The 44,409-nt window shown below is 63.4% G+C and carries 32 protein-coding genes, 3 tRNA genes and 1 other RNA gene; 23 read left to right on the plus strand and 13 right to left on the minus strand.

Features of this window, described 5'->3' with window-relative positions; translation table 11 throughout:
- A partial coding sequence (locus AB5Y72_RS14830) for a retention module-containing protein (protein WP_368199124.1) occupies positions 1 to 4,043 on the minus strand: 4,043 nt, incomplete at its 3' end.
- A gap of 58 nt (positions 4,044 to 4,101) precedes the next feature.
- Here AB5Y72_RS14830 and AB5Y72_RS14835 point away from each other — a divergent pair.
- The 12 genes from AB5Y72_RS14835 to AB5Y72_RS14890 all read left to right on the plus strand — a co-directional run bounded on the left by AB5Y72_RS14835 (position 4,102) and on the right by AB5Y72_RS14890 (position 16,998).
- Positions 4,102 to 4,302 (plus strand): hypothetical protein, encoded by a 201-nt coding sequence (locus AB5Y72_RS14835; RefSeq protein ID WP_325782583.1) that lies wholly within the window; start codon positions 4,102 to 4,104, stop codon positions 4,300 to 4,302.
- A gap of 470 nt (positions 4,303 to 4,772) precedes the next feature.
- Positions 4,773 to 6,215: an ammonia-forming nitrite reductase cytochrome c552 subunit gene (gene nrfA / locus AB5Y72_RS14840; RefSeq protein ID WP_325782582.1), complete on the plus strand. Its 1,443-nt coding sequence runs from the start codon at positions 4,773 to 4,775 to the stop codon at positions 6,213 to 6,215.
- 51 nt (positions 6,216 to 6,266) lie between these two features.
- Positions 6,267 to 6,899, plus strand: a complete 633-nt coding sequence (nrfB, locus tag AB5Y72_RS14845) for a cytochrome c nitrite reductase pentaheme subunit (RefSeq protein WP_128272591.1) — start codon at positions 6,267 to 6,269, stop codon at positions 6,897 to 6,899.
- Positions 6,896 to 7,576, plus strand: coding sequence for a cytochrome c nitrite reductase Fe-S protein (nrfC, locus tag AB5Y72_RS14850; protein ID WP_368199126.1), 681 nt, complete (start codon positions 6,896 to 6,898; stop codon positions 7,574 to 7,576). Before nrfB ends, nrfC begins: the two co-directional genes overlap by 4 nt.
- 87 nt (positions 7,577 to 7,663) lie before the next feature.
- Positions 7,664 to 8,617, plus strand: a complete 954-nt coding sequence (gene nrfD, locus AB5Y72_RS14855; protein ID WP_325782579.1) for a cytochrome c nitrite reductase subunit NrfD — start codon at positions 7,664 to 7,666, stop codon at positions 8,615 to 8,617.
- Positions 8,618 to 8,779: 162 nt separating this feature from the next.
- Entirely contained in the window at positions 8,780 to 10,741 is a 1,962-nt protein-coding gene (gene nrfE, locus AB5Y72_RS14860) for a heme lyase NrfEFG subunit NrfE (protein WP_325782578.1), read from the plus strand.
- Positions 10,738 to 11,313: a DsbE family thiol:disulfide interchange protein gene (locus tag AB5Y72_RS14865; protein WP_325782576.1), complete on the plus strand. Its 576-nt coding sequence runs from the start codon at positions 10,738 to 10,740 to the stop codon at positions 11,311 to 11,313. The genes nrfE and AB5Y72_RS14865 overlap by 4 nt, the downstream gene beginning before the upstream one ends.
- Complete coding sequence (gene nrfF / locus AB5Y72_RS14870; protein WP_216990372.1) at positions 11,310 to 12,500, plus strand: heme lyase NrfEFG subunit NrfF; 1,191 nt, start codon at positions 11,310 to 11,312, stop codon at positions 12,498 to 12,500. The genes AB5Y72_RS14865 and nrfF overlap by 4 nt, the downstream gene beginning before the upstream one ends.
- A gap of 349 nt (positions 12,501 to 12,849) precedes the next feature.
- The gene (locus AB5Y72_RS14875; protein ID WP_042076471.1) at positions 12,850 to 13,770 is read left to right on the plus strand and encodes a serine hydrolase; all 921 of its coding nucleotides are present in this window, start codon (positions 12,850 to 12,852) and stop codon (positions 13,768 to 13,770) included.
- 160 nt (positions 13,771 to 13,930) lie between these two features.
- Positions 13,931 to 14,071, plus strand: coding sequence for a DUF2256 domain-containing protein (locus tag AB5Y72_RS14880; protein WP_216990373.1), 141 nt, complete (start codon positions 13,931 to 13,933; stop codon positions 14,069 to 14,071).
- On the plus strand, positions 14,071 to 15,591 hold the full coding sequence (locus AB5Y72_RS14885) for a cryptochrome/photolyase family protein (protein WP_368199128.1): 1,521 nt from the start codon (positions 14,071 to 14,073) through the stop codon (positions 15,589 to 15,591). Before AB5Y72_RS14880 ends, AB5Y72_RS14885 begins: the two co-directional genes overlap by 1 nt.
- Positions 15,592 to 15,744: 153 nt before the next feature.
- Complete coding sequence (locus AB5Y72_RS14890; RefSeq protein ID WP_368199129.1) at positions 15,745 to 16,998, plus strand: D-amino acid dehydrogenase; 1,254 nt, start codon at positions 15,745 to 15,747, stop codon at positions 16,996 to 16,998.
- A gap of 67 nt (positions 16,999 to 17,065) precedes the next feature.
- On the opposite strand, the gene AB5Y72_RS14895 is transcribed toward AB5Y72_RS14890, so the two are convergent.
- On the minus strand, positions 17,066 to 17,740 hold the full coding sequence (locus AB5Y72_RS14895; RefSeq protein ID WP_042076476.1) for a TetR/AcrR family transcriptional regulator: 675 nt from the start codon (positions 17,738 to 17,740) through the stop codon (positions 17,066 to 17,068).
- Positions 17,741 to 17,906: 166 nt separating this feature from the next.
- Here AB5Y72_RS14895 and AB5Y72_RS14900 point away from each other — a divergent pair, with 166 nt between their 5' ends.
- Positions 17,907 to 19,841, plus strand: coding sequence for an amidohydrolase family protein (locus tag AB5Y72_RS14900; RefSeq protein WP_325782572.1), 1,935 nt, complete (start codon positions 17,907 to 17,909; stop codon positions 19,839 to 19,841).
- 30 nt (positions 19,842 to 19,871) lie between these two features.
- On the opposite strand, the gene AB5Y72_RS14905 is transcribed toward AB5Y72_RS14900, so the two are convergent.
- Together AB5Y72_RS14905 and metE are read right to left on the minus strand one after the other, a co-directional pair.
- Positions 19,872 to 20,996 carry an HPP family protein gene (locus AB5Y72_RS14905; protein ID WP_368199130.1) on the minus strand — a complete coding sequence of 375 codons (1,125 nt, stop codon included), beginning with the start codon at positions 20,994 to 20,996 and terminating at the stop codon, positions 19,872 to 19,874.
- Between the two features lie 360 nt (positions 20,997 to 21,356).
- The gene (metE, locus tag AB5Y72_RS14910; RefSeq protein WP_368199131.1) at positions 21,357 to 23,621 is read right to left on the minus strand and encodes a 5-methyltetrahydropteroyltriglutamate--homocysteine S-methyltransferase; all 2,265 of its coding nucleotides are present in this window, start codon (positions 23,619 to 23,621) and stop codon (positions 21,357 to 21,359) included.
- Between the two features lie 161 nt (positions 23,622 to 23,782).
- On the opposite strand from metE, the gene AB5Y72_RS14915 reads away from it, so the two are divergent.
- Positions 23,783 to 24,727, plus strand: a complete 945-nt coding sequence (locus tag AB5Y72_RS14915) for a LysR substrate-binding domain-containing protein (RefSeq protein ID WP_368199132.1) — start codon at positions 23,783 to 23,785, stop codon at positions 24,725 to 24,727.
- Positions 24,728 to 24,770: 43 nt separating this feature from the next.
- Here the strand turns inward: AB5Y72_RS14915 and AB5Y72_RS14920 are convergent, their stop codons facing one another.
- The 3 genes from AB5Y72_RS14920 to AB5Y72_RS14930 all read right to left on the minus strand — a co-directional run bounded on the left by AB5Y72_RS14920 (position 24,771) and on the right by AB5Y72_RS14930 (position 28,945).
- Positions 24,771 to 25,562 carry a siderophore ferric iron reductase gene (locus AB5Y72_RS14920; RefSeq protein WP_368199146.1) on the minus strand — a complete coding sequence of 264 codons (792 nt, stop codon included), beginning with the start codon at positions 25,560 to 25,562 and terminating at the stop codon, positions 24,771 to 24,773.
- A 65-nt stretch (positions 25,563 to 25,627) separates the two neighbouring features.
- Positions 25,628 to 27,772, minus strand: coding sequence for a TonB-dependent siderophore receptor (locus AB5Y72_RS14925; protein WP_368199134.1), 2,145 nt, complete (start codon positions 27,770 to 27,772; stop codon positions 25,628 to 25,630).
- A 264-nt stretch (positions 27,773 to 28,036) separates the two neighbouring features.
- Positions 28,037 to 28,945 carry a helix-turn-helix domain-containing protein gene (locus tag AB5Y72_RS14930; protein ID WP_368199148.1) on the minus strand — a complete coding sequence of 303 codons (909 nt, stop codon included), beginning with the start codon at positions 28,943 to 28,945 and terminating at the stop codon, positions 28,037 to 28,039.
- A 251-nt stretch (positions 28,946 to 29,196) separates the two neighbouring features.
- On the opposite strand from AB5Y72_RS14930, the gene AB5Y72_RS14935 reads away from it, so the two are divergent.
- Positions 29,197 to 29,937, plus strand: coding sequence for an SDR family oxidoreductase (locus tag AB5Y72_RS14935; RefSeq protein WP_042076487.1), 741 nt, complete (start codon positions 29,197 to 29,199; stop codon positions 29,935 to 29,937).
- Between the two features lie 63 nt (positions 29,938 to 30,000).
- Here the strand turns inward: AB5Y72_RS14935 and AB5Y72_RS14940 are convergent, their stop codons facing one another.
- Entirely contained in the window at positions 30,001 to 30,900 is a 900-nt protein-coding gene (locus AB5Y72_RS14940; RefSeq protein WP_368199136.1) for a LysR family transcriptional regulator, read from the minus strand.
- Positions 30,901 to 31,001: 101 nt separating this feature from the next.
- Between AB5Y72_RS14940 and AB5Y72_RS14945 the strand changes: the two genes are divergently transcribed.
- The 3 genes from AB5Y72_RS14945 to AB5Y72_RS14955 all read left to right on the plus strand — a co-directional run bounded on the left by AB5Y72_RS14945 (position 31,002) and on the right by AB5Y72_RS14955 (position 34,338).
- Entirely contained in the window at positions 31,002 to 31,640 is a 639-nt protein-coding gene (locus AB5Y72_RS14945; RefSeq protein WP_368199138.1) for an NAD(P)-dependent oxidoreductase, read from the plus strand.
- Positions 31,641 to 32,045: 405 nt separating this feature from the next.
- Positions 32,046 to 33,074: an isopenicillin N synthase family dioxygenase gene (locus AB5Y72_RS14950; protein ID WP_368199139.1), complete on the plus strand. Its 1,029-nt coding sequence runs from the start codon at positions 32,046 to 32,048 to the stop codon at positions 33,072 to 33,074.
- A 100-nt stretch (positions 33,075 to 33,174) separates the two neighbouring features.
- Positions 33,175 to 34,338: a PLP-dependent aspartate aminotransferase family protein gene (locus AB5Y72_RS14955; protein WP_368199141.1), complete on the plus strand. Its 1,164-nt coding sequence runs from the start codon at positions 33,175 to 33,177 to the stop codon at positions 34,336 to 34,338.
- Positions 34,339 to 34,419: 81 nt separating this feature from the next.
- Here AB5Y72_RS14955 and folD read toward each other — a convergent pair whose 3' ends face one another.
- Complete coding sequence (gene folD / locus AB5Y72_RS14960; RefSeq protein WP_368199143.1) at positions 34,420 to 35,277, minus strand: bifunctional methylenetetrahydrofolate dehydrogenase/methenyltetrahydrofolate cyclohydrolase FolD; 858 nt, start codon at positions 35,275 to 35,277, stop codon at positions 34,420 to 34,422.
- A gap of 203 nt (positions 35,278 to 35,480) precedes the next feature.
- Between folD and AB5Y72_RS14965 the strand changes: the two genes are divergently transcribed.
- From AB5Y72_RS14965 to katG, 4 genes are all read left to right on the plus strand, one after another.
- Positions 35,481 to 35,557, plus strand: a tRNA-Pro gene (locus AB5Y72_RS14965).
- Between the two features lie 37 nt (positions 35,558 to 35,594).
- Positions 35,595 to 35,671: transfer RNA gene (locus AB5Y72_RS14970), tRNA-Arg, on the plus strand.
- Between the two features lie 44 nt (positions 35,672 to 35,715).
- Positions 35,716 to 35,791 (plus strand) — tRNA-His (locus AB5Y72_RS14975).
- 602 nt (positions 35,792 to 36,393) lie between these two features.
- On the plus strand, positions 36,394 to 38,565 hold the full coding sequence (katG, locus tag AB5Y72_RS14980; protein WP_318161491.1) for a catalase/peroxidase HPI: 2,172 nt from the start codon (positions 36,394 to 36,396) through the stop codon (positions 38,563 to 38,565).
- A gap of 225 nt (positions 38,566 to 38,790) precedes the next feature.
- Here katG and AB5Y72_RS14985 read toward each other — a convergent pair whose 3' ends face one another.
- The 4 genes from AB5Y72_RS14985 to AB5Y72_RS15000 all read right to left on the minus strand — a co-directional run bounded on the left by AB5Y72_RS14985 (position 38,791) and on the right by AB5Y72_RS15000 (position 43,182).
- Complete coding sequence (locus AB5Y72_RS14985; protein WP_325783728.1) at positions 38,791 to 39,360, minus strand: hypothetical protein; 570 nt, start codon at positions 39,358 to 39,360, stop codon at positions 38,791 to 38,793.
- 505 nt (positions 39,361 to 39,865) lie between these two features.
- Positions 39,866 to 40,849, minus strand: coding sequence for an autotransporter outer membrane beta-barrel domain-containing protein (locus tag AB5Y72_RS14990; RefSeq protein WP_318161493.1), 984 nt, complete (start codon positions 40,847 to 40,849; stop codon positions 39,866 to 39,868).
- An 829-nt stretch (positions 40,850 to 41,678) separates the two neighbouring features.
- A non-coding RNA gene (locus AB5Y72_RS14995) (RtT sRNA) lies at positions 41,679 to 41,808 on the minus strand.
- A gap of 483 nt (positions 41,809 to 42,291) precedes the next feature.
- Positions 42,292 to 43,182 (minus strand): MBL fold metallo-hydrolase, encoded by an 891-nt coding sequence (locus AB5Y72_RS15000; RefSeq protein ID WP_103251548.1) that lies wholly within the window; start codon positions 43,180 to 43,182, stop codon positions 42,292 to 42,294.
- A 122-nt stretch (positions 43,183 to 43,304) separates the two neighbouring features.
- Here AB5Y72_RS15000 and AB5Y72_RS15005 point away from each other — a divergent pair, with 122 nt between their 5' ends.
- On the plus strand, positions 43,305 to 44,315 hold the full coding sequence (locus AB5Y72_RS15005; protein WP_041212904.1) for a GlxA family transcriptional regulator: 1,011 nt from the start codon (positions 43,305 to 43,307) through the stop codon (positions 44,313 to 44,315).
- Positions 44,316 to 44,409: the final 94 nt, after the last annotated feature.

A 44,409-nucleotide genomic window follows, 5' to 3' on the forward strand; every position in this document is an offset into this window, starting at 1 on the left:
GAGAGGGTCAGCCGCACGTCCACCACGGGATCGGAGTCCGCCGTGATGGTCAGGCTGCCGGTGGCCTGCTGATCGTCCGCCGTCTGGTTGTTGGCGGCGCCGTCGAAGCGGCCTTCACTGAGCGTCACCCCGGTCAGGGTGAGGGTCGGGGTATCGCCCTCGACGATGCTGACGTTGAGGGTGCCCGTGGTGCTGTCGTTGTTGCCGCTGCCCTTGTCGCTGTCGACGATATTGAGCTTGAACGGCAGGTCGGTCACGGTGTTGCCGCTCTGGTGAACCCCCTCGAACAGGGTCACCTTGTAGTCAAAACCGTTGCTGGCGGCGTTGTCCAGCTTGCCCACCAGTTCGACCTGAAGCACCTCGACGCGCTGGCCGTTGACTTCCACATAGCCCTTCAGCACCTGATTGCCCGGGATGCTGGCATCGCCGTCGACCAGCTCGTATTTGACGCTCTGACCCAGGGCGGTCAGGGCCGGCTGCTCGCTGATGTCGGCAAACGACACCTCGCTCACCCGATCCGAGCCGGCATTGATCTGGAAGTGGCCGGTGCCGGTCAGGGGGTTGCTGCCGTCGAGATGGCGCTCATCCAGGCTCACCCCGCTGCCTGCCACGAAGACGGGCGCATTGCCGTCCTTGACGATGAGCGGCAAGTCGGTGGAGACCCTGTCCCCGTCCTTGTCGGTCAGGGTTACGGTGAGCGGCAAATTGAGGGACTCGCTCCCCTGGTGATCCAGCTCACCGCTTAAGACAACTTTGGCGGTGACGCTCCAGTTGCCGTCGGTTTCCACCAGTTCCAGCTCGGCCCGCAGCACCTCGCGGCCATCCGCGCTGGTGCCCACCAGATCCCCGTTGGCATCCAGGGTGAAGGTGACCTTGCTGCCGTGGCTGCTGTACTTGCCATCCAGGCTCTGCTGAATGGCCGCGATATCGAACTTGAGACTATCGGGCGCCAAGGCATCAGCACCGTGGTTGACGGTGAAGCTCATGGTGCTCACCACGGCGCCGTCGCCCTGGTTCGCCTCCGTCATCTCGGTGCCGGTCACGGCGCTGATGACCGGATTGGCCCCATCGCCGATGGCCACGGTCAGGGTGGAGGAGACGGTGTCGCCGTCGCTGTCCGTGAGGGTGAAGCCCGCCTTGAGCAGACTGTCGACACAGCCCTGATCCAGCGGCTGGTTCAGGGTAAAGACGTAGTGACCGTTCTGATCCAGCGTCAAGGTGAAGACATTCTGGCCGTTGACCGCGCCGCTGATGCTGTTGCCGCTGACGCTGATGACCACAGGCGCGCCGCCGCTGGTGAGGCCCTGCAGGCCGGGCTGGCTGGCATCGAAGCCGATATGGACCAGGGGATCGGCACCAGCGGTGATGGCCAGATCCCCGGTGAGGGTCTGGGCCGCGCTCCAGTCGCTGTCCTCCACCAGGGTGAGGGAGACGGGGTCGACCTGGGGCAGCACGCCGTCGGTGATATGAATATTGAGGGTGCCGAGGTTGCTCTTGTCCCCGTCAAAATCGGTGCCCACAACCTGCAGCCCCAGGTTGACGCTGTTGGTGCTGACCGGCTGATCCAGTACGCCATCGAGCACCACCTGGTATTTGCCATCCAGCCCCAGGGTCACGGTCAGGATGGGCTTGTTGCCCGCATCCAGCAGGGTGATCCGGTTGCCGTTCACCTCATAGTGGGTCGGCTGGCCGCCGCTGGTGAGGCCATTCAGGCCGGGCTGATTGGCCTCGAAGTTCAGCGACACCAGGCGATCGCTGCCCACATTGACCGGCAGCTGGCCGTCCAGGATCTGGCTGGCCCCGCCCTCTTGCAGACTGCCGCCGGCGTCGAGGCCGAGGCCGGGATCGGAGCCGTCGTCGATGGCGATCTGAAGGTTGGCGTGGGTCTCGTCCCCGTCGATCTCCCTGGCGGAGACGGTGAGCCCCAGAGAAAGCCGGTCGCTGCCCTGATGATCCAGGGGCCCGCTGAGGGAAACGGTGACCTTGCCCTGAACGTCGCTGCCGGATTGGCTGGCGCCGAGCTCTGCCCTGATCACCTCGATCCGATTGCCTTGATCATCGAGGTAATACCCGGTGAGCAGGCGATCACTGCCGAACTCGAAGCTCAGCACATGGCCGTCGCTGGCAAGACCGCTGCCGTTGAGACGAGCAAGGGTCGCGGCCTGGTCGGCGAAGGCGGCGGAGTCCGCCAGCAGGGGATCGGACTGGTGCCCGATCAGGAACGGGCTCTGCCCCACCACGGCATCTGTGTTGTCAAAGCCATCCTCAATGAGGGTGACGGGGGCTATGGTGAAGTCCGGCGGCGTGCTGTCCACTAGGTTGATGTTGAGGTTGGCGTGCACCCGATCCCCGTCGCTGTCGCGGTACTCCAGGGCAAAGGGCAGGCTCAGGCTATCCTGGCCGTGATCCAGGCTCTGGTGCCAGACGATGCGATAGCTGCCGTCATTGGCCAGGGTCAGGGTGAAGACGGTCACGCCCCCTGCACTGGCGGTCAGGGTCTGACCGCTTGTCTGGTAGGCGAGCGCCGTCCCGTGGCTGGTCAAGCCGAGCTGCTGGAGGGCGCTCTGATCGGCGCCGAAGCTCACCTGCAGGTTGCCATCTAGCCCGGCCCCGGTATGCAGGGAGCCGGTGGCGCTCACCGGCCCCTCGGCCAGGTCCGCCTCAGACAGGGTCAGGGTATCGCTCTGGCCAATGAGGGGGGCCCCGTCGATCACCCGGTTGCCCGCCAGATCCGTCACCTCGGCGCGCACCTCGTAGGGGCCCTGGATGCTGGAGAGATCAAGGCCGCCCAGCAGCCAGCGGCCGTCACTGCCCACCAGAGCGCTGCCGCTGAAGAGGGTCTGACCATTCTGACCGATGAGGGTGATGGTCACCCGCTGGCCCGCCTCCACCTCGCTGGTGCTGCCGCTCAGGGTGACCTTGTCATGGCCCAGGATGCTGCCGGTGTCGAGATCATCGATGTCGATGGCGGCCCGGGTGTCGACCGTGACGGTCAGGGTGTCGCTGGCCCGGTTGCCGGCGATGTCCACCGAGTCGACACGAAAATCATAGGCGCCATCCGCCATGTCGCTCGGGATCTGGTATTGCCAGTTGCCGTTGCCATCGACGACGAGCACCGCCAGCACGCTGCCGCCGAGACTCAGGGTGACGGTGGCACCCGGTTCCCCCTTGCCCTGCAGCAACGGAGTGGTGTCCTTAGTCAGGTCGTCCACCTGGCTGGCGCCGGTGTCGCTCTCATCCGCCAGGTCGAGGGTGATGGTGGTGATGGTATCGAGCAGGGTCTGACCGAGATCGCTGGCCTTGTTGCCGGCGGCATCCTGGGTATCGGCCTGGATCGTCAGCGGACCATCCACCAGCTTGCCGGTGACGTCGCCGAAGTTTGCCTCCCAGACAAAGCCGGGCAGCACCACTGTGGTGGTGGTCAGGCGATTGCCCTCCTGATCGATCAGGGTGACGGTCACCGTCTGGCCGACTTCCACATCCTCGACGAAGCCGCGAATGATGACGCCGGTCGCCTCGTCGGCGTTGATGATGTTGTCGGCGGTCTGGGGCTCCGTGATGGTGATGGCCGCCAGCAGATCCTGATCTTCCGAATAGCGCAGTTCGTCGCCTGGCAGTGCCCCCTGATGGTCGGTGTCAAAGCCCGCCTCGGCCAGGGTCGCATCATTGATGCGATCCACCACCACGAAGCCGCCGGCACTGGAGCCGGCCACACCGTCAACCGTGCCGGCCGCCGCGTTACCGGCAGCGGTCTCCTCAAACAGCGCGGTCGGGTCGGCCCCCTGACGGATGGCCTCCTGGAGGCTCGCCAGCTCGGCATCCGTCCCGGCGGGCAGTGCCACCTCAGGCTGGGCGGGCTCGGGGCGCTGGTCAACCGCGTCCGCCAACTCCACCTGCCCGTCGGATCCGGTCAGCAGCCGCATGCCCGGCTCCAGTTGCATGCCAGGGGTGGCAGGGCGCTGGGCGCCATCGGCATCCATCACAAACACGGCGCCCTCCACCTTGGCAATAAGAGTCGGTTTCTCGATTCGCAGCTCGGCCATATATCCTCCAACGGGTAAACACAGGCTTCCCAGGACATGAAGCCTAAGGGAAGCCACCGTGACAGGCGGACATTTTACCGCCAAACACCCCATACAACCCTTCAGCATTTTCGAAAATATCGAAAGTAAATGCCGCAAACCTTCCTATTTAATTAAATTAAACGCTGCAAACCCCGATATTCACCAAAATAAAGACCTGATTTCTCCTGCGGAGGGAAAGGATGGCCCTTCTGGCTCCCTCTGGCGCGACAGCTTCTGACACGCGCCGCCCTCGCCTCCAGGGTGCGCTATTTCAGCAGGCTGAGCATCTCGTCCTCTCCCCTGTCGACATAAAATGAATATTTACTCAATGCAGACCTGTCTCGACTAGGGGTGCCGCCCATCTCCCGCCTCCCCCCGGCACCTTCTCTTACCTGGCGCCACTCCCTTGCCATCCTCCCTGACGAAGGAAAAAGGTGGGACTAACCATCGGATGGATTTCAATAATTCAACCTGGATCCCACTTTTGGGATCCTCCCCCCCTGCCAATTGATCTAGCGCAACTCCCAGGGGGATAAATGATTATCCATTTTACCCATTTGGTATTATCTCCGGGAGCAATTGCATAAACAGCACTTTCTATGCAGCCATAACAATTAATCGGCCTGCCATGCCCGTCGATGATGAGCACAGATGTCCACAGCTAGATGGAACGGTCAGGCCCGACATGGACTTTTTTATCTGGGAGTGATGACCGTGGGTTCATATGACAAAGCTTGCAGACAGGGCCTCGCCGCTCTGCTGCTGACCGCCCTGCTGGGTGCCGGCACTCTGGCGCAGGCAGGGGAGGCCGCCCCCGAGGGCAAGGTAGAGGCGCGCAGCGAGCTGTTCGCCAAGGATCACGCCGATCAGTTCACCAGCTGGAAAGGCACCAGCGCGAGCAAGGAACGCACCGACGCCCTGGCGGAAGATCCGCAGATGGTGGTGCTCTGGGCCGGCTACCCCTTCTCCAAGGATTACAACAAGCCGCGCGGCCACTTCTATGCGCTGACCGACGTGCGGGAAACCCTGCGTACCGGCGCCCCCAAGACCGCCGAAGACGGTCCGCTTCCCATGGCCTGCTGGAGCTGCAAAGGCCCGGACGTGGCCCGCGTCATCGACGAGAAGGGTGAGGATGGCTACTTCAAGGGGATGTGGGCAAAAGGCGGCCCCGAGATCGTCAACACCATCGGCTGCGCCGACTGCCACGACACCGCCTCGAAAGAGTTCAAGGAGGGCAAACCCGCCCTGCACCTCTCCCGTCCCTATGCCGACCGGGCCATGACCGCCATCCACAAGCCGTTCAAGGAGCAGGGGCGCTTCGATCAGCAGTCCCAGGTGTGCGGCCAGTGCCACGTGGAGTACTACTTCAGCGGCCCCACCAAGGCGGTGAAATTCCCCTGGGACAAGGGCACCACAGTGGAGCAGATGGAGCAGTATTACGATGAAATAGGCTTCGCCGACTGGACCCACGCCCTCTCCAGGACCCCCATGCTCAAAGCCCAGCACCCCGAGTACGAGACCTGGCGCGCCGGCATTCACGGCCAGAACAACGTCGCCTGCGTCGACTGCCACATGCCCAAGGTGCAGAACGAGCAGGGCAAGGTCTACACCGATCACAAGGTGGGCAACCCCTTCGATCGCTTCGATCAGACCTGCCGCAACTGCCACACCCAGAGCAAGGAGATGCTGCAAGGGGTGGTCAAGCAGCGCAAGGACGCCGTCACCGAAATCAAGCTGAAAGTCGAGAAGCAGCTGGTGCACGCCCACTTCGAGGCCAAGGCCGCCTGGGATGCCGGCGCCACCGAGGCCGAGATGAAGGACATTCTGCAGGACATCCGTCACGCCCAATGGCGCTGGGACTTCTCCATCGCCTCCCACGGGGTGCAGATGCACGCCCCGGAAGTGGCGCTGCGCATGCTGGGAACCGCCCTGGACAAGGCCGCCGACGCCCGCACCAAGCTGGCACGCCTGCTGGCCGCCAAGGGGATCAGCCACGAGATCGCCATTCCTGACATCTCCAGCAAGGAGAAGGCCCAGGCCGCTCTTGGCATGGACATGAAGCAGATGAACAGCGACAAGGCCCAGTTCCTCAAGAGCACAGTCCCCGCCTGGGATGCCGAGGCCAAAGCGGCCGGACGGCTCGCACAATGACGAGGCATGCGGGCCCGCAGTGTCGGGCCTGCAGCCGGATGGAGGCTTCCTATGGGTGATTTAACGATGGATTTCTTACGACTGATGCTGATGGCAGCCATGCTGCTGACCAGCCTGCAGGGCCAGGCCGCCGATGCGGCAACCGCCCCGGCACCGACTACACATGAAGTGGAATTTCTGCGCAGTGCCGACAAGGCCTGCACCGACTGCCACAAGGAGCAGGTCGAAGGGATGCACGGCAAGCACGGCCAGGCGACCAACCCCAACAACCTGGCGCCGGTCACCTGCACAAACTGCCATGGTCAGCCCTCCCCCCAGCACAGGGAAGGGGTCAAGGATGTGATGCGCTTTAGCGACAGCTTCAATGACAAGCAAAGCGCCCTAGCAGACAAGCAAAGCGCCTTGGCAGAAAAGCAGAGCACCGAGAGCTATCCCATCGCCGAGCAGAACGGGGTCTGCATGAGCTGTCACGAGCCCAAACCCCTGCGCGAGGCGCTCTGGGCCCACGACGTACACGCTACCAGGCTCACCTGCACCAGCTGCCACCAGCTGCACCCGGCCAAGGAGCCCATGGTGGCAATTCCGGAGAAGTCCCGCATCAAGCTCTGCGTCGACTGCCACAGCAAGCAGCATCAGGCCAAGGCAGCCAACCAGACTGCCAGCCTGGGCAAGGAGGCGCCATGAGCTGCTCTCGCCGTGACTTTATGGCGGGCATGGGCGCGGGGGCCCTTATCATGATGACGGGCCAAGTGCGTGCCGGCACGGCCACCCTCGCCCACAGCCAGACCATCGACGGGGTCCGCTATGGCATGATCCACGACGAGACGGCCTGCATCGGCTGTACCGCCTGCATGGATGCCTGCCGGGAGGTGAATCAGGTGCCGGAGGGGGTCTCGCGCCTCGAGATCCTCCGCTCCGGCCCCATCGGGGCCTTCCCCGATGCCGAGTACCACTTCTTTCGCAAGTCCTGCCAGCACTGCGACAACGCTCCCTGCGTACACGTCTGCCCCACCGGTGCCTCCCATATCCGCAAGGAGGATGGCATCGTCGACGTCAACCCGGATCTCTGCGTCGGCTGCATGTACTGTCTGGCCGCCTGCCCCTATCAGGTGCGCTTTATCAACCCTGTGACCAAGGTTGCCGATAAGTGCGACTTTTGCCGCAAGACCAACCTGGCGGCGGGCAAGGAGCCGGCATGCGTGGAATCCTGCCCCACCAAGGCGCTGGTGTTCGGCAATTTGGATGACCCGGACAGCCCCATCGCCCAACGGCTGATGAAGCAGACCACCTATCGCTACAAGCAGGCACTCGGCACCTCGCCCAAGATGTACCGCGTGCCCAAAGGGGAGATAACGTCATGACCATGCAAGAGGCATTTTACTTCCCTTCCCTTGTCTGGGGATTTGTCCGATCGCCATCTACCGCAGTAACAGAAGGAGGAATGGATCATGTTGCATGACGCATTTCACTTCTCCTCGCTGGTGTGGGACTGGCCCATAGCCATCTATCTCTTTCTGCTCGGTATCTCCGCCGGGGCCACCACCCTGTCGGTGCTGCTGCGCCGCAAGGGGGCCGGCAGCGAGAGCGGCATCATCAAGGCGACCGCCATTCTGGCGCCGGTGAGCGTGGTGCTGGGGTTACTGATCCTCATCTTCCATCTGGCCCGCCCCTGGACCTTCTGGAAGCTGATGTTCCACTACCAGTTCGACTCCGTGATGTCGATGGGGGTCATGCTGTTTCAGGTCTACATGGCGGTGCTGTTCGCCTGGCTGGCGGTGGTGTTTCGCTCCGAGATCGAGACCTTGCGCAGTCACCTGCTGCAAGAGAAGTTCGCCTTTGTGGATAGCCTGATCGCTTGGCTTGCCCGCATCGAGCGGCTGCTGGCGCCGCTCTTGCTGCTGCTTGCCGTGCTGCTGGGGGCCTACACCGGCTTTCTGTTGTCGGCGCTCAAGACCTATCCGCTGTTGAACAACCCTGTGTTGCCGGTGCTGTTCCTCATCTCCGGCGTCAGCTCCGGCATCGCCTCCACCATCTTGCTGGCGGTCACCCTGTTCAGGGAGAACCATCACAGCCAGGGGGTGAGCTTCGTCCACCGCTTCGAGCGGCCGGTGCTGGCGGTAGAGGTGTTGCTGCTGGTCTGCTTCTTTACCGGCCTCTACTTCGGTGGCGGCCAGAAGGAGGCAGCCATGTGGGCCGCCATCGGCAGCGGCTTCTGGGCTCAGGTGTTCTGGCTCGGGGTGGTGGGCATCGGCATGCTGCTGCCCCAGTTGCTGGCTCTGCTGGCCCCCGCGCCGCTGCGGGCCAAAAACGGCTATCTGGTGCTGGTCTGCAGCCTGACCCTGGTGGGGATCCTGCTGCTGCGCTACTTCGTGCTCTATGCCGGTCAAATGACAGTCGTATAACGGTATGATCACCAGCGCCAGCCACCTTCGGGTGACTGGCGCTTATTTGTTGCGCTGAGTGGTTGCGATTGGTTGTTACCTGGAATGTGGATGTTATCCCCCAGCGCCGGTACGGTGCAGACGCTGCGGCATAACATAGACGAATGATTGACTGGAGGTTGTGTGCTGGCGGAGCTCGGCTATCTCTCACTGTTGCTGGCGACCGGGCTCGCCCTGCTGCAAGGGCTGCTGCCCTGGCTGGGACTGCGGCTCGCCTCACGCCCGCTGCTCGGCTGCGCAGCACCGCTGGCCCTCCTGGTCGCGCTCCTGCTCGGGGCCGCCTTGCTGCTGCTCGCCAGCTGTTTTGGCCAGGATGACTTTACCCTGGTCTATGTGGCCCAGCACGCCAACAGCGCCCTGCCCCTTGGCTTCAAGCTGGCGGCCGTGTGGGGCGGCCACGAGGGCTCCATGCTGTTCTTCGTCTTTGCGCTGGGACTGTGGGGCGCGCTGGTGGCCCTTTGCTCCAGGCGGGTCGATCCGCTGATCCGCATCCGGGTACTGGCCATCATGGGGCTGATCGTGGGGCTGTTCGGCCTCTATACCCTGATCTTCTCCAGCCCGTTTGACCGCCAGTTCCCGGGGCCGCTGGAGGGGCGCGATCTCAACCCCATGCTGCAGGACATCGGCCTCATCATCCACCCGCCCCTGCTCTATCTCGGTTACGTCGGCTTTGCGGTCAACTTCGCCTTCGCCATGGCGGCGCTGCACTCGGGTCGGCTCGACGGCGCCGTGGCTCACTGGAGTCGCCCCTGGGCGCTCGGCTCCTGGGTGTTTCTCACCGCCGGCATAGTGCTGGGCTCCTGGTGGGCCTATTACGAGCTCGGCTGGGGCGGCTGGTGGTTCTGGGATCCGGTGGAAAATGCCTCCCTCTTGCCCTGGCTGCTCGGTACCGCCCTGCTGCACGCTCTGGTGGTGTGCGAGAAGCGCGGGGCTTACGGTCACGCCGTGTTGCTGCTCTCCATCTTTACCTTTGCCTTAAGCCTGCTCGGCACTTTCGTGGTGCGCTCCGGGGTGCTCACCTCGGTGCACGCCTTTGCGGTCGACCCCAGCCGCGGCCTCACCCTCTTGTTGCTGCTCGGCTTGCTATTGACCTGCGCCCTCACCCTGTTTGCCCTGCGGGCGGACATTCGCGCCCCCTATGCCCGCTTCGGCTTGCTGTCAAAAGAGGGGCTGCTCGGCGCCACCATCCTGCTGCTTTGCGTGGCCTGCGCCAGCGTGCTGCTCGGCACCTTCTACCCCATGGTGTTCCAGTCGCTCCATCTGGGCTCGCTCTCGGTGGGTGCCCCCTATTTCAATACCATCTTCGTGCCGCTGGCCCTCTGCCTGATGGCGCTGATGACCCAGCTGCCGCGCCTGCGCTGGCAGCATCTGGCAGCCCAGCGCCGCATCAAGGTGCTGCTCCCATGCCTGTTCGGCCTGCTGGGGGGCACCTGGCTGAGCCTCGCCTATCCCGAGCCGCTGCGGGCAAGCTGGCTGGGGCTTGCGGCCAACGTGCTGAGCCTCTGGCTGATGGCCAGCCTGCTGCTCCCGCTCTTGCAGCCGACGTCGCTGCGCGAGCTCACCCTCAATCGGTTCGGCAGCCTGCTGGCCCACCTCGGGGTGGCGGTGTGCGCCCTCGGCATCGCGCAGGTGAGTCACCACAGTCAGGAGGGGGGCGCCGTACTCGCCGCAGGCCAGCCCTATCGGCTCGGCGCCTTCGAGTTTCGCTACGAGGGGAGCGAGCCGCTCATCGGCCCCAACTACACCGCCGAGCGCATCACTCTCAGCGTGCATCAGGATGGTAAAGAGGTGGCGCGGCTGACGCCGGAGCGGCGTCACTATAGCGTGCGCACCATGAACATGAACGAACCCGGGATCAAATGGGGAATGCTCGGCGATCTCTACGTGGTGCTTGGCGAGAAGACGGGGCCCGGCGCCTATGCCATGAGGCTGCACTACAAGCCACTGGTGCGCTGGATCTGGTTCGGTGGCCTGTTGATGATGGCGGGTGGCACCCTGCGCCTGATCGTCCGCCGGCCGCTGCTGGCTAACCATCCTGCACCAGCTGCCGCCCCCTACCCTCGGCTCGAACAGGAGTCCTTATGAACGCCCGTCTGCGCCTGTTCGTGCCGCTCGTGTTCACCCTGGGGCTCGGTGCCCTGCTCTGGCTCGGCCTTGGCAACAACCCCTACAGCCAGGATGAGGCCGTCGCAGGGCGCACTCTGCCAGCCTGGCAGAGTGACGATCTGTTTGGTGGCGCCCCCATCCACACCGCGGCACTCAAGGGGGCGCCCTTCGTGCTCAACGTCTGGGCCAGCTGGTGCCCCAACTGCCGCGCCGAACATCCGCTGCTGGGTGAGCTGGCCAGCGCCGTGCCCCTCTACGGCCTCAACTACCGGGACAAGGGAGATGCCGCCCGCGCCTGGCTGGCAAAGGCAGGCAACCCCTATCGCGCCGTGCTGGCCGACCCCGACGGCCGACTCGCCCTGGAGCTCGGCGTCTACGGCACGCCGGAGACCTATCTCTTCGCCGGCGACGGTACCCTACTGACCCGTCATACCGGCCTGCTCACCCGGGAGATCTGGCAACGCCAGTTTGCCCCCCTGCTTGCAAAGGCCCGCAGCAACACCGCCGGCCAGCCCGAAGTGGAGAGACAAGCGCAGGAGAGCAAGCCATGAGCCGTCTCGGCCACACCCTCATTGCGCCGCTCTTGCTGGCATTAAGCCTCGGAGCCCTTGCCAGCGGGGTCGACACCTATGAGTTTCGCCACCCCGAGCGGCAGACCCGCGCTCAGGATCTGGCCCGCGCCCTACGCTGCCCCCAGTGCCAGAACCAGAACCTGGTGGAGTCCAACTCCCCCATCGCCCGGGATCTGCGGCTCGAGGTCTATCGCTGGGTGGACGAGGGGCAGTCTGATGAGCAGGTGATCGCCCGCATGACGGAGCGCTTCGGCGATTTCGTGCGCTACGATCCCCCCTTCAAGCGCAGCACGGCGCTGCTGTGGGGCGGCCCCGCCCTCTTGCTGTTGCTGGCCCTCAATCGCCTGCGCAGGAGCCTGCATCGCCGGCAACCGGCGCGGGTGCCGCTTATCGGCGACAGAGCCGAGGGGGCGCTCGCCCACGACCCCAGGGCCGAGCTGAACCGGCTGATCATGGCCGAGCAGCAGGCGGGGCTTGCCCCCCACAGCCGCCTCTACCGGGAGCTGGAGCTGGCCCGCCTCGCCAACGCCACCCCAACCGCCGAGCAAACTCTGCGCGATCGGCTGGTAAGGGATCGCACCGCTCGTCCGCAGCTCTGGCTGCGCGCCTGGATACTGCTTGGGGCCCTGCTGCTGGCGCTGATGGCCGGTATTTATGCCGGCACCGGCCGCTATCAGGCGTGGCAGGCTTATCAGTCGCGCCCCGATCCGCTGGCGGGATTGAGCCCGCGGGATCTGCAAGACAAAGAACTGGGCGCCCTGCACCAGCGCCTGCAAGCCAACCCCGCCGATCTCGAGGCCTGGGCGGCGCTCGGGCAGTTGTATCTGTATCGGGACGAGTACGACAACGCCCTGCTCGCCTACCAGCGCCTCGCCCTGCAGGAAGGGGGGGCCAGCGCCGCGACCCAGGCCGCCCAGGCCACAGTGCTCTACTACCAGGCGGGCCAGCAGCTGACCCCGGAGGCCAAGCGCCTGCTCGATAGTGCGCTCAAGCAGGACAAGGGTGAGGTGAGCGCCCTGATGCTGCTCGCCTCCGATCACTTCCTGCACGGCCGCTACTCCCGGGCCATCGCCCTCTGGCAGCAGTTGCTGGACGAGGAACGCCCCCGCATCAACCGGGCCGCGCTGATCGAGGCCATTCAGACCGCGCGGATGATGGGGGGCTGAGTCGGCCCCGACGGCTGCAAAAACGGCGCCCCCTTTTCCCTGCGCTGACGCCGTTTCCCCCGTCATCAGGGTCATTAATGGCGTTTTCGACGGGGCAATGCTTCCTGAGGTGCGAAAAGAGTCGTCAGCACGGCCATCACCGGCTTATAGTGCGCACCGTGTCGGGAGCACAAGGGACCTAGGCCAGTCCGTCATGACTCCCCTGGGTGCGCCCATAGCCCCGAAGCAGGTTATTTCAAGGTGCGCCAACCCATAAAATTAAAATATCGGGCCGCCAGACGTTGTGAAGCGTCAATTACCGTCATATAACTTAGCCAAATGTCCCTGTGAGTCGTAGTAGAGTCCAATCATGAACCTTCGCCCTTTTCTTCCCCTGCTGCTCGGCGCCTTCCTCCTTCCCGCCAGCATGGAAAGCGCCCATGCCAACCCGTTTTCTGCGACCTCTTCTTCCACCAACAGCCTGCTCGAGCCTCGCACCAATCTCGCCCTGAGATCCGATGCCTACGTGGTCGCCAACCCGAAAACCGGCGAGATCCTGGCCGAACGCAACGCCAACCGGGTGATGTCCATCGCCTCCATCACCAAGCTGATGACGGCGCTGGTGGTGCTGGACGGCAACCAGCGCCTCAACGAGACCCTGACCGTCACCATGGACGACGTGGACAGACTCAAGGGCACGGGCTCGCGCCTCGCGGTGGGCTCGCGCCTGAGCCGCGCCGACATGCTGCACATTGCCCTGATGTCGTCGGAGAACCGCGCCGCCTCGGCATTGGGACGGCACTACCCGGGTGGCCGCAAGGCCTTTATCGAGGCAATGAATGCCAAGGCCCGCATGCTCGGCATGTGGAGCACCCATTTCGCCGACAGCACAGGTCTCAACCCGCGCAACGTCTCCACCGCCCACGATCTCGCCAAGCTGGCCGCCGCTGCGTCCACCTACCCGCTGATCCGCCAGTACACCGCCTCCGAGCAGCGCCTGGTGCGCAACGGCAAGCGCCAGCTGCACTATCTCAACTCCAACCGCCTGGTCCGGGAAGGCGAATGGCCCATCCTGGTCTCCAAGACCGGCTATATCCGCGAGGCGGGTCGCTGCCTGGTCATGGGCACCCGGGTCAACAACGAGCCCGTGGTCATGGTGCTGCTCCACGCCAACACCACCAATGAACGGGTGGCCGATGCAAGAAAGATCAAGAGCTGGCTGGAGACCTCGGGCCGCATGACCCTGACCGCCCAGTCCACGCCTCCCGCCAAGCTGTTCAGCAACCAGTAACGGCCACAGAAGGCCCCCGCACCTGCCGGTGCGGGGGCCTTCTCATTGCGCCTCTCCCCTCACGAGCCGCAGCGCCGCCTTTCCCGTCCCGCGGTGATCCCATCCTGGCTGCGCTTCGTTATGCAGGCAGAGATAGTCAACCCAGTGAACGAGGCGGAGCATGCACCTCAAACCCCATCTACCCGAGAAGATCTGTCCCGTCTGCCAGCGTCCTTTCGCCTGGCGGCGCAAGTGGGCGCGCTGCTGGCAGGAGGTGCGCTACTGCAGCGAACGCTGCCGCCGTCAGAAGGAGCACGCCTGATGGAGCTGCGCCTCATCCTCGGCGATCAGCTGAATGCCGGCCACAGCTGGTTTCGTACGCCGGATCCCAGGGTCTGCTACCTGATGGCGGAGCTGCGCCAGGAGACGGACTACTGCCGCCACCATCGCCAGAAGGTGCTCGCCTTCTTTGCCGCCATGCGCGCCTTCGCCGCCGCCCTCACCCAGGCGGGCCACCGGGTCTGCTACCTGACCCTGGACGAGAGCGCCCCCTGGCCCGACTTGCCCACCCTGCTGACGGCCCAGCTCGAAGCGCATCAGGCCGAGCGCTTTGCCTGGCAGAGCCCGGACGAGTGGCGCCTTGCGAGCCAGCTTACCCAGTGGGCTGCTGGCCTCGCCATCCCGGCCCGCGAGGTGGACAGCGAGCATTTTCTGACCCCCAGGGATGGCTGGCGCCGCTACCCCCACGGCAGGATGGAGTTCTTCTATCGCGCCCTGCGAAAACAGTACCAGGTGCTGCTCGATGAATGCGGCCAGCCCCTGGGCGGGCGCTGGAACTTCGATGACGAGAACCGCGCCAGGCTGCCGGCGAGCCAGCCCATCCCGACGCCCCTCACCTTTGCCAACGAGGTGAGGGAGATAGACGCCATGCTGACCCGCCACGGCGTCAGCACCATTGGCACAGCCGATGCCGGCGCCCTGCCCTGGCCCGTCACCCGGCGCCAGAGCCGCGAACTGCTCGAACACTTTCTGGTGCACTGCCTGCCCCACTTCGGCCGCTATCAGGACGCCCTGAGCGAGCGGGGCTGGAGCCTGTTTCACAGCCGCCTGTCGTTTTCACTCAACAGCAAGATGCTCCATCCCCTCGAGGTGATCCGCGCAGCCGAAGCCCATTGGCAGGCCAACCAGGCCACCATTACCCTGGCGCAGGTGGAGGGGTTCATCCGCCAGATCCTCGGCTGGCGCGAGTTCGTCCGCACCCTCTACTGGGAGCAGATGCCGGACTATGGACGCGTCAATTTTCTGGAGGCCGATCGCCCCCTGCCCGGCTTTTTCTGGAGCGCAGAAACTAAAATGGCCTGCGTGCGCCACGCCATCCGCCAGTCTCTGGATCACGCCTATGCCCACCACATCCAGCGGCTCATGGTGACCGGCAACTTCGCCCTGCTGGCGGGTATCCACCCGGATGAGGTGGATGCCTGGTATCTGGGCATCTACGTGGACGCCATCGAGTGGGTGGAGCTGCCCAACACCCGCGGCATGAGCCAGTTTGCCGATGGCGGCCTGACGGGCAGCAAGCCCTACGCCAGCAGCGGCGCCTATCTGGCGCGCATGGGCCACTACTGCAAGGGGTGCCGCTATGAGGTGAAGGCCCGCAGCGGGCCGGAGAGCTGCCCGTTCAACAGCCTCTACTGGCACTTTCTTTGGCGCCATCGGGACAAGCTGGGAGCCAATCCCCGCCTCGCCCTCCCCTATGCCAACTGGGACGGCCAACCCGAGGCGCAGCGGCAGGCGATACTGGCGACGGCGGAGCACCATCTGCTCCACCTGGGGCGGCTCTGAATCGACCGGATTTCATGCCAGAAAGTGAGTAAATGACAACATTGAGAGCCAGTTAACAAAATGTGAATAGCGATAACCACCAATGACATCGACACCAGTTGAATATCCTGTGGCGGCTGATTAAGGTGGAGGCCCCAGTCAAGGAGAGACAAGATGGACATAGTGGTACTCGGTGGTGGCGTGGTCGGCGTGACCAGCGCCTGGTATCTGGCCAAGGCCGGTCACAAGGTGACCCTGCTGGAGCGACGTGACGGGGTGGCCCTTGAAACCAGCCATGCCAATGCGGGTCAGATCTCCCCGGGTTATGCCTCTCCCTGGGCGGCTCCCGGGATCCCCCTCAAGGCGGCCAAGTGGCTGCTGCAAAAACACGCCCCCTTCACGGTGCGCCCCACTTCGGATCCCTTCCAGCTGAGCTGGATGCTGAAGATGTTCGCCAACTGCACTCCGGCCGCCTATGCGGTCAACAAGGGGCGCATGGTGCGGCTGGCCGAATACAGCCGCGACTGCATGAAGGCCCTGAGGGAGGAGCTGGCCCTCGAGTACGAAGGGCGCCAGCTCGGTACCCTGCAACTGTTCCGCAGCCAGGCCCAGCGCGATGCCAGCCAGCGCGACATCGCCGTGCTGGAAGAGTACGGCGTCCCCTACCAGTCCCTGGATGCCAGCGGCTGCGAGGAGGTGGAGCCCGCCCTGGCGCGGGTACACGGCAAGGTGGTGGGGGGCCTGCGCCTGCCGGGAGACGAGACAGGGGACTGCTTCCGCTTCACCCGGGCCCTGGCTGACGAGGCTCGTCGGCTCGGGGTGACCTTCGTCTTCAACTGCCCCATCGACGAGGTCGAGATCGCGAAAGGACGCGCCGTGGCGGTCCGGGCCGGCGAGCGGCGCTTCCAGGCCGACGCCATCGTCTGTGCCCTCGGCAGCTATGGCACCGGCTTCCTGCGCCCCCTCGGGATAGCGCTCCCCGTCTACCCGGTCAAGGGCTACTCCCTCACCCTGCCGATGACGGATGCCGCCGGTGCCCCCCGCAGCACTGTGCTGGACGAGACCTACAAGGTGGCCATCACCCGCTTCGACGAGCGGATCCGGGTCGGCGGCATGGCCGAACTCTCGGGCTTCAACCTGGCGCTCAACCCCAAGCGCCACGACACCCTGGCCATGGTGGTGCGGGATCTCTTCCCCGAAGGGGGCGATCTCGCGCAGGCCAGCTTCTGGACCGGGCTGCGCCCCATGACCCCGGACGGCACGCCCCTGGTGGGCCCGAGCCCCATCCCCGGGCTCTGGCTCAACACCGGCCACGGCACCCTGGGCTGGACCATGGCGGCGGGCTCCGGCCAGTTGCTGGCGGATCTCATCACGGGCAACCCCCCCGCCATCAGCGACGAGGGGCTGACCCTGGCTCGCTACGGCTAGCTCTGCCACCGGGTTCAGACGAGAGAGGGAGTGCCAGGCACTCCCTCTCTCGTATTTTCACGCCTCGTCAGGGCACGGGCACCAGCCCGGGCAGGGAGTGCCAGACCCGCGCCGGATCCGGCTCGGCGATGGCCGTCGCCACCAGTTGCTCGCTCCAGCGCCGATGGAGTTGCCACAGTGCGCTGCCCGCCTCCCCCTGCCCCTTGGTGCACTGCCTGGCCACGTCTGCGGTGCGGTAGAAGTAGCGCACCAGGGTGGTGAGCTCGGGCTCTGGCCAGCGGCAGCCGAAATGGCGCAGCCGCTCGGACCAGAACGCAATCTGGCGCCCCTCGTGCTCCTGCTCCACCTGGTGCAGGGCGGGGATGAGATCCATCGCCTGCCACAGCGCCCCGTAGCCGACGAAGCGCGCGTCCAGCGCCTCCAGCGCCTCATCCAGCAGCAGGAGTGTCTGCGGCCAGCTGTCGGCCTGCGTGCGGATGGCCTCCTGGGCCTCGCACACCGCCGAAAGCCAGGCCATGGCCAGCTGGCAGATGATCGCCTCCTTGTTGGGGTAGAGATGGTAGAGGGACTTGATCCCCACCCCGGCCCGGGCGGCGATGGCATTGGTGTTGAGGGCCGCGAACCCCTGCTCCTGCAGCAGATCCAGGGTGGCCTGCTCGATACGCGACGCCACCTCCTGACTGCGCTGCTGCCTGGGCTGGCGCCGCATGCAGAGGCCGTCAGGCAGCGAATGTTCCCCCATACCATTTATCCCGCCATGGTGACTGTCTTTCATAACTACATGATGAGACAAGATAAACACAAGTCAAAAAAAGTGCAGCAATCACTGGCGTTTTCGCCAAAGGCTGCAATAACCATAGGTGCCCATATTTGCAGTAATCACTGCAATCAACCCAGGAGAGCACGCTATGGATAGCCCATTTCCCCCCTTCAGGCCGGGTCTCATCGCCCTGCTGGCCGGCACCCTGCTGATCGGTTGCCAACAGGACAGCAGTGAACCGCCGCAGGCCAACACCCTCTACCTCAACGCCAGGATCCACACCCAGGATGACGCCCGCAGCCAGGCCGAGGCCATGGTGGTGCAGGGCGGCAAGTTCACCTATGTGGGCTCCCGCGAAGGGGCCGAGGCCCTCAGGAACCAGGCCACCCGGGTGGTGGATCTGCAGGGCAGGATGGTGCTGCCCGGCCTGCACGACAACCACATCCACCTGCTCGGCACTGTGGCGCTCGACATGTGCGATCTGGACGGCGAGGCCGTCAATCTGGATCAGCTCGTGGCCAAGGTCAGGGAGTGCCTGCCCCGCTACGCCCCCGAGAAGGGGGACTGGCTGGTGGTCAACCAGTGGTCCCCCTATGACGGCAACGCCCCCACCGCCGCCCATGCCACCCTGCTCGCGGCCCTGGACGCGGCGGCGCCGGACAATCCCGTGATGCTGGCCGGGGTCGACGGCCACGCCGGCGGTTACAACAGCCTGGCGCTGGCCCAGGCGGCGGACAAGGACGGCAATGTGGTCGGCTTCAACCCCGCCACCCTGGCGCCCGGCGGCGTGTTCGAGGCCTTGAGCCCCTATGTGGATCTGGCCAGTGGCGTCGTGCGGGACGCCGCTCGCAGCGCCATCGCTGTGCCCGACACCGGGGTGCTGAGCGCAAGCGGCGAGCAGGCCGCGGCCCAGTACGACCAGATCCTCCCCGCCATCGCCGAGCTGATGGCGTCCCGCGGCATCACAGGGGTGCAGGACGCCTGCGCCAGCGACTTCATCCGCGATCGGCTGCGCACCATGCAGGAGCAGGGGCTGCTGCACATGAGGATCACCGCCGCCACCTGCTTCCACCAGGATGACTACGCCGGCAGGCTGGACATCGAGGGGCACCTGGCCAAGGCGAACCAGGTGCGCGATGCCTTCGCAGGCAACCCCCTGATCAAGGCCGACACGGTGAAAATCTTCCTCGACGGGGTGCTGGAAGGGGATCCCTTCACCACGCCCCCCTTCCTGCCCAACGCCGGCATGCTGGAGAACTACCTGCACCCACACCTCGCCATGGACCCCGCCAGCGGCGAGGTGAGCATCACCGCGGACAGCGAGGACGCGGGCAGCAACGGCATCGTCAACTACCGGGAGGCGGATCTGGCGCGCTACGTCACGGCGCTGGATGAAGCCGGTTTTGGCATCCACATGCACAGCATCGGCGATCGCAGCACCCGGGTGGCCCTCGATGCCCTGGAGGCAGCTCGCGCCCACCACGGCGACAGCGGCATTCCCCACACCCTGGCCCATCTGCAGGTGGTGCATCCGGACGATCAGCGCCGCCTCGGCGCGCTCGGCCTCTACCTCACCTTCACCTACGCCTGGACCACGCCCCAGCTCGCCTACGACATGCTGGTCACCCCCTTCATCCAGCCAGGCAAGGCGGGACAGCCCCTCACCGAGGCGATCTACGATCCCCAGGGCTACCTGCACGGAGCCCTCTACCCGGTCGAGAGCAGCCGCAAGGCGGGAGCCGTGCTGGTGGCCGGCAGCGACGCCCCGGTGGACAGCCGGGATCCGCGCCCGTTCGAGAACATGGCGGCAGGTATAGTGCAGTCCGCCGGCAGCGGCGATGAATATCGCGCCAGCCAGCGCACCTCGCTGACCGAGATGCTGGCCGCCTACACCATCAACGGGGCCAGGGCGGTACGACAGGGGGACATCACCGGCTCCATCGAGGCGGGCAAGTCGGCGGACTTCATCGTGCTGGACCGGGATCTGTACGCCCTGATTCAGGCCGGCACCCCGGAGCGGATCGCGGACACCCGGGTCGAGCAGACGGTCTTCATGGGGGAGACCGTCTACCGCAAACCCTGAACGACACGGGCCCCTCGCGGGGCCCGTTTCTTATGGCTCGCTGGCGGGAGCCCCCTCTTTCGCCATTCCGGGTTTCAGGGCCAGGGTGAAGAGGGCCGCCACCATGTCGGACTGGGTGATGATCCCCACCAGTTTGTCCCCTTCCACCACCGGCATGTGGTGCAGGCCGCCGTCGGAGAAGGCCTCCACCAGATCGTAGAGCGGCTGGTAGCGCCGCGCCGTGCGCACCTCCCGGGTCATCAGATCCGCCACCCTCAGCCGCTCGAGCTCGGCGCGCACCCTGGGCTGGCGGCCTGCCCGGTCGATCATCAGATCGTGCAGGGTGATGATGCCGACCAGCCTGCCCTCCTCGTCCGCCACCGGCAGCGCCTTGATCTGGTGGTGGGAGAGCAGGTGCCAGGCGGTCATGGCAAACGCTGTCGGCGCCGTGACGACGAGATCCCGCGACATCACATCCTGGCAGCGCACCGTGCCCACCCGCCCCCGCAGGGCGTGCAACTGGGCCTCCTGCAGCAGCTCCTGCAGATCCTGGCGGCTGATGTCCAGCAACTCCCCGTGCTTCTCCAGGGCGAAGTCGATGTCCCCGGTGGCGAGCCGGGCGCTCGGCTGGGGATCCGCGGTCTGGTGGCGATTGGGGGCCACCTTGCCGCCATGGGGATAACGGCGTCCCAGCAGCCGGTTGTAGAGCAGCCCCAGACTCAGCAGCAACAGGGAGTTGAGCAGCACCGGCAGCAAGACGTAACTCACCCCCAGCGCCCGGATCCCCTCCCCGCCGATCACGGCGGTCAGGGCCACGGCGCCGCCCGGCGGGTGCAGACTGCGGGTGAGGAACATGGCGGCGATGGCCAGCATCACCGCCAGGGCCGAGGCGAGGGCCATGTCCGGCACCAGGCTGGCACTCAATACCCCCATCAGCGCCGACACCCCGTTGCCCACCAGGATGGACCAGGGCTGGGCCAGGGGGCTGGCGGGGGCGGCAAACAGCAGCACGGCGGAGGCCCCCATGGGCGCGATGAGCCAGTGCACCTCGAGCCCCAGCCCCCAGCGGCACAGCAAGGCGGTGCCGAGCAAACCGATGAGGGCGCCAAGGGCGCCGTAACAACTCTCTTTGAGGCTGGTATTGGTCGATACCGGCAAGAAATCCCTGAACTGCATCCTGCTCCCGCTGACGATAAGATTTATTTGAAATGCGCAATTCTAGCCATTTCTCCCCGCCCAGCACCAGCGCGGGCGTCATCGCGGCCTCAGGATCCCGGCGCCCCGGGCCCGGCACGCCTCAATCCGGTGATCGGGGATCGCAATGCCCCTCGACATCCGCTGGCTGCCTGGGCGCGTGGACGGTCCCTGAGGCTCGGGTGCCGCGCCACTCGCCAGGCCGCCTCCCGGGAAGGACGCCACCAGGCAAAAAAGAGGGAAGGCCTCGGCCTCCCCTCCCTCATTGCGCGGGTTTTACTCGTTATCGGTGCTTGGACCCACTGGATGCCTGTGTCGCCTGGCCGGTCAGATTCCCGCGGCTCAGGCCAGCTCGGCGCGCAGCGCCCGGGTCGCATCGACCATCACCTTCAGAGCTGCGGTGGTCTCTTCCCAGCCGCGGGTCTTGAGGCCGCAATCCGGGTTGACCCAGAGCCGCTCCGCCGGGATCTGTCTGGCCGCCCTGCGGATGAGGTCCTCAATCCAGCCCTGGCTCGGCACGTTGGGGGAGTGGATGTCGTAGACGCCGGGCCCGATCTCGTTCGGGTAGTTGAAGCGCTCGAACGCTTCGAGCAGCTGCATCTGGCTGCGGCTGGTCTCTATGGTGATCACGTCCGCATCCAGCGCCGCCACCGCCTCTATGATGAGGTTGAAGTCGCTGTAACACATGTGGGTGTGGATCTGGGTGCTGTCCGCCACAGGGCTGGCGCTCAGCCGGAAGGCGCGCACTGCCCAGTCGAGATAGGCCTGATGATCCTGCTTGCGCAGGGGCAAGCCTTCGCGGATCGCCGGTTCGTCGATCTGGATGATCTTGATGCCGGCGGCCTCCAGATCTGCCACCTCGTCGCGAATGGCGAGGCCAATCTGCAGGGCGGATTGCTCGCGGCTCACGTCTTCCCGCGGGAAGGACCAGCAGAGGATGGTCACCGGGCCGGTCAGCATGCCCTTGACCGGCTTGTCGGTCAGGCTCTGGGCAAACTTCGTCCACTCAAGGGTCATGGGGGTCGGACGGTCGATGTCACGGGTGATCACCGGCGGCTTGACGCAGCGGGAGCCATAACTTTGCACCCAGCCGAAGCGGGTGATGGCAAAGCCGTCCAGCAGCTCCCCGAAATACTCCACCATGTCGTTGCGCTCCGCTTCACCGTGCACCAGCACGTCCAGCCCGATGGCCTCCTGGCGCTCAATCGCATCCTTGATCTGGGCCTGGATGCCCGCCTCGTAGGCCTGGTCATCGATGCGCCCGGCACGCCAATCCTGGCGCAGCACCCGGATTTCAGAGGTCTGCGGGAAGGAGCCGATGGTGGTGGTGGGCAGGAGCGGCAGCTTGAGATCCGAGCGCTGCGCGTCGGCACGCACCGGGTAGGCGCTATGGCGATCGAAGTCACTGTTGGTCAGGCTGGCGAGTCGTGACTGCACCGCCTTCTTGTGAACCCGGCTGTCGGACTCCCGATCCACGATGGGCTGGCTGTAAGCCTCGATTTTGTCCAGGGCGCCACCGTCCAGGTAGTCGGACAGCAGCCCCAGCTCATAGCACTTTTGCAGGGCGAAGGCGAACCAGCTGCGGGTCTGGGGATCCAGCTCGTGCTCCAGGGTCAAATCCACCGGGCTGTGCAGCAAGGAGCAGGAGGAGGCCACCCAGAGGCGCTCGCCAAGCTTTTCTTTCAAGGCCTTGAGAGTCGGCGCCAGCCTGGCCAGGTTGGCACGCCAGACGTTGCGGCCGTTGATGACACCCGCCGAGAGTACCCACTGGGCCGGCAGGTGCGGAACGAGCGTCTCGAGCTGCTCGGGGGCCGCCACCAGATCCAGGTGCAGACCGTCCACCTTGAGGCTGGTGATGATGTCCCGCTGATGGGCCACGGACCCGAAGTAGGTGGTGAGCAGCAGCTTGCAGGGGCCGCTCAGGCGCTCATATGCCTTGAGGTAGGCCAGGCGCCACTCGTCCGGCAGGTCCAGCGCCAGGGCCGGCTCGTCGATCTGTACCCACTCCACCCCCTGGGACGCCAGTTTCGCCAGGATCTCCTGATAGACGATGAGCAGGCGATCCAGCAGTTCGAGACGGGAGAAGCCGCTCTCTTTCTCCTTGCCGAGCCACAGGTAGGAGACGGGGCCCAGCAACACCGCCTTGACCGGCAGCCCCAGGGCCTTGGCCTCTTCCACCTCGTCAAAGAGCTGGCTCCAGCCCAGCTTGAAGCGCTGGTCACGGTAAAATTCCGGCACCAGGTAGTGGTAGTTGGTGTTGAACCACTTGGTCATCTCGGCAGCCGCCGCCGCCGGGCCGGTCGGCGCACGGCCACGGGCCACCCGGAACAGGGTGTCGAGGTCGGTGTCGCCGTGGCGGTGACGGGCAGGCACGGCGTCCACCAGCAGGCTGGTACCCAGCACCTGATCGTACCAGGCAAAATCCCCCACCGGCAGCAGGTTGACCCCGGCGGTACGCTGGGCATGCCAGTGGCGCTCACGCAGGCTCTTGCCCACGGCGACCAGCTCGGCCTGAGTGGTTTCGCCACGCCAGTAGGATTCGAGGGCAAATTTCAGTTCGCGCTTGGCGCCGATACGGGGAAAGCCCAGGGTGTGTGCGCAGGTCATAGGTTCCATTCCTTATGCTCGTTCATCTGATGAGGATCTGGATTGTTTGGCCATCCAGATGTTTACACATCCAAAATGACAAGATAAGGTGTCCCTGGCTATTGAATCCTCTTCAACTGGCTCTCAAGAATTTCTCAACTGACGCACAAAGGAGCAGTGCCATGGTCGCGCCCAACCTATCCAGCCCCTCCGCGAGCAGCAATCCGGGCATCGATCTCAAACACCTGAAGACCATCAGCGCCCTGGCGGAGCAAGGGTCCCTGGCCGGGGCCGCGCTCACCCTCAACCTCACCCAGTCCGCCCTCTCCCACCAGCTCAAGGAGCTGGAGACCCGCCTCAATCTGGAGCTGTTTCTTCGAAAGAGCCGCCCCCTGGTGCTGACGGCGGCAGGCCAGCATCTGCTGGCCCTGGCCCGTCAGGTGCTGCCCGCCCTGGCCCAGACCGAGCGCCAGTTGCTGGCCCTGCACAGCGGAGAGGCGGGCAGGCTGCACCTGGCGCTGGATTGCCACAGCTGCATCCAGTGGCTGCTGCCGCTGTTGCCGGACTTTCGTCGCCAGTGGCCCGGGGTGGATCTGGAGGTGGAGTCGGTGCCGGGCTTTGATGCCATCAGCGCCCTGCTTGGCGGCCAGCTCGACCTGCTGCTCACCTCGGATGTGCAGGCGCGCGGCGATCTCCACTTCGACCCCCTGTTCGCCTTCGATCTCGAACTGGTGATGGCGCCGGACCACCCCCTCTGTGGGCTGCAGACCATCAAGCCTGAGGATCTGCGCCCCGAGGTGCTGCTGGTCTACCCGGTGGAGCGGGCGCGGATGGACGTGTTCAGCCGCTTCCTGCAGCCGGCCGGCATCGAGCCCGCCCGCTGCAAGCCAGTGGACAATACCTCAGTGATGCTACAGATGGCCGCCGCCGGCCTTGGCGTCGCCGCCCTGCCGCGCTGGGCCTGCGAGGAGTTTGTCCGCCAGGGGTTGCTCCAGGCCAGGCCCCTGGGCGGCGGGATCCGCCGCCATATGTATGGCGCCGTGCGCGCCGCCGACCGGGATCAAGCCTGTCTGCAGAGCCTGTTTGAACGAATTCGCAACAAGATGGGCGACGTAAAAGCGCAGTAAAAAGCCGCCTTGGGGCGGCTTGTCATCACGCGGGGCTTCTTATTCAAGCACTCTCTTCACAGCTCGCCGCCCCCTGCCGCCGCGGGCAGTTGGCGCAGAGCTCACCATCGCGGCGCTTGTAGTGCAGGCAGCATCGCTGGCGCACATAACCGACCAAGCCGGCCGTTGGCGGCCAGGGTGCCGGCTGCCAGCCCGCCAGATGCTCGGCCGGCAGGCCGCAGGCGGCAAGCCAGTGCGGCGCATGGGCCGCCACCTCGACGGGGCTTACCTCGTCAAAGAACTCGGGCACCCGCACCAGCGCCGCCAGCAGATCGTCCGCCAAGAGCGGCCGCACGAACCCGGGCCGCAGTCGCTGCACCTGCCCCAGCGCTGCGAACAGCGCCTGCCAATGGGCCTGCAGCCGTTCGCCCGCCGCCTTGATCAACACATCGACCTCCCCCTTGATCATGGGCTCCCGGGGCAGACAGAAGCCGGACACCAGCCCGGCCTCATACCCCTGCCCCAGTCTGTCCAGCGCGGGCACGGCGCCGACCCGATAGACGGCCACCATGGCCAGATAGATGGACTGCCAGCAGAGCATGCCCCAGCTGCGGGTGAGCCAGTAGGCGGGACCCGCCTCCGGGTGTGCCTGCCGCCAGTGGGCATGGAGGGCGGCCGCCACCTCGGTCGGGGTCGCCTCGGTGTGAGTGGCCAGCAACGGAGGCCGACTCCCCGCCGCCAGTCCCTGCCCCCTGAGGGAGGGGATCAGGCTGGCCGCCGCCGCAAACAGGGTGTCGTGATCCGCCGCCAGGGTGCGCTCGGCATGCAGCGCCAGCGCCCCCAGGCCCCGTGGCAGGACGTGCTTGCGGTCATCGCCGCCCGCAGAAGGTGAATGCCCCGGACGCAGCCCGGGGCGCAGGGTCAGAATGCGTATTTGAGTCGAGCCTCCAGGTTGCGCTGTGCCCCGAACCAGCAGTTGTTCTGGTCGTAGCAGGAGTAGTAGGTCTTGTTGAGCAGATTGCTGGCGCTGAGCGACACCCCCACCCCCTTCAGGCTCGCGCTGAGGGCGGCGAGATCGTAGGAGGCGGACATGTCCATCAGCAGGTAGTCCGGCACCTTGTCGGTGTTGACGGCATCCATCTCGGCCTCCCCCACGTAGCGCAGGCCGGCGCCCACCCGCATCCCCTCCAGGCTGCCGCCCAGCAGGTAGTTGCTCCAAAGCGACGCCATCTGCTCGGGCACCCAGACCGGGGTCTTGCCCTGCAGGCTGGTGGTGTCACGGGTGATCTCCATGTCGATGAGGGTGTAGCTGAAAGCCAGGTCCAGCCGGCTGGTGAGATCGGCACGCCCCTCCAGCTCGACCCCCTTGGAGACGGTCTCGCCGGTCTGCAGCTTGGGCCCGTAGACGTTGTCCGGATCCGTGACCAGGGCGTTCTCCTTGGTGATATGGAAAGCAGCGACAGTAAAGGTCTTGCTCATGTCCTCGGAGAGGAACTTGAGCCCCCCCTCCCACTGGTGGCCGGTGGCCGGCTTGAACGCCTTGCCGTCCTTGTCTGCCCCCGGCACCGGCTCGAAGCTCTCGGCATAGCTCACGTAGGGCGAGAGGCCATGGTCCAGCTCATAGAGGGCGCCGAGACGCAACGAGAGGTTGTCCTGATCGATCTGGGCCAGGGACTGGCTAGCCGCCCCCAGGTAGAGGGTATGGCTGTCGGTGTCCATCCGGTAGCGGTCGTAACGGGCGCCACCGATGGCCACCAGGCGGTCGAGGCGCACCTGATCCTGCAGATAGACGCCGGTCTGGGACTGGCGGATCACCTTCTGATCCTGGTAGTTGAAGGTGAGTGCTCCCGGCACTATCTGGCTGTGGTCCGGGTTGAAGATGTCGATGCCGGGGGCCGAGTAGTCGAGGGTGTCCCGGTAGAGGATGTGGGCATCCAGATACTGGTAGTCGACCCCGAGCAGCAGGTTGTGCTGGGCCGCGCCGGTCTGCACCTTGCCCGCCAGCTGGTTGTCGATGACAAAGCCGCGGGAGTCTTCATCGGTCAGGTAGGCGTTGCGCGCCAGGGTGCGGTTGTCCGCCGCCAGGGCCGCGTTGTAGGTGTTGCGCTGATAGGCGGAGGCATCCATGTAGCGGGCATTCTGCAGCAGCTGCCAGTCGGCGTTGAGGTCGTGGCTCAGCTTGTAGCCGAGCAGGGTCACGTCCCTGTTGTATTCGTTCCAGTTCTCGTCGCCGAGGAAGGTGTCGCTGCCAAGCTGTCCCAGGGGATTGCTCTTGACCGAGCCGCTGGCGGGCACTGTGGTGTAGATGCCGGCGGCGGGATCCTTCTGGTAGTAGAGGCTGAGGTTCAGCAGGGTGCGCTCGCCGAGCTGCCAGTCCAGAGAGGGGGCGAACACGTAGCGCTCCTCTTCGGAGGTCACCGCCTGGCCCTCCTTCTGGCGGGCCAGCCCCACCACCCGGTAGGCGAACCTGTCGTCGATGGCCCCGGTGCTGTCCAGGGTCATCTCCTTGAGTGCGCCGGTGCCGGTCGCCAGGCTCACGTTGTGGCTGGCCTCCCGCTGGGGGCGCTTGGCGATGAGGTTGACCATGCCGCCGGGGGGCATGCTGCCATAGAGCACCGAGGTCGGCCCCTTGAACACCTCCAGCTGCTCCATGGCCACCGGATCTATCTGGGGTTGCAGGTTCCACTCGTTGTATTGCAACAAGAGACCGTCATAGAAGTTCTGGTAGTTGTCAAAGCCGCGGATGTTGAACAGATCCAGCCGGTTGACCGCCCCGCCCCGCAGCTCGGTGTTGACGCCAGGCACGTAGCGCAACGCCTCGCTCACCGAGCTCACCCCCCGCTGCTCCAGCGTCTCGCCGTCCACCACGGAGATCGCCTGGGGCGTTTCGATGGGGTCGAGCCGGGTCTTGGTCGCCGTGTTGCGATAGGTCTGACCCAGCACGGTCAGGGTCTCGTCGGCACGCGCCGCTTCGGTGCTCGCGGGAGCGGCGGCCAGCGCCGGGCCAGCCAACAGGGTGGAGATGGTCGCGGCGACCACGGTCAATGGGGGGTGAACAAGTTGCATCTGATCCTCGACTGCCTACTGCACGTGAATAGTAACAAATATCATTTGCATTTTATTGTTCTATTTCGCCCCGAAATTAACAATTTGGGGCATCTTGGCGGGAAAAGCGGAGAAATCAGGAGGAAGTCAGCCTCAACCGACAACATCCATCGGCAACTGGCGGCACGGGTGGGTTCAAATGGTCATCTGTCTCGGGCTCGATACGCCTTGGGTCCTGGGGCGCAGACTGATGACACCCGGCATGAGGGCGGCAGGAGCAGGCGATCAAGGCTCTTCGCAAGGGGCGATGGGCAACCAGTACTCCATGCGGGCGTCCGGCTGCCTGGCGTCGAAATCGGGGGGATAGCGCTCCAGCTCGAAGCCATCCAGCCCCCGGTAGGAGGAGCCCGGCAGCCAGTGCTGGATGAACCAATTGAGACTCTGCCCCAGTTGCTCGATGGGGCCCAGGTGAGTGAGCACCGCATACTCCTGGGCCGGCACCTCGAGGCGCGACAGGCCTGGCGGCGGTGTCCCCTCCCCGGCCGCCATCCCGGCCCAGTAGGGCAACCTCGGCCCCGCCCCCGAGACGTCCACCACCCCCAGCCATTCCCTCGACGGGCACAGACCGCCGGCCTCCCGCAGGGCATGCCAGATGGCGGGCACCGTCTGCTGGAAGTCGGGCTCCTTCGCAAAGAGGCCCAGGATCTCCCCCCTGACGCCGTGCAGGGTGAAGCCGGGCTGGCTCTCGATCCGCACCTGCACCAGCCTGGGCGGGGTGGGCAGCGCCGCCGCCCGCACCAGCGGGGTGCGCAACCCCAGCCGCAGGCCGCGCTTGCGATAGGCCAGGGGCGAGCAGCCAAACTGCTGCTTGAAGGCGCGGCTGAAGCTCACCTCTGAACCAAAGCCATGGCTGAGCGCCAGATCCAGCACCCGCTGCCGGGTCGAGAGCAGCGCCTCCGCCGCCTGGCTCAGCTTGAGTTCGCGCACATAGTGGGCCACCGTCTGGCCGGTCTCGTGCAGGAACACCCGCTGCAGCTGCCAGCGGGACCAGCAGCTCTGCTCGGCCAGCAGCTCCAGGGAGAGCACCTGATCCAGGTTGGCGTGAATATAGTCCAGCACCCGCTCGATGCGAGTGAGGTGGGCATGCGCCTCGGGCGCCTGGCCTGGGGATGGAAGGGGGGATGTCGGTATCATGATGCGCTCGAGACCACTGCCGGCAGGGGGCGCGCTCGCCCGGGAGGCCACATTAAACATGGCCGCCGTGCCGGCGGCAAGCCTTCGCCGGCGACGGCGGGACGAGGCGCCGCTCTCCTCGTCCGCCAACCGCCCTCCTGGTCTGTCACAAAAGTGACGCCTTCTCCTGCCACAGTGGATGCCGACAACATTGTCAATTGCCCGGGCAGTGCAGGGCACTCTTCCCGTCGTGACATGCCAAGGAGAGCAGCATGAAGAAAATCGCCTTGATCACCGGAGCCCGTGGCGGCATCGGCACCGCCATCACCGCCGCCCTGTTGGAGCAGGGCTATCGCATCATCGCCACCCACTCCAGCACCAGCGCGGCGGCGGCGAGGGAGTGGTTCGACACCCAGGGGCACCAGCCGGATCGGGTGCGCCTGCTGGCGCTGGACGTGGCCGACACCGCCATGTGCCGCGAGACCCTGGGCCACCTGCTGCAGGAGGAGGGACGGGTCGACGTGCTGGTCAACAACGCCGGCATCACCCGGGACGGCGCCTTCAAGCGGATGACGCCGGATCAGTGGTTCGAGGTGATCCACACCAACCTGTGCAGCCTCTACAACGTGACCCAGCCACTGTTCGACGCCATGTGCGAGCAGCGCGACGCCCGCATCATCAACATCTCCTCGGTCAACGGCCAGAAGGGGCAATTCGGCCAGGTCAACTACTCGGCCGCCAAGGCGGGCATGCTGGGCTTCACCAAGGCGCTGGCGGCGGAGGGGGCCCGCTTCGGAGTCACGGTCAACGCCATCGCCCCCGGCTATACCGCCACCCCCATGGTGGCGGCGATCCGCACCGATGTGCTCGACAGCATCAAGGCCGACATTCCCATGCGCCGCCTCGCCAAGCCCGAGGAGATCGCCGCCGCCGTGGCCTTCCTCGCGAGCGAAGCGGGGGCCTATATCACGGGGGAGACCCTGGCCATCAACGGCGGGCTCTACATGAAATGAGCGCGGGCAAGGGACGGGGGCGCGCGGGCGATCCCGATCGCCCTTGCTCGCTCCCGCGGCCACTCACTGGGCGCGGCTCTGGCCGTGCTCGGCGAAGTGGCTGCGCAGGGAGCTGATCACCCGCCGCACCTTCTCCGGGATCTCCCGCTGGGGCGTGATGGCGTGGATCTCCATGGCGGGCGCCCAAAAGCCGGGCAGCAGTGCCAGCAGGCGGCCCGAGGCGAGATCCTCGGCGATCTCTCCCTCGGGTTGCAACGAGATCCCCTGTCCCGCCAGGGTGAACTGGCGCAGGGGCAGCACGTTGTTGCACAGCACCCTGGGCCTGGGTTTCACCTTGTGGGCCTGCCCTTTCTCGTCCAGCAACAGCAACCCTCCCCCCAGCATCTCCGAGGCCAGCCAGTCGTGGGTCAGCAGATCCGCCGGGCTGCGCGGCGTCCCCTTGCGCGCCAGGTAGGCGGGGGCGGCGCACAGCAGCATCCGGGTCTGTCCCAGCCTGCGAGCCACCAGGGTGGAATCTTCGAGCGTGCCGACCCGCAGCGCCACGTCGATGCGATCCTTGATGAGATCCCGCTTCTCGTCGTCGGCGATGATCTGGATGCACAGGCCCGGATGCGCCTGCAGCAGCGGCGAGAGCGCCCGTGCCAGAGGTTGACCCGCCATCCCCACCGGGGCGGTGATCCGCACCTCCCCAAGCAGGCTGTCGCGTACCTCCGAGAGGCGCAGCTCGGTCTGGCTCAGGGTTTGCTGCAGGGACTGGCACCCCTGCCATACCACCTCCCCCGCCTCGGTCAGGCTGAGGCGGCGGGTGGAGCGGTGCAGCAGGGGCAGGCCGAGCATCCCCTCGAGCTGGCCGATATGCTGGCTGACGGCGGACGGGGTCATGCCGAGGGCCTTGGCGGCGCCGGTCATGCTGCCCGCCTCCACCACGGCGGCGAAGATGGCGTAGCGTCTGAGCTGATCCATTATGAAGCCCTGCTTACAAGTGAATGCAATTTTCAGTGGATTATTAAATCATATCCGGGGGCGTAGGATAGCCCCATTCCCACAGCGAAGGAGAGTTTCCCATGAAGATTGCCCTCATCGGTGCCAGCGGCTTTGTCGGTTCCGCCATCCTCCAGGAGGCCGTCAGCCGCGGCCATCAGGTCACCGCCATCGTGCGTGACGTGAGCAAGGTCACAGCCCATCCCCAGGTCCGCGCCGTGGCGGTGGATGCCCAGGACAGCCAGGCCCTGGCCCAAGTGCTCGAGGGGCACGATCGGGTGATCAGTGCCTACAACCCCGGCTGGACAGTGCCGGACATCTACGACCAGTACCTCAAGGGTGCCAGCGCCATCGTGGCGGCGGCCAAGGCGACCAGCAGCTGGTTGCTGGTGGTCGGCGGCGCCGGCAGCCTGGAGATAGCGCCGGGCGTGCAACTGGTGGATACCCCGGAATTTCCGGCCGAGTGGAAGCAAGGGGCGCTCGCGGCCCGCGACGGCCTCAGGGCACTGCGCCGGGAAACCGTCCTCGACTGGCGTTTCGTCTCCCCGCCCGTGTTCCTCGAACCCGGCGAGAAGCGCGGCGGCTATCGCCTCGGTGCCGATCGGGTGCTGTTTGACGGTGACAAACCCGCCGGGATCACGGTCGGCGATCTGGCCGACGGCGTATTGAACGAGGCGGAGCAACCGGCCCACCTGCGCCAGCGCTTCACCCTGGGCTACTGAGCCCAGGCTGTCGCCAGTCAGCAGGCTCAGCTGTTGATCCATGACGGCGGGGTTCATATCTGACCGTCCACCGAGGGGAGGCATCAGCCTCCCCGCGGCTTTCCCCTGTCCCTCTCCCTGTCGCCGTCCCGGGTGGATGGCAGCCGTGCCCGCCCCCGGCAGGGTTGCACAGTCGGCAGAGGGCCACTTTTCCCGTCTCATCCTCCAGCACCCCGGCGGGGTCGAATTCTATTTCGAATTTTGTATATAACTAAGAATAATTCGTTGTTTTGCTGTTATAAATCCGAACCGTACTATCACCTCAGTTCAATTGGCGCCCCCACCCAGGATCCACTTCGGATGGCGCGCCGCCGTGTTAACCGGTCAGGGATCAAGGTTCCCGGCCCGATAGCTGAGGAGATGCAGATGGAACATTCATCACTGCCGATCATCGATCTCGCCGCGCTCCAGGGCGCCCCCGAGGTACGTCGCCAGATGCTGGCCAAGCTGGGCCGGGCGGCCCGCGAGGTCGGCTTCTTCTATCTGGTGGGTCACGATCTTCGCGAGGAGGAGCAGCGGGAGACCCTGGCGCTCGCGGCCCGCTTCTTCGCCCTGCCAACGCAGGAGAAGCTGGCGGTGCAGATGGTGCATTCCCCCCATTTTCGCGGCTACAACCAGGTGGGGGCCGAGCTGACCCGGGCGCGGCCGGATCAGCGGGAACAGTTCGATATTATGAACGAGGAGGCAGCGCTCGATACCGCCCAACTGACCCATCCCTGGCAGCGGCTGATCGGCCCCAACCAGTGGCCTGCCGCCCTGCCCGGGATGAAGGCGCAGCTGCTGGCCTGGCAGGATCGGCTGAGCGCCATCACCCTCACCCTGCTCGATGCCTTCGCCGAAGTGCTGGAGCAGCCGGCCGGGGTGTTTGACGAGAGCATTCGCGGTGCCCCCTACCAGCACATGAAGCTCATCCACTACCCGGGACAGGAGGCGGGGGGCAGCGGCCAGGGGGTGGGCGCCCACAAGGATCCCGGCTACCTGACCCTGGTGATGCAGGACGATCACTCCGGCCTCGAGGTGGAGACGGCCCAGGGCTGGATCCCGGCGCCCCCCCTGCCGGGGGCCCTGGTGGTCAACATCGGCGAGTTGCTGGAGCTCGCCTCCGACGGCTACCTCAAGGCCACCCTGCACCGGGTGCAGAGCCCCCCTCCCGGGGTATCGCGCCTCTCCTGCGCCTTCTTCATGGCGGCCAGGCTGGATGCGACGGTGCCGCTGCTGTCACTCTCCCCCGAGTTGGCGGCGCTGGCCGAAGGGCCCCAGAGCGATCCCGCCAACCCGCTCTTTTATCAGGTGGGGGAGAACGTGCTCAAGGGACGGCTGCGCTCCCACCCCGACGTGGCGGCGCGCCACTATGCTCAGCAGCACAGGGCGCGGCAGGAGCCGATACCGGCCTGACGCCATCCAGACCACAGGACAGGGGCGCCAGCGCGCCCCCGTCCACCGTTTTTTACACCAGAACAACAACGCCATAGCCTGGCGACCACGGAGCAAGACGATGAAATTCAAGACCATGAGCGTGCACAGCGGCCAGCGGATCGACCCCCAGACCGGCGCACTCACCACCCCGCTCTACCAGAGCAGCACCTTCAGCTACTTCAACGCCCAGGCGGGCAAGGAACGTTTCGCCGGTCAGGCCCCCGGCTTCATCTACAGCCGCTTCGGCAACCCCACCACCGCCGAGCTGGAGCAGAAGCTGGCGGCGCTGGAGGGCGCCGACGAGGCCCTGGTGGTGGCGAGCGGCATGGCGGCGGTGAGCGCCATCATGTATGCCCTGGCGGACAGCGGCGATGAAGTGGCCTATATAGGCCCGCTCTACGGCGGCACCGATGCGTTTCTCAAGCAGACCTTCAGCCGCGCCGGCATCAAGGTCACCGCCTACGAGAGCGATCAGGATCTGCTGGCCAACATCCGCACCGCCACCAAGGTGGTACTGTTCGAAACCCTGACCAACCCCACCCTCAAGGTGGTGGATCCGCGGGTGGTGGTGGAGGCGGCCCGCAAGGTGGGCGCCATCACGGTGTGTGACAACACCTTCCTCACCCCCTACCTGCTGCGCCCGCTGGAGCTCGGCGTCGATCTGGTGATGCACAGCGGCACCAAGTACCTGGGTGGTCACGGCGACATCATCGCCGGGGTGGTGGCGGGCTCCCACGCCCTGATGAAGTCGGTGCGCACCGTGGCCCTCAAGCATATCGGTTCCCCCATAGGCCCCCAGGAGGCCTACCTGCTGCAGCGCGGGGTCAAGACCCTGCCCCTGCGCATGGATGCCCACCTGCACAATACCCAGAAGGTGGCCGACTTCCTCGCCGCCCACCCGGCGGTGAAGAAGGTGATCTACCCGGGGCTGGCCAGCCATCCGGGCCACGATGCCCTCGGCGCCTTCGCCAGCGGCTTTGGCGGCATGGTAAGCATCGAGCTGGAAGGCGGATTTGAGCGCTGCGCCACCCTGCTCGACAACCTGCAGCTGTTCGTGCAGGCGGTGAGCCTCGGTGATCTCGAGAGCCTGGCCTGCCACCCGGCCAGCACCACCCACGCCGCCATGGACGAGGCGAGTCGCCTCGCCGCCGGGGTGAATGACGATCTCATCCGCTTCAGCATCGGGGTGGAAGACGCCGACGATCTCATCGCCGATCTGGCGGCGGCGCTGGCGCTGATCTGACCTTCGGGGAACAGAGACCGCGCAATGAAAAAGGGAAGGCCAGGCCTTCCCTTTTTGCTGTTTGCGCCAGAGGGCGCTGACTCAGGCGTCGTGATAGTTCTGGCAGGCGCTCAGGGTATTCTCCATCAGGCTGGCCACCGTCATGGGGCCCACGCCACCCGGCACAGGGGTGATGAAGGCGGCGTGATTGCGCGCAGTTTCAAACTCCACGTCCCCCACCAGGGAGCCGTCGGCCAGACGGTTGATGCCCACGTCGATCACCAGGGCGCCGGGCTTGACCCACTCCCCCGGGATGAAGTTCGGCTTGCCCACCGCCACCACCAGCAGATCGGCGCGGCGTACCTGGGCCTCCAGATCCTGGGTGAAGCGGTGGCAGGTGGTGGTGGTGCAGCCCGCCAGCAGCAGCTCCAGGGTCATGGGCCGGCCGACGATGTTGGAGGCCCCGACCACCACGGCGTGCAGACCGTGGGTCTTGACGCCGGTCGCCTCGATCAGGGTCATGATCCCCTTGGGGGTGCAGGGGCGCAGCGCCGGAATGCGTTGGGCCAGACGGCCCACGTTGTAGGGGTGGAAGCCATCCACGTCCTTGTCGGGGCGAATACGCTCCAGCACCTGGGTGGTGTCGCAATGGGCCGGCAGGGGCAATTGCACCAGGATGCCGTCCACGGCCGGATCCTCATTGAGTTTGTCGATCAACGCCAGCAGCTCGTCCTGCGTGGCCGTGGCGCTGAGATCGTAGGAGCGGGAGACGAAACCCACCTCTTCACAGGCACGACGCTTGCTGCCCACATAGACCTGGGAGGCCGGATCCAGCCCCACCAGGATCACCGCCAGACCCGGTGCCCGCTTCCCCTGTGCCAACCGCTGTTGGACTTGCGCGGCGACCTGGTTGCGAATCGTTTGCGCAACCTGTTTTCCATCAATGATTTTGGCAGACATCGTTCTTCACTCATCCTGTGTTCAACTGCGGCGCATTGTCGCATTTTTTTGGCGCGGGTGTTAGCGGCTCTCGCCTGACGGGCAATAAGTAGGCACTTGAATTTACTGGCGGAAAAAGTCGTTGACGCTGACTTTGGCGCTTGGGTATGATGCCCGCCCGTTGCCCAGTGGTGCCGCCGAAGGTATGCTGGAGCACGAATTTTCGGTGATTAGCGCAGCCCGGTAGCGCATCTGGTTTGGGACCAGAGGGTCAAAGGTTCGAATCCTTTATCACCGACCAGGTTCATCGGGAAGTCCTTAGGATTTCTTGATACAACGCGCCCTTAGCTCAGTCGGATAGAGCAACGGCCTTCTAAGCCGTGGGTCGCAGGTTCGAATCCTGCAGGGCGCGCCATTGATGCGACTCCTTGAGAGCGGCATCGAAGGCAGATTTCAGTGGTGGCTGTAGCTCAGTTGGTAGAGTCCCGGATTGTGATTCCGGTTGTCGTGGGTTCGAGCCCCATCAGCCACCCCATCATTCCCCTTTCAGGTTGCCTGCAACCTGATGCCGCAGCTCTCGATGCTGCCCTTTCAGACCGGCCAAGTGCCGGTCTTTTTGTTTTCCGCCCCTGACTCCCCCCTTCTCCTGACATGCTCATCGCCTGGCGGCCCGCCAAGAGGAAGTGCCCCTGCCCTGCCTGTCCCATCGCCGTTATTCCCCTATGTCTTCACTGCCTGCCCAGCACGGCGCACCACCACACGCCGGCCACGTCGCCAGACTCTCGAGGGCCTGCGTCACAAAAATACGCGAGTGCCCCGCCCCAAGGCCGGGAACCCGGCTCGCCATGATGCAGCGCAAACTAGCACCCGGATGGCCGTGATATGGGTAAAAAGATGAACAACAGCCGGACGCACCGACCCGCACGGGGCACCGGCAGATCGCCAAACTCGATGGCCGTGATTCATCTTTTCGTAATCCGCCCCATAAAAACCAACCAATTAATTGAAAAATAAGGAGTAATTGACACCACACCGTCGCGCCATGAGGCATTCCCTGCCATGGCGTCACACCGCACGGTGGAAATGTTTCCATACTAAGTTGTCAGCAATGTAGATGCCCTCCAAGGAGAGACCGAGATGAGTGACGAAAGCAAATGCCCCTTCAACCACACCGCCGGCGTCGGCAGAACCAATCGTGATTGGTGGCCGAACCAGTTGCGGCTGGATCTGCTGCACCAGCATTCCCCCAGCTCCGATCCCATGGGCAAGGACTTCGACTACGCCAAGGCCTTCGCGAGCCTCGACTATCAGGCGCTCAAGAAGGACCTGGTCAAACTGATGACAGATTCCCAGGAGTGGTGGCCGGCGGACTTCGGTCACTACGGTCCCCAGTTCATCCGCATGACCTGGCACGCCGCGGGCACCTATCGCACCACGGATGGTCGCGGTGGCGGCGGCCGGGGCCAGCAGCGTTTCGCCCCCCTCAACAGCTGGCCCGACAACGTCAACATCGACAAGTCGCGCCGCCTGCTCTGGCCCATCAAGCAGAAGTACGGCGACAAGATCTCCTGGGCCGATCTGCTGATCCTCGCCGGCAACGTCGCCCTGGAATCCATGGGGTTCCGCACCTTCGGCTTCGGCGGTGGCAGGCCGGACGTGTGGGAGCCGGATCAGGACGTCAACTGGGGGGATGAGATTGCCTGGCTCGGGGTCGACCCAGATCGGGTCAAGGGCGACCGCGAGCTCAGCCCCCCCTTCGGCGCCACCCACATGGGCCTGATTTACGTCAACCCGGAAGGACCGAACGCCAGCGGCGACTATATGGAGGCGGCCAAAGACATCCGCTCCACCTTCGGCCGCATGGCGATGAATGATGAAGAGACGGTGGCCCTCATCGCAGGCGGTCACACCTTCGGCAAGGCCCATGGCGCCGCGCCGGAATCCCACAAGGGGCCAGAGCCCGAAGGCGCCCCTCTGGAGGCACAGGGCCTCGGCTGGATGAGCGACTACGGCAGCGGGCACGGCAAGGACACCGTCTCCAGCGGGCTCGAAGTGACCTGGACCAAGACCCCGGCGCTGTGGAGCAACAACTTCTTCGAGAACCTGTTCAAGTACGAATGGGAGCTGACCAAGTCGCCGGCCGGTGCCAAGCAGTGGGTCGCAAAAGATGCCCCGGAGATCATTCCCGATGCCCACATCCCGGGCAAGTTCCACAAGCCGACCATGCTGACCACCGACCTGACCCTGCGCTTTGACCCCGAATTCGGCAAGATCTCCCGCCACTTCCACGAAGACCCGCAAGCCTTCGCCGATGCCTTTGCCCGCGCCTGGTTCAAACTGACCCACCGCGACATGGGCCCCATCACGCGCTACCTGGGGCCGGAAGTGCCCAAGGAGGAGCTGATCTGGCAGGACCCCATTCCCGCCGTCAACCACCCCCTGGTCGATGACAAGGACGTGACAACGCTCAAGGAGAAGATCCTGGCAGCCCCCCTCTCCGTGGCCGAGCTAGTCTCCACCGCCTGGGCCTCCGCGTCCACCTTCCGCGGCTCCGACAAGCGTGGCGGCGCCAACGGTGCCCGCATCCGCCTCGCCCCGCAGAAGGATTGGGCGGTCAACCAGCCGGCGCAACTGGCGAAGGTGCTTCAGGCCCTCGAAGGGATCCAGCAGGCCTTCAACGCCTCGGCCACCGGTGGCAAGAAGGTATCCCTGGCCGATCTCATCGTGCTGGCGGGTGGTGTCGGCGTCGAGCAGGCGGCGAAGAAGGCCGGTGTCTCCGTGACCGTACCCTTCACCCCGGGTCGCATGGATGCCTCCCAGGACCAGACGGATGTCGACTCCTTTGCCGTGCTCGAGCCCCTCGCCGACGGGTTCCGCAACTACGGGGGCGAGTGCGCCACCTTCGCGGAGACCATGCTGATCGACAAGGCACAGTTGCTCACCCTGAGTGCCCCCGAGATGACGGTGCTGGTCGGCGGCATGCGGGTGCTCGGAACCAACGTCGGCAACTGCCACGGGGTATTCACCGCGACCCCGGGCACCCTGTCCAACGATTTCTTCGTCAACCTGCTCGACATGGGCACCGAGTGGAAGCCGGCGGCAGACAAGGGCGTCTACGAGGGCATGGATCGCAAGAGCGGCAAGGCCAGGTGGACAGGCACCCGGGTCGATCTGGTGTTCGGCTCGAACTCCCAGTTGCGGGCCCTGGCGGAGGTCTATGCCAGCTCGGGCGCCAAGGAGAAGTTCGTGAAGGACTTCGTGGCGGCCTGGACCAAGGTCATGAATCTGGATCGCTTCGATCTCGTCTGATCCCGGGCGCCGTTCCCAGGCCCGCCAGGAATCGGCGGGCCTGTTTCCCGGGAATGGCGCGAGAAATAACCGGATGACGCAACGCAGACAACAACCCGACCATCAGGTCGGGTTTTTATCGGGTGGGGTATCGTGATGGGCTTGCTCCGGGTATGACGGTCACCTGGGGCCGAGCAAGTGGCTCTTGGGGAGCTGACTTCGGGAGGCGAGCCTTGCCAGAAGCCTTCAGTACGTGTCCTGACTCATATTGAGGTCACTCTTACTCATTCTGATTGCTCTTGCCGTAATTGAGGCTGACACCCCACCATCAGACAATATATGCACGGAATATTCAGGAATAATGCCACTCGACGCCCCTTCCATCGCAGCGGTGCCAACGGAAGCCTCACCACCGATGTCGAATGCCCAATGGTCATGTTTTACTTTGTCAATGACATCTTGCGAATACAGCAAGACTAAGACCTTGTAAGACCGAGCCCCCCAACCGGCCCCCAGATCCCATCGCTGAACACGATAAAAAACAGGTTCTTTTTCTGCCTTTACAAACAGCACGCCCTCGCCACTCCCCACGCCAATGGCAGGTACCTTAGTCACCTTCATATTGACGACAAGATAGGCCAACGACTCCTCGAATGATTTATTGAGCTTTTCATCCTGTGCCATCAACTGATGAAGGGTACTGTCCGCCATTTCATTTATACCCTGTCGTTTTATACCCCGTGGTTCATCATCCAAATGACTGCAACCCGTGATAAAAAGGGCCATCGCTATCAACAAACACTGCTTTATTTTCATCCGTCATTCCGCCCCTGATTTTGACATGTTAAAATGGTGACATAAGCAGATGAACTGAAGTGAAACCTGCTCTCACCAACAAGTCCATGGGTTGACACTCGATGGCTCAACACCCCACTCAATAATTATTTAAGGTAAAGCAATACAATCTAATCTTCTGACTTAGTTCTCCGCCCCGGAAGGAAGTTTCTAAAAATCGAACATCCTCCTGACATATGTAAGACTTCACCAAGGGAGCATTTAAAAACAACATATTAACTAACTTGTTATTTCTCCCCACAAGTCGAGTTATCATTAATCGTGGAATGTCAACCTTGTTATAAATAAAACAATCACGTCGAAAAACATATTCCATCACAGAACAAAGCCGCATTATAATAGCTTGATACTGTACCAGAACTCCTGATAAAAATGCGACATGGGCGAGCACGGCAAACAGGACGAGTGGACACCTCTCCATTGAGATGCAAGACATGCCAAGGGATTCCTACCGCCATGCCTCCGCCTACCACCGATAGTCCAGCATCATGACCATGCTGGTTCGCTCAGGGCCGACATTGAGCTCTGCCACCACACCATAGTTTCTGGCCAAGTTCCAGTTCAGCCCAACCACCCCAGCCCATTCATTTTCGTTTTCGGAAGAGATGCTGTAAGCAATGTTATAGCCAAAAGGTTCAGACTGCTGAGTAAATCCTTCCACTTTCATATAAGAGAAGCCCACAAAAGGGCTCACTAAACCCAAATTATCGAGGTGGAATGAGCGGCCAACTCGTGGGCTCACCAGCAGTGCCTTACTCTCGGTGCGCTTATCATCGGTTTCCGATCGGGTATAGCTGACCGGCAGAACCGCAAAATACTGGCCGAAGCCGGCGGTAAAATTCGTATTCACCCCATAATTCCAGCCTGAAAAATCAGGTGAAAAATGAATCGTCTCAAGACCTGGCTTGATATGCTTAAACACCGAATCAGGAATGGTGACTTCCAGATCAGAGTCGCCATCAAAACGTCCGGCGTGCACTCCAACCTGCATGAATGGCAAGATCCACGAGCTGAGTTTCAGTTGCCATGTCCGGGTATGGCCTTCTGGATGACCGAAGTCGATCTCATCCAGATTTAGACGGCCAAAATCGATATCCGGACGATCGGGAATGGCCAGCTTCAAATCGGAGAAGCTGAACCCTTGTTGCATATACGTTGGTACAATGGAGAGAGAGAATGGCAGAGGCAGATCAAACCCGAGATCAATCGCACTCTGCGCATAAAAAGGTAACGCATGCTCCCATTTGCGATTCAGTCTCTGTTGGTTTGACGGAGATGACCGAGTGATAGAGGGGCGCACATCGGCTGGAACGGTGGCTTTTCGCGCCGCTTTGCGTAATGCCCTGATCTGCTTCTGGCTATCATTCAGGCCTGTCGCCTCTGATGATGGCTGCTCTGCTGCCGACACCATAGGCGAGGTGACAAGAAATAAAAAAGGCAGAAAATGCACACTTGTCATCCTTATTAACACAGACTGTCCAACAATATTCATACGAAGTAGATTGCCAACATAAAGTATTCTTCACTCGTGATTGCCGTTGAACATTGAATTTATTTTCAGGTCTTTCTTACCACTTTTCCTATTACATATCAGTGTATTCTGTTAACTGGATGATTTTAATGGTGCGACATTTTACTACGATCCTTGTGGGGTAACATGTACAGGACCTTAAGAAAATACGTCATTTAAAATGCCCGCCAACACCCAGCTCCGAATTGACACTCTCAGGTCCACACGGCGAACATTGTTAGCCAGATGATCGATGGCCGCTCCCGCAGCCCTTATTTCTACCATGATGCCATGCGTGACTTTCATCGGCCCTGAGTCCCTTTCCCCAAAATGGCTCCGGGCCCGGAGCTGGCTCCCTTCAACTGGTTTGGTCATCGAGAAACCGTATCGACCTGGGCAAGGGTACGCCCTTTACCTGGAGCTAAGGGAGGAATGATTCGCCACTACGTGACTCACCCCTTCGGGCGACCTCTGGCCGTTCATCGCGGCAAGCCGTTTTGCTCTAACCCGGCGAGGCGGCTCACCCTCTCTTGTCGGCATCAGGGGATATGCAGGGCCCAGGATGCAAAAATCCGACCCCGAGGTCGGTTCGTTAAACATGGGGCTGGGTTGGAATTGACTCGCGCCCTTCCTTGCGCTCACCCTGCGGGCAGCCTTCGGCTATCCAGGCGGACCATTCTGCCCAGTTGTCGAACCAGGGTTCAAACCGAGCCACTCATCACCGGAAATGCAAAAGGGCCTGTCTTGCGACAGGCCCTTTTACGTTATTTGGTGGTGAGGGAGGGATGATTCGCCACTTCGTGGCTCACCCCTTCGGGGCGGCCTCTGGCCGTTCATCGCGGCAAGCCGCTCTGCTCGAACCCAGGCGAGGGTTTTCACCCTCCCTCGCTGGGTATCAGGGAATATGATAACCCCAGATGCCAAAAACCGACCCTGAGGTCGGTTTTTTATAATTTGGCGGTGAGGGAGGGATTCGAACCCTCATTTTCGCATGTCAACGCACAAATATAACCTTTACATTCAATGACTTACGCAGAAACTTCCGACCATAAAAACAGTGCAATTGACTCAAGCTATTGCCATGAGTTTTCTATACCATTTATAAAGAGAAACTCTGGAATGTCAAGAACTTGAGCATGCTTTCTGACTATCGAGATCATGTTATGGTTATCTCTGAATGACGAGTCTATTCACGTCATCGCGAAGTCCATAAACGATCCCCAGTCAAGTTATCCGATTGATTTGGTGTAAAGACAGGGCGTGTGTTGGCCACTCAAACAGGGTGTTCAGGAGTGGGTTTTTGAATAACCCACTCCTAACCGAGCACCGAATCCTTTGGGGATCATTAACTAGCGACGTCATTCAGTGCCATGTGATTTACATCAGAACGCCAGCGACGCACCGTCTTCCGGGATATCAACGCGGCTTTCGATACCCTGCTTCTTGACGTAGGCCCGCAATTCTTCACGGGTCAAGGACATGTGATTGACTGCGTCCATGTGCACCGCAACAATTTTTGCATTTTTCGCAACCTGTGATGCGCGCAGCACATCTTCCTCGCCCATGATGATCGCACCTTCGTACCCGATCAATTTTGCTTTCCCTGCATTGAGGACGATGACCTCGGGGTCATATGCCTCAATGGCTTTGTCTACTTCTTTGCGCCAGATGGTATCACCGGCCAAATAGAGGGTCTTATAGCCTTTCGCTTGAAAAACGACGCCCATGGCTTCACCAAGCAGTTTTGCGGGAGCGGGATCGGCATACATTTTGTCTGTGCCATGTTGACCACCTGTCTTGGTAATTTTAACTCCGCCAAATTCAGCTTCGTCAGTCAGTACGCGTACATTCTTGAAACCCTGAGAGCGGATCAGCTGTGCATCAGCCTCATGTTGTGCAAACAGCGGAATGTCTTTTGGCAGTGCTTTTTGTGCGGCATCGTCCCAGTGGTCAAGGTGGGTATGAGTAACGATGACCGCATCAACACCGGAAATGACGTCCTCTACCGATCCGGGTAATTCCACCATCGGATTGCGGAGGTTGCTGCGATAGGTACCTTCAAACCCAGGGTAAGTGCCCTTTTTAGCCAGCATCGGATCGATCAGGAAGGTAGTGCCTGCGTAAGTGATTTTCACTGTCGCATTACGAACCTGCTGCATTTCAACTTTATGAGTTGAAGTGGAAGCCTGAGTGTCGCTTTCTCCTGCAAACACCGGGGCGGTGACTGCACCAAAAGCAATGGAGAGTACGAGGGGAAGAGCGTTGAGTTTCATGTGATTGTTCCTATTGACGTTTTGAGGTGGTCATTTTTGCTTAATCTCCATACGTTCAAAAGTGGCCAAAATGACATCTTTCGATATAATTGGGCCATTGGTAATCAAGCAGGATCTAACCTATGTCCGCCATACGTGTTGCTGTACTCGCCTTCAATGGTGTGAGCTTGTTCCATCTCTCCGTACCAGGACTCGTATTCGGAACCGTTCAAACCGCTCAGCATGAACCGCGATACGAAATCAGCTACTGTGCTGAGGTACCGGGCATGGTAGAGAGCGATCAGGGTATCGCCATCGCCGTCAAGCACGGGCTTGAGCTCATGGATAAATCCGATGTCATCGTCATTCCAGCCTGGAGTAATCCCTCGGTTGTCGCATCAACAGCGCTGGTTGAAGCGCTGAAACTCGCCAATGTCCAAGGCAAGCTGATCGTGGGGTTATGTTTGGGCGCGTTTGTGCTCGGCGATGCCGGTTTACTTGATGAGAGAGAGGCTACCACTCATTGGCTTGCACGAGAGACGTTTGCACAACGGTTTCCGAAGGCACGTTTTCGGCCCGAGGTGCTCTACGCCAGTACCGACAACATCATGACCTCCGCAGGAACCCTAGCCGCGATTGACTGTTGCCTTCATTTGGTGATGCAGCGATACGGCGCTGAAACGGCCAATCGCACTGCGAAGCTTCTGGTGACCCCTCCACATCGGCAGGGGGGACAATCACAGTATGTTGAACACTCCGTCCCGCGACTTGCCACTGAGACTCATCTGTCCGATGTGCTGATATGGGCGAGGCAGAATCTTGCCAGTGATCTATCGCTGGATGTTCTGGCTGAAAGGGCAAAGATGAGCCGGCGAACCTTTACTCGCCGGTTTCGCGACGCCACCGGCAGTACGGTCACCCAATGGTTGAATGCTGAACGCGTTGCCAGAGCACAAGCGCTATTGGAAACGACGGATTTACCGATTGAATGCATCGCTGGTGAAGCCGGTTTCGGGACGGCCTTATCGTTAAGGCAACAATTCAGTGCCCAGTTGGGCACGTCACCCTCTGACTATCGACGGATGTTCTTTCGTAAAATGAATCCTGAGGCGGAGACGCAAGATCTGGATCGTGAATCGCCTCGGCTTCTCTAGGGAAGGTGCGAATAAGCGGGGAAATTCTTCTCGGCTGACTCAGTTTCAGTTTGAGCCGATCTTTTCTCCCGTAAATGCCTTGAATCAGCCTATT

Source organism: Aeromonas sp. R7-4, from assembly GCF_040908055.1.
GTDB classification, from domain to species: domain Bacteria; phylum Pseudomonadota; class Gammaproteobacteria; order Enterobacterales; family Aeromonadaceae; genus Aeromonas; species Aeromonas sanarellii.

What these genes read in the sequence shown, in the direction of transcription:
- AB5Y72_RS14865 (WP_325782576.1), top strand. Translation starts at nt 10,738, where the DNA reads ATGAACGCCCGTCTGCGCCTGTTCGTGCCGCTCGTGTTCACCCTGGGG.
- AB5Y72_RS14945 (WP_368199138.1), top strand. Translation starts at nt 31,002, where the DNA reads ATGAAGATTGCCCTCATCGGTGCCAGCGGCTTTGTCGGTTCCGCCATC.
- AB5Y72_RS14950 (WP_368199139.1), top strand. Translation starts at nt 32,046, where the DNA reads ATGGAACATTCATCACTGCCGATCATCGATCTCGCCGCGCTCCAGGGC.
- metE (WP_368199131.1), bottom strand. Translation starts at nt 23,621, where the DNA reads ATGACCTGCGCACACACCCTGGGCTTTCCCCGTATCGGCGCCAAGCGC.
- AB5Y72_RS14955 (WP_368199141.1), top strand. Translation starts at nt 33,175, where the DNA reads ATGAAATTCAAGACCATGAGCGTGCACAGCGGCCAGCGGATCGACCCC.
- katG (WP_318161491.1), top strand. Translation starts at nt 36,394, where the DNA reads ATGAGTGACGAAAGCAAATGCCCCTTCAACCACACCGCCGGCGTCGGC.
- AB5Y72_RS15000 (WP_103251548.1), bottom strand. Translation starts at nt 43,182, where the DNA reads ATGAAACTCAACGCTCTTCCCCTCGTACTCTCCATTGCTTTTGGTGCA.
- AB5Y72_RS14900 (WP_325782572.1), top strand. Translation starts at nt 17,907, where the DNA reads ATGGATAGCCCATTTCCCCCCTTCAGGCCGGGTCTCATCGCCCTGCTG.
- nrfA (WP_325782582.1), top strand. Translation starts at nt 4,773, where the DNA reads ATGACCGTGGGTTCATATGACAAAGCTTGCAGACAGGGCCTCGCCGCT.
- nrfC (WP_368199126.1), top strand. Translation starts at nt 6,896, where the DNA reads ATGAGCTGCTCTCGCCGTGACTTTATGGCGGGCATGGGCGCGGGGGCC.
- AB5Y72_RS14985 (WP_325783728.1), bottom strand. Translation starts at nt 39,360, where the DNA reads ATGAAAATAAAGCAGTGTTTGTTGATAGCGATGGCCCTTTTTATCACG.
- AB5Y72_RS14895 (WP_042076476.1), bottom strand. Translation starts at nt 17,740, where the DNA reads ATGGGGGAACATTCGCTGCCTGACGGCCTCTGCATGCGGCGCCAGCCC.
- nrfD (WP_325782579.1), top strand. Translation starts at nt 7,664, where the DNA reads ATGTTGCATGACGCATTTCACTTCTCCTCGCTGGTGTGGGACTGGCCC.
- AB5Y72_RS14890 (WP_368199129.1), top strand. Translation starts at nt 15,745, where the DNA reads ATGGACATAGTGGTACTCGGTGGTGGCGTGGTCGGCGTGACCAGCGCC.
- AB5Y72_RS14930 (WP_368199148.1), bottom strand. Translation starts at nt 28,945, where the DNA reads ATGATACCGACATCCCCCCTTCCATCCCCAGGCCAGGCGCCCGAGGCG.
- AB5Y72_RS14925 (WP_368199134.1), bottom strand. Translation starts at nt 27,772, where the DNA reads ATGCAACTTGTTCACCCCCCATTGACCGTGGTCGCCGCGACCATCTCC.
- nrfB (WP_128272591.1), top strand. Translation starts at nt 6,267, where the DNA reads ATGGGTGATTTAACGATGGATTTCTTACGACTGATGCTGATGGCAGCC.
- AB5Y72_RS14915 (WP_368199132.1), top strand. Translation starts at nt 23,783, where the DNA reads ATGGTCGCGCCCAACCTATCCAGCCCCTCCGCGAGCAGCAATCCGGGC.
- AB5Y72_RS14940 (WP_368199136.1), bottom strand. Translation starts at nt 30,900, where the DNA reads ATGGATCAGCTCAGACGCTACGCCATCTTCGCCGCCGTGGTGGAGGCG.
- AB5Y72_RS14885 (WP_368199128.1), top strand. Translation starts at nt 14,071, where the DNA reads ATGGAGCTGCGCCTCATCCTCGGCGATCAGCTGAATGCCGGCCACAGC.
- nrfF (WP_216990372.1), top strand. Translation starts at nt 11,310, where the DNA reads ATGAGCCGTCTCGGCCACACCCTCATTGCGCCGCTCTTGCTGGCATTA.
- AB5Y72_RS14935 (WP_042076487.1), top strand. Translation starts at nt 29,197, where the DNA reads ATGAAGAAAATCGCCTTGATCACCGGAGCCCGTGGCGGCATCGGCACC.
- folD (WP_368199143.1), bottom strand. Translation starts at nt 35,277, where the DNA reads ATGTCTGCCAAAATCATTGATGGAAAACAGGTTGCGCAAACGATTCGC.
- AB5Y72_RS15005 (WP_041212904.1), top strand. Translation starts at nt 43,305, where the DNA reads ATGTCCGCCATACGTGTTGCTGTACTCGCCTTCAATGGTGTGAGCTTG.
- AB5Y72_RS14905 (WP_368199130.1), bottom strand. Translation starts at nt 20,996, where the DNA reads ATGCAGTTCAGGGATTTCTTGCCGGTATCGACCAATACCAGCCTCAAA.
- AB5Y72_RS14880 (WP_216990373.1), top strand. Translation starts at nt 13,931, where the DNA reads ATGCACCTCAAACCCCATCTACCCGAGAAGATCTGTCCCGTCTGCCAG.
- AB5Y72_RS14875 (WP_042076471.1), top strand. Translation starts at nt 12,850, where the DNA reads ATGAACCTTCGCCCTTTTCTTCCCCTGCTGCTCGGCGCCTTCCTCCTT.